Consider the following 57,671-nt stretch of genomic DNA (forward strand, 5'->3'; position numbering starts at 1 on the left):
ACGAGATTAAAGAACAAATACGGTTGACGGTCAATTAAAAAAGCCCCTTTAGGGGCAGTTAGTAAGGAGCCCTTATAGGGCGTTACTAAAACCGCCTGTTTTACAGGCGGATATTTATTTTCTGCAGAAATCAAGAGGGGAAAGTTTTATATATCAGTAACTCTTACCTGAATGATTGGTGACCAAATTAGTAGTTCAATAGATGTTTGGGTGCTAAAAGGACTATGGACAAAAAACGTTTTTCCTAAAATTAGGAAACTTATTACATAATTAGAAAAAGTATAGTATTATAGCTTTGGTTAAAATCTAATCTTTCATAAAAAAGATTGTTTTTTTAGATGTAATTATAGAGGTCGAACCGATATAAAATTAATATCTGTGAAAAGGAGGGTTTTGATGAAACTTGATGAGTATAAAAGGCTTGCGGCAGAACAGGAAGATTGGGCACCAGGATGGGAATCGATAGATTCGGTTTTTGATAACCTCTATCCTAACCAAAGTCCAGCCCATTACGGAACATTGTTACATTCTCGTGCCATTTTTGGTGGTGATGAATATTTAGATGGATATAGTATTTATGATTCACCAAAAGGATTTAAACATTTAGTTACCTACGGAATGACAGAACTTTATACAAATGAAGAAGCATTCGCTGGTGAGTGGAGTCGCTGGGGCTATGAAATGACGATAAAGCTTAAAGAACAAACAAATGATGAATGTATGTGGGCCATTGATATGTTATCTAACCTTGCAAGATATACTTTCACTCAAAATCGTTTTTTTAAGCCATTGCAATTTATAGCAGGAAATGGAAGTTCTCTTCATATAGGGACGGATTCCAATATTACAGCTTTATTAGTCGTGAATGATACTGAAGCTGAAGGGATTAATACGGTTCATGGTAAAGTGGAATTTATGCAATTAGTTGGTATTACACAAAGAGAATTAGAACTATTAATGGAAAATCGAAAGAAAGCAGATGTTCTTATTGAGGAGATGAAGAAGGATAACCCGTTTTTAATAACAGATATGAAAAGGACCGATTCTTATTTATAATAGTTTAAAAGACTTCAATTTGAAATTTTAACTTCAGGAATATTTACTTACTATAGACTGAATGTTAAAATAAATCGGTCTAAACAAATACCTTTTTAAGGAAAAATTAACAATTAGGAGGAATGAAATGTCGGTACCCCCAAATTTTGAAGATTCATCAACAAACAGCGTAGAGGAAGAAGGTATAGCTATAGAGGAACAAACAATAAATGAAGAAACGCCGAATGAGTACGGATTGAAGTATTGGTTAATTACACTTCTTCTTTTAGCGATTCCTTTTGTAAATATTGGATTTATTATTTACTGGGCATTCTTTGAAAAGAAGGAACCTCGTAAATCATTTACAAGAGCATATTTAATCATTTTTGGAAGCTTTTTTGTACTTTATATGTTATTAATAGCAGTATTTTTCTTCTTTTTTGCCATGGCTTATTTCCAAGATTCATATGAGTATTTTGGTGAGTCTACAAATAAGTATAGTGATGAATACGGTTATAGCGAAGACTATGAATACACTGAAGATTATTTATATGAAGATTCGTATTTGCCAACAAGTTATTATGATACAAGTGTAGTAAATGGTGTGGAAATAGCGGATAGTTGGACTGAACTTAATTATGATTATGAATGGGAACTATTTGTCGACCTATACGTTTCCGGTGAACAAGAAGTAAATGAAATTAAGTTAAAGGTAGAGCAAGTAGACATTGATGGTACAGTTTTAAATACTTCCTATGAGACATTCAATGAGCGTTATTTACCTGGTAATAACTATCACGTTCAACTAGATTTAACAGATAGCTATGATCCGAATGTAGCGGAACTTTGGATAAGTATTGTCGGTGAAAATGATTTAAATAATCTTTAATGAAAAGAACGATAAAAGTAGATGTATCGGTACATAAATGTAGCATTTTTTATTCCAATACATAAAGTTTATTTAAAGTAAAAATCCCACACCTTGCTTTGAGGTAGTGGGATTTAACCGTTATAAAGTTATAATTCTTCTTGGAAATAAATTTTGTAAAATTTTCGATTTGTCCCTTCATCATAACCAATTTCAATGAGCTCGTCGACTTGTTCGATGTTTTGGACATTCACTTGTATTTCGATATTGGAATCAAGTTTTATTTTCCGTTTATACGTTTTTTCTACCTTTTCAATAGCTGTTTCAGATATAACGGTTTCATATGGTTTGACAGTATTGACAATGATATCTTTTTGAGCGGGATCCACTTTTTCAAATACTGTATCAATATAATTATCTACTTGAAATTCCTCTTCATTTCTAAAATAATCGAGGGTTTTATTTAATAAACCTAACTTCTCTGTATTGGAATAACTTTCTTCTTTTAAAATATACTTTTTACATTCTGTTAATGCTAAATTCGTTTTATGGTAATGTTCATCAGCCACTTTAATTTTTAAAAAACGCTCTTGCCAATAGACGACATCTTCTTTTCGTTTTGTTTTAATAAAGACGATTGGAGCTTCATCCGCTCCCATATCGACGATAACGGCCATATTATTTATTTTCTTTGTGTTTATGCCATCAATACCATTTACAACAAGTTTGTTTTCTTCATTTTTCACATCTAAAAATAGTTCTTTTTCATCGATTTTGACAATTGCTAATACCTTTTTTGCACCAGTTGGCATCATACAATTTTCAAATAGACCGATAAATAATTCGCCACCTTTAATGTTTGGATGCTGGGAGGCACTTTGTAAATGGGTAGCAATATTTTTCGACTGTTCTAGAAAACCATCATCTTGGTCAAAAATTGATTTCACATAAGTATATATTTCGTTTAATCCGAGATCCGTTTCATGGAAAAATTCGTATGGTTGTTCAAAATCGATTTTATGAAAAGCTAATTGAGTAAAGGCTGCTTCCAGCATCATTTCTGGTTGAGGATACACTTCTTCGCCTGTTAAAAGGGTATCTGCTACATAATGGATAATATATTTCGATAATTGACTTTCACTAACATCTAGCATTATCTTCACCTTCTCATCTAAAGTTGTCGATAATCTACCATAACATAATTTCTAGACTATGAATATATCACAATAATATTTACTTGTGACCTTTTATAATAGAGGGCTTTTATAAAGTTAGAGAGAAATAAAATAGTATCGTTCCTTGAGGAGTGGTGATAATGATCAGAGCTATTTTGTTCGATTTAGATGGGACGTTACTCAATCGTGATGAGTCGGTGAAATATTTTGTTGAAAATCAATATGACCGGTTTTGTACAAACTTTGAATTCATTTTAAAGGAGATGTACACAAAGAGATTTCTGGAACTCGATAATCGAGGATATGTCTGGAAAGATAAAGTATACCAAAAGTTGACAAGGGAAATGGATATAAACAAAGTAGCGTGGCAAGAGTTGTATGAAGATTACATTACTGAATTTTACCATTATTGCATTCCTTTTCCTCATCTCAAAATGATGTTAGAGGAATTAAAAAGGAACAACCTTTTATTAGGTATCGTGACAAATGGAATGGGGCAATTTCAAATGGCAAAGATAAAGGCACTAGAAATTGAAAGAATATTTTCAAACAATTATTATCTCAGAATGGGAAGGGGAAAAAAAGCCTCATCCTAAAATATTCAAAAGAGCAATGGAGAAACTAGACGTTTCCCCTTGCGACTGTGTATTTGTTGGTGATCATCCTCTCAATGATATCGAAGCTAGCCAAAAGGTTGGGATGAAGACCATATGGAAAAAGGATTACACTACTTTTTATGTGAACGCAGATTATACAATAGATAATTTAGCAGAAATTCCTCTTATTATTTCCAATTTAAATAATGGGGAGGGGAAAAAAGGATGTTCTTTCATTTTGATTGAAAAATAGGCTATAATCATTCTGATTGGAATAAAAATGCGTGGATTATTATCGTTTTGATTAATTTTCTCGTATAATACGCATAAATAGAAAGTTGGATGGAGGAGATGAAGTGGATCAAATCGATAAAAATATTTTGTCGCTTTTAACTGAAAATGGGCGTTTATCTTATGTAGATATCGCGAAAGAATTAGGTCTATCCCGGGTTGCTGTCCGTGAACGGGTTGCTAAACTAATGGATGATGGCGTAATCGAGCAATTTACCGTTGTCATTAATAGCTCGAAAGTAGGGAAAGAGGTTTCTGCATTTTTTGAAATAGACTGTGAGCCAAGTTCCCTCGTTCGAGTAGCGGAAGCATTGGCGGAAAATCCAAGTGTGGCCAGCTGCTATCAAATGACGGGACCTTCTACATTACATACCCACGTATTAGTTGATAATTTTCCTGCTCTTGAACGATTCATCAATGAAGAATTATATGCATTAGACGGAATTACCCGAGTTGAAAGTCATATTTTGCTTCGACGATTTAAAAGTAGACGTGGTTTAAAATTATAATAATTTTTAAAACTCATCGTAGATTACGATGGGTTTTTTTATATCTTACATTTTGTTTTACAAACATAGGTAAATGGAAACATTTCGTAAGTCGAAAGGTATGGAGAATTATGAAAAGCCTATTTCTATCGCAATGTAAACCTTTTCAGTTTCCGAACAAAAATTAATGTTATGGGGAAAAATAGTAACTTTTCGGAAGTATTTTGCTGCTAAAACTATCAAAAAGTAGAATGATTAGATAGAATTTTTAAAAAAATCTATATTTTTTGTAGATTTTTAAATTTCTATGGCGTATAATCGTTTTTAAATTATTCAGAACATTAAGTAAGTGAAATTGAAAATTTGGTTTACAAATGTTCGAAAAGGAGGCTGTTAAATGATTGCAATGATTGTCCGTAGGTTTTTTCAATTGATTTTCTTATTATTTGGAATTACCTTCTTAGTTTTTTCTTCTATGTATCTTGCACCTGGAGACCCAGCTTCTATGATTGGAGGGCCAACTGCAACAGAAAGCGATCTAGAAGCCATTCGAGATGATTTAGGATTGAATGATCCTTTCCTCACTCAATACGGTCGCTACATAGCCAACTTAGCTCAAGGAGATTTAGGATTCTCCTATCAAACCCGCCAGCCAGTTGCTGAGGCTATTGCTATTCGATTTCCAAACACATTAAAGCTTGCCGTCGCCAGTATGATTATTGCGATTATAATTGGAATCTTCGCTGGTTTAATTTCAGCATTGAAGCACAATAGCTGGTTGGATGTCACTTCGACTACCTTTGCCCTCGGAGGAATTTCCATTCCCAACTTTTGGTTAGGTTCCATTCTTATTTTAATCTTTTCCGTTAATCTTCAATGGCTCCCGGTAGCGGGATTGTCAGATCCGTGGTGGACAGCAGAAGGAATCAAACAGCTCATCTTACCAGCCATAACGCTCGGAACCGGTTCGGCAGCGATGATTGCCCGAATGGTCAGGTCTTCGATGCTTGAGGTTGTTCGTGCTGATTATGTGCGAACGGCAAGAGCGAAAGGCGTGAAAGAGCGCAGTGTTATTTGGATTCATACTTTAAAAAATGCGATGATTCCTGTCATTACAGTAATTGGTTTGAATTTCGGTGCATTGTTAGGTGGCACGATTATTACTGAGAAAGTGTTCGCTATTAATGGGGTTGGGCGTTTAATGATTGATGCGATTGCAGCCCGCGACTTCCCGATGGTACAAGGATCTGTATTACTAATCGCAACTTTATTTGTTCTAGTAAATCTGATCGTCGATATTGTTTATACGTATATTGATCCAAGAATTAAATATCAGTAAGAAAGGGGGATGACAATGGCTGAAACGGTAGCTTTAACAAGTATTAAAAAAGAAAAGAAGAAAGAAAAAACCTTTATCGTCATTACGAAACGATTGTTAAAAAATAAACTGGCAGTTGCTGGTTTAATTATTATCGCGCTCCAAATCGCCATGGCAATATTTGCCCCGTTTATTACTTTTCATGATCCGGTAAAGCAAAACTTAAATTTAAGTGAGCTTCCGATGTTTAGTGAAAATCATTGGTTAGGAACAGACAATTACGGCCGTGATGTATGGAGCCGAATTGTATATGGAGCACGTATTAGTTTAATCGTTGGGATTGTTGCCGTAACTTTAGGACTTATCGGTGGCGTTATCCTCGGGATGCTCGGTGGTTATTATAAAAAACTAGATGGCTTGATTATGAGAATAGTAGATTTGTTGTTCTCATTCCCAGGTATTTTACTTGCCATGCTGATTATTGCCATTTTAGGAACAAGTTTAATCAATGTGGCCATTGCTATAAGTATTTGGTCAATCCCTACTTGTGCAAGAATTGTTAGAGGTTCCGTTCTTTCCATTAAAGAAAAGGAATATATCATGGCGATGAAATCGTTAGGAGCTTCGGACTTACGCATTATGTTCAAACATATATTGCCAAACGCCTTTGCTCCAATTATTGTATTTGCCACAATGCGGATGGCAACAGCCATTCTTTCTACGGCTTCACTAAGTTATTTAGGATTAGGGGCTCAGCCGCCAACGCCTGAATGGGGGGCGATGATTTCCCAAGGACAAGCATTTATGTGGACTTCCCCCCACTTAACGATAATACCAGGTATTGCCATTATGTTAACCGTGTTTGCCTTTAATGTAGTGGGTGATGGATTACGCGATGCCATTGATCCAAATATGGATATTCAATAAAACAAACGGAGGAATGAAAATGAAGAAAAATTGGTTCTTAATGTTTACCCTCATTACGGCTCTATTATTAGCAGCCTGTTCGAGCGATGATTCATCATCTCAATCAAGCAATGAATCTAGTGGAGGTTCGAAGGAAGTTGAAAGTTTAACGTATGCTTCTTTAACAGATGCAGTTGGTTTAAGCCCGATTATGACAAATGACTCAGCATCTTCTAACGTTATTGAACATGTTTATGAAACTCTTTTTGAAAGAGATGCTGAGACGATGGAAATTAAACCATTATTAGCTGAATCCTATGAAAACCCAGATGAACTTACTTGGGTAATCAAATTAAAACAAGGAATTAAATTCCATGATGGAACAGACTTCAATGCAGAAGCAGTGAAATATACGTTTGATAAACTACGAGATCCAGCAACAGCAGCACCTCGTGCAAGTTTACTAGAACCGGTAGATACAATTACAGTTATTGACGATTACACAGTTGAAATTAAAACGAAATATCCATACGGACCATTTTTAGCAGCTTTATCCCACTCGAATGCAGCGATTGTTAGTCCAACAGCTGACCAAAAGCAAGATTTAATGAAGGAACCAGTTGGGACAGGTCCATTTAAGTTTGTTAGTTGGACACCAGGTGACCAAGTTGTATTAGAAGCTAATCCTGAATATCGTGATGGCCCACCGGCAGTGAAAAAGTTCATTTTAAAAGTTGTTCCAGAAGTATCCACAGCAATTTCTATGTTACAGGCAGGGGAAGTACAATTTATTGACAAGCTTCCAACTGAACAGTTAAGCCGGATTGAGGGGATGAAAAATGTTAATGTCGAAAAAGTAAATGGTACAGGAGAATACTATTTAACATTCAATTTCTCCCGTCCTGAAAATCAAGATCCAGAGTTTAGAAAAGCGGTAGCAAGTGCTATCGATCGCGATGCATTTATTTCAAAATTAAATGGTTTAGGTGTAAGAAGCGACAGTGTCATCGGACCTCAAGTGTTTGGTTATCAAGATACTGCTGATAATGCTGGAACACCATATGACTTAGAAACAGCAAAAGAATTAGTAAAGAAAAATGGTTATGATAAACGTCCGATTACGTTACTTACTGCTAACCGTGGAAACTTCGTATTAATGGCTGAAGTTGTTCAAGCTCAATTAGCGGAGGCAGGATTCGATGTTCAAATTGAAACGATGGAATGGGCAGCATTTTTAGATACTGCAAGAGCGGGAAATTATGACCTTACATTCTTAAGTTGGTCAAACGTAACTGCAGATGGTTCTGAATTACTTTACCCTAACTTCCATAGCGATAATGTTGGTTCATCAAACCGTGCCCAATATAGTAATCCAGAATTCGATAAACTGGTAGAAGCGTCAAGAACGACGACAAATCAAGAAGAACGCTTAACGATTTTAGATCAAGCAAATCGATTAATGCTTCAAGATGATGCGGTAGTCGTAATGTATCACGACGTTGTAACAGCAGCATTAAGCAATGATTTACAAGGGCTAATTCTTGATCCGACTGGGAAATGGGATATTTCTGCTGTAACAGCAAAATAGTTGAAAAGTTAACGGGACAAAAAGGGAACAAACTTAACTTGTCCGGTCGGTTAATGAACAATGGGTTGGATACACCACTTACAGATTGTTCACACACCTTTACAAGTAATGCAGAAAGTAGGGTTACATTATGGGAGAGACATTACTGGAAGTCAAAAACATTGTGACGGAATTTCGCACAGCAGACGGACAACTTCCCGCTGTGCGAGATGTCTCCTTTTCATTACAAAAAGGAGAAACACTGTGCATTGTCGGTGAATCAGGTTGCGGTAAAAGTATTACTTCTCTCTCGGTAATTGGACTATTACCTAGCAATGGAAAGATTACGAGTGGAGAAATTCTTTATGAAGGCAACCCAATTCACAATTTACCACAAGAAAAAATGCGTAAAATACGCGGTAATAAAATTTCAATGATATTTCAAGAACCGATGACTGCTTTAAATCCGGTACTTACAATTGGTTATCAAATTCGGGAACCGTTAATGATTCATCATGGGTTATCGAAATCAGAAGCAACAAAACAAGGGATTGAATTGCTAAAACAAGTAGGGATTCCTTACCCGGAAAAACGGATGAATCAATACCCCCACGAACTGAGTGGAGGAATGCGTCAACGGGTTATGATTGCTATTGCTTTATCTTGTAATCCAGGATTGTTAATTGCGGATGAACCGACGACCGCATTAGATGTTACGATCCAAGCTCAAATTCTTGATCTCATTAAAGCTTTAAAAGAAAAGTACAACATGGGTGTCATGATGATTACCCATGATATGGGTGTTGTAGCCGAAGTTGCTGATCGGGTTATGGTGATGTATGCAGGGAAAAAGGTTGAAGAAGGAACGGTTGAAGAAATCTTTAATAACCCAAAGCACCCTTATACAATAGGTCTTTTAAATTCTGTACCTAATGTAGACGATCCAGATTTTGAATTGGAATCGATTCCTGGATCTCTACCTAGTCTAAATGAACAAATCACTGGATGTCGATTCCATACGAGATGTCAATTTGCAACGGATATTTGCCGGACAAAAGAGCCGACAGTATATGAAGTATCAGCAAGTCATAAAGTGAGCTGTTGGTTAACGGAAGAGGGGGTGAACAAATGAAAGTCGCTTTAGAAAAAACATCGCCAAAAGAAAATACTGATTCAAAGGTGCTCCTAGAACTCCAAGGCATTAAAAAATATTTTCCTATTAAAGGTGGCGTTCTGCAACGGAAACAAGGCGATGTCAAAGCGGTGGAGAATGTTTCCCTTAAGCTTTTTGAAGGGGAGAGTTTAGGAGTAGTAGGTGAATCGGGGTGCGGAAAATCAACATTAGGTAGAGCTATTTTAGGATTAGAAGAGTTAACCGATGGTAAAATCTTTTTTCAAGGTACTGAAATTCAAGATTTAAAGAGAAAAGAAAAGCTTCGGTTTGTAAAACAAATGCAAATGATTTTCCAAGATCCCTTTGCCTCATTGAACCCCCGTCAACGAATTGGTCATGCGTTGGAGGAAGTGTTCACGATGCATACAGACATGTCGGCAAAGGAAAAAAGGGAAGCGGTCATTAGTTTATTAGAAGAAGTTGGATTAAAAGAGGATCATTTTTATAAATATCCCCATGAATTTAGTGGGGGGCAACGTCAACGGATAGGTATTGCCCGTGCCATTGCCTTAAATCCTTCCTTTGTCATTTGTGACGAAGCGGTTTCGGCCCTTGATGTGTCCGTTCAAGCTCAAGTATTAAAGTTGTTAAAGACATTACAGGAGAAATATCAGCTTTCTTATTTGTTCATTTCCCATGACTTAGGTGTCGTACGTTATTTCTGTGATCGGGTGCTTGTTATGTATTTAGGTAATACGGTGGAACTTGGTACAGTAAAAGACTTGTTTGATAAGCCTCTTCATCCATACACGCAAGCATTATTATCGGCGATTCCAAGACCTACCGTTAATCGGAATCGTTCGAGAATTCGTCTTCAAGGGGATTTACCAAATCCGGCAAATCCGCCTAGTGGTTGTCCGTTTCATACGAGATGTCCAATTGCAACGGAAAAATGTTCAGCTGAAAAACCGGAGTGGAAAGAATACGGACCAAATCATTTTGCTGCCTGTCATTTTGCAGGTCAGTCTATATTGTAAAGAAAACTCCTCCTACGAAAATAGTAGGGGGAATATTAGTTTCGTAGTAAACTATATTTAAACAAATGAAACTTGGTACTATGTAGTTGAATGTTGTTTATAGGAGGAATGTTCATGGATTATTTATTTCACCCATTTGCATCAAAACGACATACCGTTTTTGCTAAAAAGGGGATGGTGGCTACTTCACAGCCATTAGCAGCACAAGCAGGATTAGAAATTTTACAAAAGGGTGGGAATGCGATTGATGCAGCCATTGCGACAGCGGCTGCTTTAACTGTTGTTGAACCGACTTCAAACGGAATCGGTGGTGATGCTTTTGCGTTAGTATGGATCAAAGATCAATTGCATGGATTGAATGCTTCGGGTCCTTCTCCACAATCTATATCAGCTCATGCAGTTAAGGAGTTAGGGTTTGACAAAATGCCAGTACATGGTGTTATTCCGGTTACCGTTCCGGGTGTCCCAGCTGCATGGGCGGCATTGGCAAAACGTTTTGGGCGTCTACCATTATTAGAATCATTAAAACCAGCAATCCGCTATGCGGAAGAAGGATATCCGTTAACGCCGATTTTAGGGAAATATTGGCGTATCGCCTATAACAAATTTAAAACGACTTTTGCAACAGAAGAATTTGATGCATGGTTTGAAACTTTTGCTCCAAATGGAAGAGCCCCTGAAATAGGGGAAGTTTGGAAATCACCGGGTCATGCTGCAACACTGAAGTCAATTGGGGAAACGGAAGGCCGCTCCTTCTATGAAGGAGAACTTGCTGATAAAATTGATTCATTTATGAAACAGCATAATGGATTTTTAACGAAAAGTGATTTAAGCCAATTTGAACCCCAATGGGTAACGCCGATTTCCACCAATTATAGAGGCTATGATGTTTGGGAAATTCCACCTAATGGGCAAGGAATGGTAGCTCTTATGGCATTAAATATATTCGAAAAATTACCAACGCCCCAATGGCAAAGCGCGGAAACGATCCATCATCAAATTGAGTCGATGAAACTGGCTTTTACAGATGGTCAAGCATATATAACAGAACCGGAGGAAATGCCGATTTCTGTTGAAGAATTATTGTCTGATCGTTATGCAGAAAGACGCAGCCAAATGATTGGTGATGAGGCCCTTGATCCGCAACCTGTTGAATTAGTAAAGGGTGGTACTGTCTATTTAGCTGCTGCAGATGAAGAAGGAAATATGATTTCCTATATTCAAAGTAATTATATGGGCTTTGGTTCGGGAATCGTTATCCCGGGAACGGGCATAGCGATGCAAAATCGTGGAGCAGACTTTAGTTTAGATGAATCCCATCCGAACGTGTTAAAGCCTGGTAAGAGAACATATCATACGATTATTCCAGGATTTTTAACGAAGGACGGGCAAGCAGTCGGACCATTTGGTGTAATGGGTGGTTATATGCAGCCTCAAGGCCATTTCCAAGTTGTAACGAACACGATTGATTATTTATTAAATCCTCAAGCAGCTTTAGATATGCCAAGATGGCAATGGATGAAGGGTAAAACGGTACACGTGGAGCCGGAGTTCCCGAACTACTTAGTTCAGGCGCTTGCACGTAAAGGTCATGATGTGCATGTAACTTCGGATGGTGGTAGTTTTGGGCGTGGTCAAATTATTTGGCGAAATCCAGAAACTGGAGTATTGCAAGGTGGAACAGAATCCCGTACAGATGGAGCAATAGCGGCTTGGTAAAAACTGTAGAGAAAGAACAGGCACCTGAGTCCCTAACTCCTGAACCACCACGCCCTTATTGGAAAAGAAATTGGGATATTATTGTCGCCTTCTTTCGAGTAGGAATGTTAGGCTTTGGAGGGGGGCCATCTGCTATTCCCCTTGTGCATCAAGAAGCCGTAAAAAAATATAAATGGATGACAGATGAGGAATTTTCGGATACATTAGCTATTGCTAACACGCTTCCAGGACCAATTGCTACGAAAATGGGCGGTTATATTGGCTATCGTGTTGCCGGTGTCGTTGGTTGTATCGGTGCCTTGCTTGCAACGGTTGCTCCAACTGCCATCATCATGATTTTTTTACTGCAAGTTTTACAAAAATTTAAAGATATACCATGGGTACAACATATGTCCATGTCAGTTGTACCTGTTGTCGCTGTAATGCTTGCGACGATGACGTGGGATTTTATAAAAAAATCAGGGGAAACCCTTGGCTGGTTAAAAGGATCAATTTTTATATTTTGTGCTTTACTTTTAACGGAATTACTTCAAATTCATCCAGCAATCGTGATTTTAGCTTTAATTATTTACGTGTTTCTTCCCTTTAGCCGAAGGGGGTTAAAGAAATGATATATTGGGAAATTTTCTGGGCCTTCTTTATATCGAGTATTTTAGGTTATGGTGGTGGACCGGCTTCCATTCCGTTAGTAGAAAAGGAAGTTGTAGACCATTACGGCTGGCTGACAAACCAGGAATTTAGTGAAGTGTTAGCGGTTGGTAACTCATTACCTGGACCGATTGCTACGAAACTTGCTGCCTACATTGGCTATACAGAAGGTGGTTTCCTTGGTAGTTTTATAGGTTTGTTTGCTACAGTAGCCCCATCCATTATTTTAATGTTGCTGTTAATGGCGGTCTTACTGAAACATAAAGATAAGCCTCAAGTTAAAAATATTAGCGTTGTAGTACGGCCGGTCATAGCTGTTCTACTAGGTGTAATGACGTTCGATTTTGCAAAAGATAGTGTTGTAAGTCTAGGACTCATTTATACAATCATTTTATTAGTAGGAAGTTATGTATTACTTGAAAAATTGAAATGGCATCCAGCGCTAGTTATTCTTATTGCGCTTGTAATAGGTGCAGTAACTGGTTTATACAATTCCGGGGAATTAACCTTCGGATTTTAAAGTGAATGCCTAAAGAAGTTCAACCGATATTCTGGTTGAACTTTTTTTGTTTTCCGAGTTTATAAGATTTATTTAATATAGTATCGCTCGAAAAAGAATTTTCTAATTTTTAGCTACCGAAAATGCATGAAAACTATTGGAAGTTCAAAATAGTAAATTTTTTACGTAATCTTTTTACACTTTGTCTAATGTATATGACAATTTCCTCGCTATATAATTATGTAAACAATCTTCACATATTGAGTGATAAAATCTGCCATTAAATAATTGGTTATTCCGACAATGGAATGGAGAAGGAGAGATGTTCATGACAATAACGAAAATAGACAGTCCGGAAATTATGATGAGTCAAGTAAGTATGTGTTACAAAACGAATTCAACTGAAGTACTGGCGTTAAAAGAAGTGACAGTAAATATTCAAAAGGGGGAGTTTGTATCTTTACTCGGACCGTCCGGTTGTGGGAAAACGACATTGCTTCGTATAATGGCAGATTTATTGCAACCTACAAGTGGTGAAATTACTATCTCAGGCGGAACAGCAAAAGAGGCTCGATTGGCACGGAAATATGGTATCGTTTTTCAAAGTCCTGTTTTGTATGATTGGCGAAAAGTTAAAAAGAATATTACATTGCCATTGGAAATGATAGGGCTACAAAAAGAAGAACGGGAAGAGAGGGCTGAACGATTACTAGAATTAATAGGACTCTCAAAATTTAAAGATCAATACCCTTGGCAATTAAGTGGTGGAATGCAGCAGCGTGTAGCCATTGCAAGGGCATTAGCCATTGAGCCGGAGATTCTACTAATGGACGAGCCTTTTTCTGCATTAGATGAATTTTCCCGGGAGCGATTAAATGAAGAACTGCTTTCCATCTGGTCTAAGGTAGGTAGTACCGTTGTTTTCGTTACCCATAGTATCCCCGAAGCGGTATTTTTATCAGACCGTGTTTTTGTTCTATCCCCACATCCAGGAAGATTATCGAAAGTAGTAAATATACCCCTACCTCGTCCAAGAAGAGAGGAAATGAGAAACAGTCCCGAATTTTATCAACTAATATCTGACATTCGTCAAAGTTTTGAAGGAGTGTAGCCGATGAAGTGGCAAGTGTATCGAAGTCGATGGGTTCCTACGATCATGTTAGTTATCGGTTTATTGTTTCTTTGGGAGTTTCTTTCTTGGCTTTTATTAACGTTAGATGTTCCATTAGCCCAATCGAAAGTTCCTTATATTCATGAATTAGTTATCACCTTTACCCAATATTCCGGAACCCTTTTTTCGGAAGGTTCGGTTACCTTGGCCAATGCTTCCCTAGGATTTCTTTTAGGGGCTGTTGGAGGAATTGTATTAGCTATTTTGATGAGTCTGACAAAATGGTTAGAACAACTCGCCTTTCCTTATGCTGTAGCTTCCCAAATGATTCCTATTCTAGGTTTAGCACCGATTGTGTATGGTATTTTTCGAGATGAACAATTAGCCAGAATTTTGATTGCAGCTTATACAACCTTTTTCCCTGTTACTCTAAATATGTTACGAGGTTTGCGCAGTGCTGAACCTTCCTCCCTTGAACTAATGTACTCCTATGCAGCAAAAAAGTGGACCATTTATACCCGGCTTCGCTTTCCACAGGCATTGCCAAGTCTTTTTACGGGGTTAAAAATTGCAGCACCTTTAGCTGTTACAGGTGCGATTTTAGTAGAGTTAATGGGTGCAACAAAAGGATTAGGGGTGCTTATGCTTCGTAATCTTTACTATGGCCCTTCCCATAATTATATGTTTTGGCTAACCGTTCTTTTTGCTGCTTTCTTAGGAATAGTAAGTTATTTCATTGTTACTGTTATAGAGCGAATAGTCACCCCATGGCAACCGGAATTTCGAAAGTCAGGAGGAGATAAATAGATGGGAGAAAAAATTGCTGATCATAAGACGTGGGTCGAATCATCTGTTGAACAAGAAACGTCCTCTCTTCCTTTTACATTTTCAATCTCTCAAAAAAGAACAAGTAGAAAGAAGAATGTACGTAAAGTTCTCTTACCTCTTATAGCGGGTATTTTGTTTTTATTATTATGGCAATATCAAGTTTTTCACCGTATTTTCCAGTTAGAAACTTATCAATTACCGATTCCCACAAGTATTGGAGAAGCCTTCGTTGAAAATTTTAGTACCCTTATTTCCTTCACAGGCTATACATTAACGGAAGCCTTCTTCGGAATGGTTATTGGATCAGCACTCGGGTTTCTTTGGGCAATACTTGCGGCAGCTTTTCCAAAATGGGGGAAAAGTGCATTAATGTTAATCGTCGCTTTCAATGCGGTTCCAATTGTTGCTTTAGCACCGATTATGAATCTCTGGTTTGGCAATGGAATTGGCTCAAGAATAGCAATTGTTACAATAACGACAATGGCCGCTATGGCAATAAATACGTATAAAGGGTTAATGAATGTAAATCCACTTGCATTAGATTTAATGTATTCCTACGCAGCTAAAAAAACTAAAGTATTTCGATATTTAAGAATCACCAATAGCCTACCATATATATTTACTGCTTTAAAAATTAATACGACGGCAAGCATGATTGGTGCCCTTGTTGGTGAGTTTTTCTACTCTTCAAAAGGATTAGGTTATTTACTTTCCAACTCAATTAAAATTGCTCAAATGCCCCTTGGATGGTGTTGTATTGTCATTGCTTCGATTGGAGGGGTCCTCTTTTATTTAATAATGGAAGGTTTAGAGAAAGTTTTCTTAAGTTGGCATACTTCTGAGAGAACGTAATGGATTCATTTAATTTAGATAAAATGACAATGAATTAGAGGGGGAATGGGAATGAAACGAAAATTTTATAGTGTTTATCGTTTATTTGCACTATTTGTACTTGTCATAGTTATGATATTGACTGCGTGTGGATCTGAAACGGAAAGTGGGACTAATTCTGAATCATCAAGTAATGGTTTAACGCCTGTTACATTGCAATTGAAGTGGGTTCCCCAAGCCCAATTTGCCGGTTATTATGTAGCGCTTGAAAAAGGATATTATGAGGAAGAAGGGCTTGATGTAACAATTGCTCCAGGTGGCCCTGACATTGTGCCGGAACAACAGGTTGCTAATGGAGCGGCACATATCGGGGTTGACTGGGTAGCAAGTTTATTACCCCATATTGAACAAGGGTTGCCTTTAGTGCAAATTGCACAAATTTATCAAGAAAGTGGATTGTTACTTATTTCGAAAAAGGATGCCGGAATTGAGTCGCCGGAAGATTTAGAAGACAAAAATGTTGGTAATTGGATGGGTGGAAATGAATTTGAACTATTAGCTTTATTTGATAAATATGGATTTGATCCAAATAGCGATCTTTCTTTTGTAAAACAAGCTTTTACGATGGATCAGTTTTTATCGGGAGAACTAGATGCAGCATCTGCTATGACCTATAATGAATATCATGTTGTTCTTGAATCGGGAGTTTCAGAAAGTGACTTAAATGTGATTGATATGAATGATGAAGGTGTTGCGATGCTCGAGGATAATCTATTTGCCAATAAAGAATGGTTAGAAGAAAATAAAGAGACGGCAGCAAAATTCCTTCGGGCTTCCATTAAAGGATGGCAAGAAGCGATAAAGGATCCAGAAGGTGCAGTAGATATTATAATGGCTGAATCTGAAGAAGGAAGTAGTACAAGGGAACACCAATTGACGATGATGAAAGAAGTGGCAAAACTTGTCGTTCCAGAAGGGTTTGATCCGGAAAAGATTGGACAAACCGATGCGGAAATGTTCCAACAAACAGCAGACATCGCCCACCAATTTGGGGTAATCGAAAAACCTGCTAATGTAGAAGAGGCTTTTACGAATGAAATATTTGAGATGGCCACTTCGCAATAATGTAAGAACAAGTATCACAAAATGAATATTATTTATAATAAGCAGGTAGAGGAAAACGGTATGTTTTTCTTTACTTTTTTTGTGTTTTAATGTTCAGAATTTTGACAATATACAGAATGGTTGGTAGGTGTTAATATTATCCATATAGATATACCAATCCGAATTTTAAATTTGAAGAAGCGGACCAACGATTTACAATTCCTTTCGTACCCTTTAACGTTGGAAAAAATGTTCGGAATTTCATTTCGTTTCTTCGCTATTCATTGTTATCTTGAATTGAAGAAACGAAAGATTATGAGCTAGTTCCATTGGGGGCGATAAAATGAAAATGATTCGGAAATATTATTTAATCTTTTTTGGGTTTGGATTTTCCTATTTAGGAAATTGGATTTACCTTGTGGCATTAAATTTATTCGTTTGGCATTTAACCGAATCACCAGCTGCAATGGCAGGAGTTTATATTGTTGGACCAATTGCTCGAATATTAACAAGTTTTATTGCAGGTTCTATCATTGATCGGACGAATAAGCGAAAACTAATGATAGTAAGTGATGTGAGTCGGGGGGCCATTGTCTTGTTGATGCCATTTATGGATTCCATCTGGTTCATCTATCTTCTTCTTTTTATGGCCAATATTGCGAGTAGCTTTTTTGCGCCGAGCAGTACGTACTATATTACAAAATCAGTACCAAATGAAGAAAAACAACAATTTAATGCTTTATTAGGCATGTTCAATTCAGGCTCCTTTTTAATCGGACCAGCACTTGCAGGGGGACTTATTTTATTGTTTGATACATCTGTCGCCATGTGGGTAAATAGCTTAACGTTCTTTACTTGTGCATGGGCCATTTATTTATTGCCCAATGTAGAAGAACCAGAAGCGGTCAGGGAAACGATGACTTGGAAAATGCTAAAGGAAGATTATGTGACGGTCATGGATTTTGTCAAAAAAGATAGCTTATTCATAAAGATATTTTTATTTTTCCAGTTAACACTAATGATTGCCCATGCCCTTGATTCCCAAGAAGCTACTTTTATCAAGCAGCAATTGGCGTTATCAGATAGTTTATATGGAATGATGGTCAGTGTGGCGGGTGTTGGTGCTATTGTCGGTGGTATGGTTGCTGCAAAATACGCCAATAAGTTTACAAGTCGGCAATATATCGCAAATGGTTTATTTTTAACGATGTTCTTTTATGCGTTATTTTATTGTTCGTCAACAATGTATTTGGCGTTAATAAGCTTTGTGACATTAGGGTTTTTTATGGCATTTAGTAATGCAGGGTACAATACGTTTTATCAAGTAAGTGTCCCAGCTGAAATAATGGGACGTTTCGGCAGTATTGCGAATATTTTTCAAAGTACAATTCAAATACTGTTTACATTGTTTATTGGTCTATTTGCAGAATGGTTTACGTTGCAATTTACGACGGTTTCCTTTGGAATATTAGGAGTTCTATTTGCATTATTATTGTATATTATCTTGTATTCTAAAAAAGCTTCATCACAATTTAAGGAGGGGTTAGCTTGATAAGCTACGAACTACAATGTATTTTTTGTAAGCAACCATTTCATGTGATCGAAGGAACTCGGAAATATAATTTATACAAACGAAATATGAATGGAAGATTTTCTTGCGAAGATTGTGACCGTAAAATTGAACATGAGGCAAGGAAAAGTTTATTAAGAAAACTTTAAGGAATGATAACCTCCTGCTAGTGGGGCAGGAGGTTGATTTTCTTCGATAAATTTTCATTATTTTTGGATCAGTGTTTTAATATCCTCCATTAACTCCTGGCAAACTTCTTTCGTAGTAAACCAAGATGTAACGAACCGAATAGCGATTTTATCTTCTACAGGTTCCCAAATTTCAAATTCATACATTTCCCTTAATGCATCAACTACTTCTTTATGGAAAATGGGGAAGATTTGATTTGTAGGAGATTCACTTAAAAGGGGAACACCTAATCGTTTTAACTCATGACTTAGAAAACTTGCAAGTTCATTTTCATGTTGCCCCATTTTAAAATATAAATCATCTTTAAAAGCAGCCTCGAATTGAATTCCGACAACAAATCCTTTCGCAAGCATAGCACCTTTATTTTTAATATGATAACGGAAATATGGTTTTAATTTATCATGAAAGATGACGATTCCTTCTCCACTTAACATACCTATTTTTGTTCCACCTATGTAAAAAACGTCACAAAGATCCTTTAACATATTAAACTTCACATCGCTAGCTGCCAGTCCACTTGAAAGTCGTGCTCCATCAATATACAAATAGAGGTTGTGTTGCTTACAGTATTCATATAATGTTGAAAGTTCATCTAGTGTGTAAACTGTCCCAATTTCCGTTGATTGGGAAATGTAAACTAATCCGATTTTCACCATATGTTCGTCTTGATGGTAAGTTAATGCAGCTTCAATATCTTTTGGGGAAAGTTTTCCGTCTTGTCCAGGAACGGTATAAACTTTATGGCCGGTTGCTTCAATCGCTCCCGTTTCGTGAACGTTAATATGACCGGAATGACAAGCTAGTACCGCTTCGTATGGGCGAAGTATGTGGGAAATGACAGAAGCATTTGCTTGTGTTCCGCCGGTTACAAAATGAATGTCACAATCATTGCTTTCCAACTTCTCTTTAATTAATCGTTTCGCATTTTCTGAATGCCGATCTAGTCCATATCCAACATTTTGCTCGTTTCTTGCTTTGTTTAATGCTTCTAAAATAGCTGGATGACATAGTTCACTATAATCATTTCGAAAACTATATTTCATATGGAAACCTTCTTTATCTTTTATTTTTATTCCATAGTATACCACCAAATCTATTTTTTGAAATAATCTTTCTTTTTATGATAATTTAAAAATAATGAATTTATATAAAAGAACTGAAGAATGGGAGAAGCGGTTTATGACGAATTATTATTATTTAGCATCCGATCAAAAAATGGGTTTAGGGAATGGTTCCCTTGATATGACGGAGGCTGAGGTTGAAACAATACCTGGATTTGATTTCCCTGTTCAAGTGGAGATTGTTAATGGAGTAGAAAAAGCGTGGGAGTTAAGAGAACTTTTACAATATATCCAAAATCATATGGCACCTTATAAAACGTGTACAGTTCAAGTGGCAAATCTTTTAAATTCCAATCGTGTTGAATTGAAAGTACAAAAGAAATCCAACATATTATTACACGAAATAACGGAATCGAGGCAATTATTCGTACAAGAGGGGCAATTATTGACGATTAATAAAGTGCCAACTTCCTCATAATGTCTTATTACAAAAGAAAAAGGAAAATCTAGCGGAGAGGATTTTCCTTCTATCTTTAAAAGAAAAAATTTTTTAAGTTGATAGCTCTAGAAAAAAATCTTGCATCTCTTCCCATCTTACTATTGGAATGGGTGTAGGAAGATAAACATTGTTGAAATAACCGATCACAATATCTTTTATTGCTATTTTGTAAATAGCATTCATCATGAAATTTACAGCAAGCATCAACTGGGTTTGTTGGTGCACCGGGCCCTGAACAGCCGGGTCCGCAGTAACGATAACCGGGATAACACAATCCTATTCTAGGACGACGCATGTTTTGTACCTCTTTTCTATTTTTTCTAGTCATAATAAATTATGTTTTACTAGAATTGTGAAATAGGCTTTAATCGAGTAATGACAGTAGGAAATAAGAAAAATGTATTATAAAACCTCTTAAATGTTTTGTTTTCTCTGTAATGATTGCTAATCACCAAAAAGTATGATGTAGAAAAAACCAAAATGTATTTTTCCGGAGCTTCTATATTTACACGGAAAATCCATTTGAGTGAAATCTAAATATTCAATAAAAAAAGGAAGTGCCTTAGACACTTCCTTTTTAACTAACGACGATGTTCAACTAGGTCAATTGCACCTAATACAATATGGGCTAAACCGAAACCGAAAATCGTGTTTGCTAACATTTTGTTAGAACTTTTTTGTTTCATGGCATAACCTGCAGCTGTTACTGCTGAACCTAGCACTGTTGGGATTAATCCTTCACGAATATTGTTCATAAAAGTCCCTCCATCGAAGTTAGTTGGTGATGACACCTTTCCTATTATTTCTTAAAATCCACGAGGATATTCTTTTCATGAGAAAATTCAATTATCCTAATGAGAAGGTGGTAAGAAAGAGGTTTTTATAATGCAATATCGAATATTACATGGAAATAAATACATAGTTGGAGGTAATCAGTTGGAATCCAATTTAATAAAGAGAATCGACTATTTAAAAAATGCCGATAGCATTCTACCTTTAACAAAAGGATTTTCAAACGACCAAAAATTTGTCATTGATCAGCGGTTTCTTTTAAGAATTTTTCCCATGGACCAACAAGTAAAAAGAAAAATAGAATTTGACACGATCCATCAACTATCTAGCATTTCCGAATGTGTCCCAAAAACAATCGAATTTAATCATCTTGAAGATCTAAATAAATGTTATATGATCGTCTCATTCTTACCTGGGAAAGATGCAGAAGAAGCATTGAAAGAATTAACTACTACTGAACAATATGATGCCGGATATATGGCAGGGAATGAACTAGGAAAATTACATCAATTAGTAGCCCCATCCCATTATCCTTCTTGGGACATAGTAAAAAAGAAAAAAAGCGATTATTATTTACTTGAATTGAAAAATATTAATATTGATGAAAATATAAAACAATTACTAGAGTCTTATATAAAAGAAAATGAAGATTTGATGATTGGTCGACCGAATACATTTCAACACGATGATTTTCATCCTTCAAATTTATTAATAAAGGATAAGACCTTTGCTGGCATTATTGACTTTGAAAGGATGGATTGGGGAGATCCGATTCATGATTTACAAAAGTTAGGTTTTTTCTCAAAACAAGTTAGTGTTGAATTTACTAGGGGAGTCATTGCTGGCTATCTTGCTGGTCAGACAATGGATTCTTCTTATTTTTGGAAGTTATACGCTTTATATAGTGCAATGCATATCGTTTCTTCACTTGTATGGGGATTAAAAAGCGTACCAGAAACCTTCGATATACTATTAAAACATTCATTGGAAGTGTTAGAGGACCATGACAATTTCAAAAATACCATTCCGAAATGGTATCTTCCATAATACATAAATGTGTAAGCAAAAAGGAGTGGCAAAATGGGCAAAAAAGTAAGGGAACTAGGAATTAAAATTGGCAAGTTACCTGTAGGTAAGAAAAATTGTATTACCGATGTGGTCGGTGTCAAAGTTGGCCATGTGACATTAGATTATCCATTAAATCAGGAGGGGGGATATGCATGTACTGGAGTAACAGCAATTTTACCCCATGGAAATAATTTGTTTCAGCAAAAGGTAACTGCAGCAAGTTACGTCCTAAACGGATTTGGCAAAACGACAGGTCTTGTTCAAGTTAACGAACTAGGGGTCATTGAATCTCCAATTATGTTAACGAATACGTTCGCTGTTCCTGCCGTTACACAAGGTACACTTGAATATATGTTAGAATCTAATCGTGAAATTGGTGTTACGACCGGTACGGTTAATGTTGTTGTCGGAGAGTGTAACGACAGTTATTTGAACTCCATTCGCTCCTTTCCTGTCACACCAGATCATGCGATGGAAGCGATTCTGAACGCATCAACTAAAGTTGCTGAAGAAGGAGCTGTTGGAGCAGGGAAAGGAATGGTTTGTTTCGGTTATAAAGGAGGGATTGGCTCTTCTTCCCGCCTCGTCCATGTTGAAGGAATGAACTGTTCTTATACGGTAGGATGTATCGTATTAAGCAATTTTGGAAGCAGTTCGGAATTTTTAAAAGAACGATACATAAAATCTAGTACCCAGTATTCTTCTACGATTTCACCGACAGATGGATCGATTATAATCGTCCTTGCAACAAATGCTCCTTTAAGTAGCAGGCAACTGACAAGAATTATTAAACGATGTGGTATAGGATTAGGACGAACGGGAAGCCATTTCTCCCATGGAAGTGGAGATATTGTGATTGGTTTTACTACGGCTCATTCCATTCCTCATACAACTGATGGCGTAGTTGAAGTTCGTACACAATTACGTGAGGATCATGCTGTAATGAACTTACTGTTTACAGCAGCTGCAGAGGCAACAGAGGAAGCAATACTTAATTCTCTCTCCCAAGCAGAAACGACAGTAGGACGAAATGGCCATATCGTTCATGGTTATTCATTTGAAGAAAAATAAAAACATTCAAAGTTATTTAAGTATAAATTGCTTAAGTAACTTTTTCTTTTTATCGCAATTATAGAATACTCATTCTGCCCCTTAATAGAAAACTTACATTTCCTACATTTCCTATGGAAAATATTTAATATAACATCCTAGTGAAAGCGCCATTAAAATGGCAAAAATATTATTTTTTACCTAGTAAAAAAATGTAAAGTATGATAGATTTGTTTTTAAATACTGAATAATCTAAATATTTAAATATCTGTGCTACTTATACATAGTGTGAGGTGATGTTTTATTCATCATATGTTTGATCCAATTGTTGAAAATAAGAGATTAATAGATAGTGTGAGCCCGATTATTGTGGACAATAAGGAACAGCTTGTCCAAATCAAAGATGATCATCCAAGGATTTTTACAAAGCCGATGTATTTTGAACAACAAATTTCAGGTAGTTTAGCATCCATTTATTTACGAGAAGGAGTGTATGAAAAGTTACAACATGTCCTTCAACTATTACCTAAAGAGTATAGTTTGATTTTATATGATGGTTTTCGACCGTTTCAGGTACAGCAAAATTTATTCCATCTTTTTTTAAATGAAATAAAAAGAAATAACCCGACATTTTCAGAAAAAGAGATAATAAATGAAACGTTAAAATATGTTGCTTATCCAAGTTTTGAGCCTGATCGAATTTCTCCCCATTTAACGGGCGGTGCCATAGATTTAACTTTAGGGAATGTAAAGGGGGATCCTCTTGATTTAGGCACGGCATTTGATGAATTGAGTGAAAAATCCGTAACCCGTTATTTTGAAGATCATCTAGATGAAAATGTGGATGCTTTACAGAATAGAAGGTTGTTGTATAACTGCATGACTGCAGTTGGATTTGCAAACTATTTAGGGGAATGGTGGCATTATGACTACGGAAACATTCAATGGGCAAGACGCATGGGAGAAAAGAAAGCCCAATATGGTGGTGTAGAAGTAACAATTGAAAATAACCTCGTAAAGGAGTTTCGATTTCGATGAAAGTATATATTAGTGCAGATATAGAGGGAATTACTGGAACGACAGCTTGGATTGAAACGGAATTAAATACACCAGATATTCAACCTTTTTTACAGCAAATGACAAAGGAAGTAGAAGCTGCCGTAGAAGGGGCGATTGCGGGTGGAGCGACGGAAATATTGTTAAAAGATGCCCATGATTCTGCGCGGAATTTGGATATTTCCAACTTGCCTGCGAATTGTAAAGTAATTCGAGGGTGGACTGGTGATCCAATGTGTATGGTAACAGGATTAGATGAAAGTTTTGATCGAGCGATATTTATCGGATATCACAGTAAGGGGGGAAGTCATCGAAATCCATTAGCCCATACCCTTGTTGTAAATGCAGATGTAAAAATTAATGGTGAGTACGCTAGCGAATTTCTAATTAATACGTATGCTGCTGCTATACATGGTGTACCAGTTGCCTTTGTTAGTGGAGATGTTGGCCTAACAGAGGAAATTCATTCAGTGAATGAAAACATTGTGACCTTTGCAACAAAAGAAGGAATTGGAAGTGCCACAATCAGTGTTAGTCCAATGGTTACGATTGCTGAAACAAAAAGACTTGTGGAAGAAGCGATGAAAGCCGATCGAGAGTTATTACAAGTAAAGTTGCCAGAGAAGTTTGTCGTTGAAATCATATATCGGGATCATACACGTGCCTATCGTAATTCATTTTATCCGGGCGCTACTTTTAAACCGCACAATACGGTGGAATTTGTAACGGAAGATTATTATGAAGTGTTACGGATTTTACATTTTTTAACGTAATCAATTCTCCATTCCATTTCCCAATAAAGGGATATGAATCCTTTAAAGGTAAATAGTTGAAAGGTGATTTAATGAAAATAAAAGACATAGTAATAGGGGTAGTAGAGGCACCTCTAATCACTCCATTTAAAACGGCTCTTCGAACCGTTTATTATATTCGGAATATTGCGATTTATGTTCATGCAGATGACGGGCAAATAGGAATAGGGGAAGCAGCGCCTACTGCTGTCATTACCGGTGAGACGAATGCGTCCATTACTGAAGCGATTAACGAATATATTAAGCCTGCCATTATCGGAATGGATGTGGAAGACATTTCACAAATTATGGAACGTCTCGACAAAAGCATATACAAAAATACGAGCGCAAAAGCGGCCATCGATATGGCTATTTATGATTTGCTTGCTAAACGTTATCAAGCCCCCCTTTATAAATTATTAGGGGGCTATCGAAAAGAGCTCGTAACAGATATTACGATTAGTGTTAATGAGACAGCAGAAATGGTGAAGGATAGTTTAGAAGCTATCAAACGGGGGTTTCAAATATTAAAAATTAAAGTTGGCAAAGATCCAGCTGGTGATATTGCACGAATCTTAGCCATACGGGATGCGGTAGGTCCGACGATTACATTACGAGTAGATGCCAATCAAGGTTGGACCCCTAAAGAAGCTGTACGAATTATTCGTGCCTTAGAAGATGCAAATGCAAATATTGAACTAGTGGAACAACCGGTTCATTACAGTGATATAGAAGGAATGCAATATGTAACTGCTAACACCATCACAAATATTTTAGCGGATGAAAGTGTTTTTTCTCCAAAGGATGCTATTACGGTGATTGAAAAACGTGCGGCTGACCTTATTAATATTAAATTGATGAAAACTGGAGGGATATACCAGGCGCAAAAAATATGCAACATTGCAGAGGCAAATGGCATTCAATGTATGATCGGTTGCATGTTGGAAACGAAAATTAGTGTCAGCGCGGCAGCTCATTTTGCTGCTTCACAAAAAAATATTACGATGGTCGATTTAGATGGACCTATTCTTTGTGTGAAAGATCCTGTTGCAGGTGGTCCAATATTCAATGGGCAATCCATTTCGATGTTAGATAAGCCTGGAATCGGGTTTTCATTATAAAAAAGAGAAGCAAGAATTGGGAGGGGTAAAATGAAAAAGTTTTGGTTATTATTGTTAGCTGCAATCGTTGCCACATTTTTAGCGGCTTGTAGCGAAGAAGGGGACGAATCTTCTGGTAAAGTATCGGAATACCGTACCGTTTATTCAGGAGAGATTAAAACGTTAAATTACTTAAAAACAGCTGAAGCAAATGAATTTGCAATGTCTGCAAATATCATTGATGGACTAATTGAGTACAATCAATACGGTATTGTCCAACCTAGTTTAGCGGAAAGCTGGTCTTCTAATGAAGACAACACAGTTTGGACATTTAAACTGCGTCAAGGAGTTAAATGGGTTACAAATGAAGGGGAAGAGTATGCAGATGTTGTGGCACAAGACTTTGTGGACGGCTTAAATTATGTCCTTGATGCCAAAAATGAATCGTCAACTGCGTGGATTGCCACTGTTGTAAAAAATGGAGATGCTTTCTACAATGGCGAGATTACGGATTTTTCACAGGTTGGTGTGAAGGCTATTGATGAGTACACTTTAGAGTATACACTTGAAAATCCAACACCTTATTTCCTTTCGATGTTGAACTACGTTTGTTTCTTCCCTGTTAACGGCGAATTTTTAGCTGAAAAAGGGGAAAGTTTCGGTACGACGAAAGAAAATGTCCTTTATAACGGGGCATATATTTTAGATAAATTTGAACCTCAAAATGAGCGCGTCCTAGTAAAAAATGATACGTACTGGGATAAAGAAAATGTGTTCATCGATCGCATTCGCTACAAATATAACAAAGAAGCTGGAACGGTAGCACCTGAATTATTCTTACGTGGTGAGGTTGATTCTGCAGCAATTCCAACTTCTGTTATCGATGAATGGTTTAATGATGAAGAGAAAAAGTCCCAAGTTCGTCAAAGTCAAAATAACTTCTACACTTACTTCTATGCACTGAACTTTGATCCTCAATTTGACGCCCAGTATGAACCAGAAAACTGGAAAGTTGCTGTGAATAATAAAAATTTCCGTAAATCGTTATATCACGCCCTTGACCGAGTTTCAGCAATGTTAACGACAGAGCCATACAACCCTGAAGATATGTTGAATAACACGATTACACCGAAGAACTTTGTCGATGTTGAAGGAGTCGATTATACACAATTAGAACCATTAAAAAATATTTCTAATACAGATTCATTCAATAAAGATTTAGCATTAGAGTTCAAAGAAAAGGCAATGGCAGAATTACAAGGAAAAGCAACGTTCCCTGTAAAAGTGTTAATGCCTTATAATTCCGGCAGTCCTGACTGGGCAAACCGTTCGCAAGTAGTGGAACAACAACTGGAAACATTACTAGGCGCTGATTATATCGATATCATTGTGGAAGCAGGTCCTTCTACTGGATTTTTACAAGAAGTACGTCGCCCAGGTAAATATGCATTATTAGAAGCAAACTGGGGACCAGACTATGCTGACCCAGCTTCGTATACAGATCCATTTACAGAAGGTGGAACGTACAATAAACCAGAACTGGCTGAAGGTTATACAGAATCAAATGGTAAGTCAAAATATCAAAATATGGTTGATGCAGCAAAGGCTGAAATGGATTTAGCAAAACGTTATGAACTATTCGCTCAAGCAGAAGCCTTCCTAATCGAAGAAGCCTTTGTCATTCCTTACGCAGTTGGGGGGACTGGTTATATTGCTTCCAAATTAAATCCATTTGAAGCCCAATACTCCCCATTTGGCGTAACATTAGAGAAATTCAAAGGTCAGAAAGTATTAGAAAAACCGATGAGTAATGAGGAGTATAAAGAAGCTTTAGCTAAATGGGAACAAGAACGGGCAGAAGCATTAGCGGGTGCTGGAGAACAGTAGAGAAACAAAAAGAGAAATTTAGTGGAGAGTGATGACTTAAGGAGATGTCCGGGACCGAATTTGGCATCTCCTTCCTTTCATTCTTCTGTTCATAGCAGGGAGGGGTAAAAGTATGTGGAGGTACTTAGGAAAGCGGTTGTTACAGTCTGTAGTAACCCTTTTTATTATCGTTACGATTGTTTTCTCATTGCTACGCTTAATGCCAGAAGAAGGGTACCTAGGGGCAGCGGCTGATAAAATGACACCGGAGCAACAGGAAGTTTATTTAACGAATTTAGGACTGCGTGATCCATTGATTGTTCAACTAGGTCATTTTTATGGAGATTTACTCCAAGGGGATTTAGGAACTTCGGTTACATATCGCACGGATGTACCAGTCAAAACGATTATTGCTGAAAAAATGATGTACTCCATTTTATTTGGATTAGGAGCGGTTGCCCTTTCACTTCTTGTTGGAGTGCCCCTGGGTATTTTAATGGCCCAAATGAAAGGACGTTGGCTTGATCGTTTAGGAACCGGCTACATTGTGTTTGTCGTAGCAGTACCTGCAGCGGTCTATTATATTTTCATTCAAATGTATGTAACGGATTTATTTAATTTACCAATGTTATTTGATGAATATAATCCAGTTAGCTGGCTATTACCGTTAACTTCAATGGCATTAGCTCCAACCGCATCTTATGCGATGTGGATGAGGCGTTATATGGTAGATGAATTAAACAAAGATTATATAAAACTAGCGCGGGCAAAAGGGGTAAAGGAGCGGACATTAATGTTTAAACATGTTATGCGAAACGCCTTTATTCCAATGGCTCAATATTTACCAGCTACGATTTTATTTACGATCACAGGCTCCATTTATATCGAGTCATTGTACTCTATTCCTGGCATGGGTGGGTTGCTTGTAGATGCGATTCAACGACAGGACAATGCCGTAGTACAAGGGTTAGTATTAATATTCTCGTCCTTAGGGATTATCGGATTGTTCTTAGGTGATTTAGCAATGGCACTTGTAGATCCTCGCATTAAGTTAGGAAAAGGGGAGAGTGTTCGATAATGGGACTATATTCTGAAGAAATTACTAACATATCACAAAAATCTAATGAAAACTTATTTGAATTCGCTGTCGTAGATGAGCAAAAGGCGGAAGAAACCGGTTATTCGAATTATTCATATTGGCGTTCGACGTGGAAATCCTTTTTGAAAAATCGATTAGCTGTTTTTCTGTTAGTCCTTGTTTGTATAATCGTTGCCTTTGTTATCATTCAACCTTATTTACCCTATCAAAAATCACCAACGGAAATTTATATTGATGAGCAAACAAGTTCCCAAGCTCGAAATATTGCCCCTAATAGTGAATTTTGGTTCGGAACAAATTCGATAGGGCAAGATTTATGGTCTCGTATTTGGGCAGGAACACGAACATCCCTTTTCATCGGTTTCGTTGTGGCATTAGTAGAAGTGATTGTAGGGATTACGATTGGTGCGCTTTGGGGCTTTTCCCGAAGACTTGAAGCCCCGATTACCCAAGCATATAACATCGTCGAAAATATTCCGACAACAATCGTTCTTATATTAATGTCATATATTTTAAGACCAAGCATTTCAACAATTATTATTGCCATGTGTATAACCGGATGGGTAGAAATGGCCCGTTTCATTCGAAATCAAATTGTAATTTTACGTGATCGTGAATACAATTTAGCATCAAAATGTTTAGGAACACCGAGTTACCGTATTATTCTTAAAAACCTATTACCTTATTTAATTTCAGTCATTATGCTCCGAATGAGTTTAGCTATTCCATTTGCCATTGGGGCAGAAGTATTTTTAACGTATATCGGATTAGGATTACCAATTAGCGAACCTTCTTTAGGCAATTTAATCAATGAAGGAAGAGTATTAATGATGTCCCCCGATTTACGTTATCAATTGATATTCCCAAGTATTGTTTTAAGTATTATCACGATTTCATTTTATATTATTGGGAACGCCTTTGCAGATGCAGCTGATCCGAAAAACCACGTGTAAAAGGAGGGATACCGATGGAAGAAATTCAAACGAAGTCACGGATTTTATCCATTCAAAATTTAGTTATTCAATTTAAACTGCGTGGTCAAGTATTAACAGCCATTCGTAATATTTCTCTAGATTTATATAAAGGAGAAAGCCTTGCAATTGTAGGTGAATCGGGCTCAGGGAAATCCGTTCTCGTCAAATCAATCATCGGTTTACTAGAGAAAAATGGTTCAGTTGCCCAAGGAAGTATTTTATACAAAGAAGATGATTTAACGAAGTTTTCAACTGAGAAGGATTGGTTAAAAATTCGGGGGAAAGAAATTGCCATGGTAACACAAGACCCAATGACTTCTTTAAATCCATTAAAAACGATAGGAAAGCAAATAGAAGAGTGTGTAATCCTCCATCAAAAATTACAAGGAAAAGAGGCTTATCAACGAACATTGCAATTACTTAAAGACGTAGGAATTCATGATGTGGAAAAAAGGTATAAGCAATATCCCCATGAATTTTCGGGAGGAATGCGTCAACGTATTGTCATTGCGATCGCCATTGCTTGTAATCCGAAAATATTAATTTGTGATGAGCCGACTACAGCCCTTGATGTAACAATTCAAGCGCAAATTTTACAACTGTTGAAAAACTTGCAACAAAAATATGGACTTACAACGATTTATATTACCCATGATTTAGGGGTCGTGGCAAAGGTAGCTGATCGGATTGCGGTAATGTATGCAGGAGATATTATCGAAGTAGGTCAAACCCACGAAGTATTTTTCAATGGCAAACATCCTTATACATGGGCACTTCTATCCTCCCTACCGCAGTTAGGCGCAAAGGGAGAGGAACTTTATTCGATTAAAGGTACACCACCAAACTTATTTAAAGAAATAAAAGGTGATGCCTTTGCACCACGTAATCCTTATGCTTTAAAAATTGATTTTGAAGAACGTCCGCCTTTCTTTAAAGTTAGCGAAACCCACTATGCGAAGACATGGTTACTTCACCCGAATGCACCGAAGGTGGAACTTCCGCAAAACTTGCAAGCATTTTTTGAGGAGGGGAGACGATTTGCCCATGAACACTAAAGAAGTATTACTGGATGTGAAAAATTTAGAAGTCGCCTTTGGGAAGGGAAAAAATAAATTCCAAGCGATTGATCAAGTTAGTTTTCAAATATATAAAGGTGAAACCTTTGGGCTTGTAGGGGAATCGGGTTCAGGGAAAACAACAATTGGTCGCTCGATAATGCGAATAAATGAAGTAACTGGCGGCGAAATTTTATTCCATGGAAAGCCGATTAACGGAAAAATATCGAAAGAATGGGATCGGGAAATTACACAAAAAATCCAAATGATTTTCCAAGATCCAATGGCATCGCTGAATGAGCGGGCAAAAGTAGATTACATCATCTCTGAAGGATTAATGAATACAAAACATTATAAGGATGAGGCAGAAAGACAAAAAAAGGTCCATGATGCATTACTGGAAGTAGGGTTGCTGCCTGAGTTTGCTAGCCGTTTTCCCCATGAATTCTCGGGAGGTCAACGTCAACGAATTGGAATTGCCCGCGCACTTATCATGGAACCGGAGTTCATCATTGCTGATGAGCCAATATCTGCTTTGGACGTGTCGATTCGTGCGCAAGTATTAAATTTATTATCGAATTTACAAAAACAAAAAGGGTTAACATATTTGTTTATTGCCCATGACTTATCGATTGTACGATTTATCACCGATCGAACAGCGGTCATTTATAAAGGGAAAATTGTCGAGTTGGCTGAAACGGAAAAGCTTTTTGCTAACCCTATTCATCCTTATACCCGCGCGTTGATATCAGCTGTTCCGGAGCCGAATCCGTATAAAGAGAGGGAAAAGGTGATGGAGGTGTATGACCCATCCCAGCATAACTATGAGTCAAATCCACCTTCCTTTATGGAAATCGAAGAAGGGCATTTTGTATTAGCAAATGATGAGGAAATGGAGCGTTATCGAACAACTTTGGAAATCGAGGTGTAATGGATGAAAATTCCGAAAGGATTAAAAAAAGGGGATACAATTGGACTTGTTGGTGCTTCCAGTGCGACGCCTCCGGAAGTTTTACCGAAGGCGGTTGAAGCTGTTGAAAAACTAGGGTTTAAAGTTGTTGTTGGAGATTCTTGCCGGGAAAGACACGGCTATTTAGCTGGCGTAGATGAACTGCGAGCAAAGGATGTAAACGAGATGTTTAAAAATCCAGATATTGATGGCATATTTTGTATACGAGGAGGTTATGGCGCGACAAAAATTTTACCTCTATTAGACTATGAAATGATTAAAGAGAATCCGAAAGTATTTGTAGGCTATAGTGATGTGACTGCCTTACATATCGCTTTCAATCAACGATGTGAACTCGTCACCTATCATACTCCAATGCCTTCGACGGAATTTGTAAAGCCGGAGATGGATGACTATACATGGAATTCTTTTTTAGAAAACATAACCGAAACTGAACGTGCATCGTTTTTTTTAGAGAATCCATCCAATCAAAGAATGACAACCCTTGTACCAGGTGAAGTCACCGGTCCGTTAATTGGTGGGAATTTAACTTTAGTAACAGCGACCCTAGGTACTCCTTATGAAATTGATACAAGGGGAAAACTTTTATTTTTAGAAGATATTGATGAGTACGAAAGAAGTATCGATCGAATGTTAACCCAGCTAAAGTTGGCAGGAAAATTAGATGACGCGGCAGGAATAATTTTAGGGGCATGGACAAATTGTGGGCCACAAAATCCGAATCATCCAGAACAAAGTCTTCGTTTACAAACGATTTTTGAAGAAATACTCGTACCTAGTAATAAACCAATTTTAATGGATGTCGCGTGTGGTCACTGTTTACCAACGATGTCTTTACCATTAGGTAGAACAGTTCGATTAAATAGCGAGAAAAAAGTAATGGAAGTCATTGGCTAATGGAATATTTACAAGATAGGATTTCCCGATTAATCGATGAAGAATCCTTCGATGTAAAAGTCGTTGTGAAAGATATGGATACGGATAACATTTTATTTGAAAAAGGAATTTATGATGTTTTTTCAAGTGCTAGTCTGATTAAAGTCCCTATTTTAATAGCTGTTCTTGATTACATTGAACAAAGGGATGGATTGTTATATCAAGAACTAACGATCACGAAGGGAAATTGTGTGGATTTTAGTGTGATTACAGAACAAGGTCAAACAAAAAGCACCTTATATGAACTACTCGTTTGGATGATTATAACGAGTGATAATACGGCAACAAACGTCCTCATCGATTTCGTTGGAATGGATAATTTGAATCGTTATTTTAAGAAAATCGGTTTAACAGAAACGTCGGTGAACCGAAAAATGATGGACTTTATCCGAATGGAAAAAGGAATTGATAATGTAACGACGGCAAAGGACATGGCAACCCTTTTTACTCATATTTATCGAAAAACACTTTTATCCGAAACTTATAGCGATTTGGCTATCAACATTTTAAGTCGACAACGAATTCAAGATTCTCTTAAACGATATTTCCTAAATGACGTGAAGATGGCCCATAAAACGGGTAGTTTGGATACAGTAGAACATGATGTTGGCATCGTCTTCCATCCATCAAAAAATTATCTAATCGGAGTGTTTGTGACCAATCATTCGAGTAATGAAAGGGCAAAGCAACTTATTGGTCGGATTTCCCAAACGGTTTATCAGCATTTAATTGGAAATAAGGAGGGGGTTTTATGAAAGGAATCGTAAAGAAAATGATTGCTAGTTTACACGCTGAACCAAATGAGTCCTCTGCGTTGATTGATGAAGTATTATACGGAATGACCGTAGCTATTCTTGAAGAAAAGGAACAAGGATGGGTATTTATACAGACAGAATATCGTTATGAAGGCTTTTGTAAAAAGGAAGATTTATTACTTGTAGATGAAACAAATGAATGGTTATTGGAAGCAAAGCATATCATTCGTCAAAATTTTGCTGACATTTTAAAGGAACCTCGAATTCAAAGTGGGAAATTGATAACTGTTGTTAGGGGTTCGGTTATACGAGTAGTAACAAGTGATGACGATACTGAGTGGGAAAAAGTAGAATTAGCGACCGGGGAAGTTGGTTACACGCGGAAACATTGGCTGCAACCGAAAGTAATACAAAATCTTCTATCAGAGCAACAGTTCCGAGATCAAGTTGTACAATCGGCTTTAAGCTATTTAACAACACCTTATCGATGGGGAGGGAAATCGCCACTAGGAATTGATTGTTCAGGCCTTTGTTCCATGGCATATATGTTAAATGGCGTTCAAATTTATCGAGATGCAAAAATAGTAGACGGTTTTCCAATTAAAGAAATCAACATGGAAAACATTCAAAAAGGGGATTTATTGTATTTCCCAGGGCATATTGGGATGTATATGGGCGATGATTTATATGTTCATTCTTCCCTTGGAGGAAATGAAGTTTCGATTAACAGTTTAAATGAAAATCACCCTTACTTTCGAAAAGATTTAGCAACAACGATTATAGCAGTAGGAAGTTTTTTTGCATGAAAACGAAATGGGAATTTTGGGAAGCATAATGGTCTTTAAAGAGACGGTTATGCTTTTTTATTTTAGAAAAATTTGATAAGACGAAAGATTAACAGATGGCTACATTGTATAAATAAACGGATATTTTATAATCCAGAATATTAATAATTGAATGACAAAATGAATTAGATCTTTTAATTTGAATGCTATTTCCATTCGAACCTACTCAATGCAATAGTTATGGTTATTATTAGATTTTTGGAATAATTTAACGCCTTTTAAAATATAATTTTCAAAAAATTAGTTATTGCATATTTATACATATGGGTGTAAAGTATATAAATATTAAATATAGTAATCTCATTCAAAAAATGACTAGTTCAATAGCAAGGAAAGAGGAATACAACATGAGTAATTGGTTGAATTTATATGACTCAATGGGGGATTTTCTAGCTCCGAGTATGGCAAAAGACCATCCAAATATTCCAATAGTAAAAGAAGAAGGTTGTTATTACTACGGAGTGGATGGGAAGAAATATTTAGACTTTACATCAGGGATTGCTGTAACAAATACGGGACATCGCCATCCGAAAATTGTTCAGAGCATTAAAGATGCAGCGGATAATTTAGTACATGGACCATCGGGTGTCATCATGTATGAATCAATCTTAAGACTTTCAGAAGAACTTGGTAAAGTGTTGCCAGGGGATTTAGATTGCTTCTTCTTTGCTAATAGCGGAACGGAAGCGATAGAAGGAGCATTAAAGCTTGCGAAATTTGTAACGGAACGCCCTTATGTTGTATCCTTTACCGGTTGTTTCCATGGCCGATCGATGGGTGCATTAAGTGTAACAACATCGAAATCGAAATATCGTAAGTTTTTACAACCATCCCATCTTTCTTATCAAATCCCATATGCGGATGTGAAAGGTTGTCCGGAAGGGGAAGATCCTGAAACATATTGTGTGAATCAGCTGGAAAAAGACTTTAATCGACTATTTAAACATCAAGTTACGCCTGAAGAAGTAGCTTGTGTCATTATGGAGCCGATTCTAGGTGAAGGGGGATACATTATTCCTCCAAAAGCATGGGTGAAAAAGGTACGAGAAATTTGTGATGAATATGGGATATTACTTATTTTCGATGAAGTACAAACAGGCTTTGGACGGACAGGTGAATGGTTTGCAGCCCAATATTTTGACGTAACACCGGATATTATGGCTATTGCAAAAGGAATTGCATCAGGACTTCCTTTAAGTGCTACTGTCGCTTCGAAGGAATTGATGAAAAAGTGGCCTTTAGGAATGCATGGAACAACCTTTGGCGGAAACCCCATTGCTTGTTCGGTTGCACTGACTACGTTAGAAATTTTACATGACGAAAGATTAATAGAAAATTCGAAAGTAATTGGCGCTTATGCAAAAGAACAATTACTTCAGTTGAAAGAAAAATATTCCGTCATTAGTGATGTTCGTTCTGCTGGGTTGATGATTGGGATTGAAATTTCAAATCCTCAAACAGGAGAACTTGATGGACAAGCGGTCATGAAAATTCTTGATTATGCATTAGAAGAAGGAGTCCTGTTCTATCTTTGCGGAAATGTTGGGGAAGTGATTCGGATGATTCCACCCCTTACTGTCACAAAAGAACAAATTGATACGGGATTATCAATGTTAGAAAAAGCTATTCAACGATATATGGAAGAACAATAATTTAACCAACAAAGGAGAGAACAACAATGAAAAATAAAGTATTTTTATTCATGCTTGTATTAGTAATGGGTATTTTAGCAGCTTGTGGTACATCTGATGAAGGGGCGTCATCAAGTTCAACAACAGAAGAAAAAACAGAAGAAGCAAAAGTTTTACGAGTAGGTACATCAGCGGACTATGCGCCATTTGAATATGTTGATACAGCAAAAAGTGATGAAATTATCGGTTTTGATATTGATTTAGCAAACTTAATCGCAGAACGTTTAGGGTATACATTACAATTTACGAATACGGATTTTAATAGTTTAATCCCTGGACTTCAAGCGGATAAATTTGATTTTGTCATTGCTGGAATGACACCGACAGAAGATCGTGATGAAGTGGTAGACTTTTCTGTCCCTTACTATGAAACAGAACAATATTTAGTTACTCCGAAAGATAGTAACATTTCATCTTTAGAAGATTTAAAAGGAAAAGTAGTAGGTGCGCAAGTTTCTTCTATTCAAGAAGATTTGGCTAAAATTTTTGCCGAGGAAAATGGATTTACAGTTGAAAGTCGTAATTTAATTCCTGAAATTATTCAAGAGTTGAAAAATGGTCGTTTCCAAGGTGCGGTGATTGAAAATATCGTTGCTGAAAATTATTTAGCGCAAAACGATGATTTAACTTCATTTCCACTTGAAGTAGAAGATCCGGATTTTAAAGCCGTTGTTTTCCAAGAAGGTAGCGATTTAAAAGCTGAATTCGATGAAGTGATTCAAGTATTAATCGACGAAGGGAAAATTGATGAGCTGAAGAAAAAATGGTTCGTAGTTGAAGAATAATTAGCTTATCCACATCTTTAGTGAAATAAAAAGTCTGATATTACAATCTGCGAGTCTCCTAAGGGAATCGTGAGCCACCAAAAGTATTGCCTCTATATTGTGCCTTTTAAATAATCATTGAAGGTCATTTTAGTGGTAAGGTGGCAACGATTATTCCTTTGGAAAGCGAGCAGATTTTTCGCTTCTAACTATCATAACAATCTAACATGAAGAAAGGGGGACATACGATGTTTGATTTTTCGAAAGTCGTACCCTCTATTCCTTACATATTAGAAGGAATAGGTATTACTTTACAAATAGTTATTTTTGCAACGGTTATCGGTTTGATTCTTGGGATATTACTAGCTCTTTGTAAAATTGGCAGCATTAAGCCGTTAAAATGGTTCGCTGAATTTTATACATCGATCTTCCGTGGTACACCCCTTGTACTACAATTAATGCTCATTTATTATGCGATGCCACAAATTCTTGGGTTTAATATAGAACCAATGCCCGCAGCGATCATCGCCTTTGGATTAAACTCGGGTGCATATATTTCTGAAATTATACGTGCGGGAATAAATGCGGTTGATAAAGGTCAACAAGAGGCAGCAAAGGCACTTGGTGTTCCTTATAGTAAAATGATGAAGGATATTATTTTGCCACAAGCAATGAAAAATATTTTACCTTCATTGATGAATGAATTTATTACGTTAAATAAAGAGTCCGCCATCGTAACGGTTATTGGTGCTTTAGATATTATGCGTCGTGCTTACGTTGTTGGAGGAGACACATTCCGTTATTTAGAACCATTATTAATCGCTGGTATCATCTATTACATTATGACACTAGTATTAACATTCCTTGGAAAAATGATAGAAAAGAGGATGAGACGTAGTGATTAAAATCGAAAACTTAAAAAAGTCATTTGGTAAAAATGACGTATTAAAAGGAATTTCAACTGAAATTAAAGAAAAAGAAGTCATTGCGGTCATCGGTCCTTCTGGATCAGGAAAATCGACGTTTTTACGATGTATTAATCGTTTAGAAGAGCCGACAAGTGGGGAAATTACCGTTGGTGGTACATTAATTACGGAAAAAAATATATTGAAAGTCCGTGAAAATTTAGGGATGGTATTTCAAAATTTCAATTTATTCCCTCATAAAACGGTACTCGAAAACTTAATTTACGCACCGATGAACGTGAAGGGAATGTCAAAAAATAAAGCGGTTGAAACGGCAGAGGATCTTCTTCGTCAAGTAGGCTTGTTTGAAAAACGAAATGAATACCCAAATCGTCTTTCTGGCGGGCAAAAACAACGTGTTGCCATTGCCCGTGCCCTTGCTATGAATCCAACGGTTATGCTTTTTGATGAACCGACTTCTGCATTGGATCCTGAAATGGTAAAAGAAGTGTTAAACGTGATGAAATCACTAGCGGAATCAGGAATGACGATGATTATTGTAACCCACGAAATGGGATTCGCCCGTGAAGTGGCAGATCGTGTTCTATTCCTTGAGGGTGGTTATCTTGTTGAAGATGCCGCACCAGAAGTGTTTTTCAATTCTCCTAAGTCTAATCGAGCTAAAGCCTTTTTAGATAAAGTGCTTTAATAGAATGAGAGTTAAATGAACGAATCGTCAGTTCATCATGGATAACTGACGGTTTTTGATTGGGAAAATACTATAACAAAAAGTAGAGGAGCATATATCAGTTTTTTAAGATGAATTTTATAGCGTTTTTTGCACATCCTAACATTATTCGGTTATGTTTTGAACTAGTCTTTAATGAAGCTTTTTTAAGTATGGAGGACTTCGTATGAGTGGGCAATATCAAAAAATCGCAGTTGCAATAGACTTTTCTGAACTGTCGTTAAAAGCGTTTGAACGAGCAATTAATGTAGCGAATCATTATGGAGCAACATTATTATTAGTTCATGTCGTTGACACGAAATCCTTTGGTTCTATAACAGCATATGATTTAGACTTTGCTGGAAAATTGGTGAAGGAAAGTAATATGAAATTGGAAGAGCTCAAAAGTAAAGCGGAGCAAGCTGGTGTAAGTAAGGTAGACGTAGTGGTTAAAGAAGGCTCTTCAAAAGAAGTTTTAATTGAGCTACTTGATGTTGATTTAATTGTTTGCGGGGCGATGGGAACGAATCAAATTGAAAAAATGCTCATCGGATCTGTCGCAGAACGTATTGCTCAGTTTGCTCCGTGTGAAGTACTAATTGTTCGGTAATATTTACATGATTCCTCTTTTTAGGCAGAAGGAATTTCTGCTTAGAAGGAGGTTTTTCTGATTGAACGACAAAAATATTAATAAAAAAATATTCTCGCTAATTTTCATCCATCATTTATTTTTATGGGAATTCAATCGGAAAAATGTTATATAAATATAATAAAGTTAATTCGATAACCAGTGTTTTTATTTTGTTTTTTGTTATGTTGTAGGGAAAAAGGTTATCAAAATTATGTTGATTGATTGAAAACAATTTCTCTTATTTGATAGTTAATTTCTAATTTTTGAATATAAATTCTAAAAGGTGTAATATCTTTGTGAAGGGTAAGAGTGCTTGTGTTATAGGGTTTTGTGATGAGGAAACTTTATACATATCGATAGAAACATTATTATAGAAAAATGAAGGCGTGGATGGTTTTTATCATTTATTCTATGTGGATTTTGCGCTTATTTTATTATTTTCTACTTTTTGCAGAAAAAAACTGTTTTATTCAAATAATTTTTTTACAAAAACTATTGATTTTCATATTTTGTAAATGTTATCTTGATAAAGTAGTTGTCACAACTTGTTCAAAGTTAGAAAGAAAGGGGTTCAAAGAGAAATATGAAGAAAAATCGATGGTTAATTGCGCTTTCTGCGATTGCAATACATCTTTCGATAGGTGGCGCATACGCCTACAGCGTTTATAAAATTCCGATTACAACGGAAATGGGTTGGAGTGCAACAAATGTCACTGTTGCCTTTACAATTATGATGGGGTTAGCTGGATTTGCAGCTGCACTATTTGGTAAATTAGTAGAAAAAATGGGACCAAGAAAATCAGCTATGATTGCTGCGCTACTATTTGGTGCTGGACAAGCAGGTTCTGGTTTAGCAATCGTAATGGATTCAGTTGTTCTTTATTGGTTAACTTACGGATTGTTAAGTGGTTTAGGTATGGGGATTGGATATATTGCACCTGTATCAACATTAGTAAAATGGTTCCCTGATCGTCGTGGGTTAGCAACAGGGATGGCTGTATTAGGCTTTGGTTCTGGGGCATTAATTACTGCACCGGTTGCAGCAAACTTAATGGAAGGTGTAGGGATTTCTAATACATACTTCATCTTAGGGATTAGCTATTTTGTATTAATGATTTTAGGAGCTTTATATATTGCCCCTCCTGCACAAGGTTATATGCCAGAAGGAATGAAGAAAGCTACTGAAGAAGGAACAAAAGTAGTAAAACAAGATTTATCCCAAATGTCAGCAAAAGAAGCTGTAAAAACAAGACAGTTTTGGATGCTTTGGGCAATGCATTTAGTAAACGTTACTGCCGGAATTATGATGATTTCTGTTGCCTCTCCGATGGCGCAAGAAATTGTCGGACTATCGGTCGCAGGTGCTGCGGCAATGGTTGGTGTAATGGGATTATTTAACGGTGGTGGTCGATTAATTTGGGCAGCAATTTCCGATTATATTGGTCGTCCAAATATATTCGTTATCTTCTTCACAATTCAAGTCATTACATTCGCTGTATTACCATTTACAACAAATGTCTTTTTATTCCAAGCATTTATCTTCCTAGTAGTTAGTTGTTACGGTGGTGGATTCTCTAATTTACCGGCATATGCTAGTGATTTATTTGGAACAAAACAACTAGGTGTTATCCACGGGTACTTATTAACAACTTGGTCACTAGGTGGAATTTTTGGTCCGATTATCGTTAATTCTATAAAGAGTGCATCTGGAAGTTACATTACTGTGTTCTACCTCTTTACTGGATTAATTGCGATATCTTTATTAATTTCTTTATTGCTACGTGCAGACGTAAACAAAAAGAAAAAACTAATGGAACAAAAGAAAAAAGAAACAGTTGGAGATCTCTCAACTACAACATTATAAGAGTGAAAATAAACTACCGAATATTCGTCATATCGCCTTATGACGTTATTCGGTTTTTTTATCGAAAAGGTTGTTATATAACAATGATTCATTTCTTATTTACTGTAATACAGTTTCTCAAAATGTTCAATTTCATTGTCAAAATTGTTTAGAATTCCTGAATGAAAGAGAGATTTTACGTTTGAAATCTAACAAGTGTCATGAACATCTTTTATTAATAAGTTCATAGATTATGACAAATATCATGGAATGAATATTACATCTTATTCTATACAAACTATGTGTATATGGAATAATCAATATAAGAGGTGAAGAAAAGTGGCACAAGCGGTTGCTGTTCAAAGTAGTTATAGTAAGAAAGAAGAGTTGTGGAATGCGATAACCCACGGATTAGGTGCGATATTAGCTATCCCTGCCACGACTTTATTAGTGATGAAAGCACAAAATTCTAGCTCGACTATTGAGCTAATGAGTTACATTATTTTTGGTATTTCGATGTTTTGTTTATATGCAGCATCAACTTTGTATCATTCGTGGCCAACTCATAAAAGTTTGTTGAAAAAATTAGATCATAGTTCCATTTTTCTTTTAATAGCGGGTTCTTATACACCCTTTGCCCTCGTAGCGATTGGTGGTAAATTAGGATGGACGTTGTTTTTCCTTGAATGGATTTTAGCTATTTTAGGCATCATTTTTAAAATGTATTTCGTACATCGTTTCGAACGACTATCCCTTATCATTTATTTAGGGATGGGCTGGCTCGCCATTTTTGTATATGAACCATTATTAAATCATATAACAGGGAATGGTTTTTTAACGTTACTAGCAGGCGGTTTAAGTTATACAGTAGGTACGTATTTTTATAAAAACAAAAGAATTCCATATAATCATGCGATATGGCATGTTTTTGTAATAGGCGGAAGCTTATGTATGTTTTTAACGATTTATTTATTTGTTTAATTTAAAAAAGAGGAGAAGGCTTGCTGCCTAATCCTCTTTTTATTTTAGAAATTTTACTCCTCGTAAATCATTTTTTTCGTCATACCACCGTCTACAGTTAAATTGATTCCTGTTACAAAATCGTTTTGATCATCTGTTAAATAAAAACATGCTCGAGCAATATCTGAGGGTTTTCCTACCCTTCCTGAAAAATGTTGGCGATGATCAATCTCCCTCAACTGTGCATAATCACCGGTTTCAATCCAGCCTGGAGAAATACAATTTACCCGGATGTGATCTGGTGCAAAGGAGCTAGCTAATGCATGGGTTAATGCAACGATACCACCCTTTGTTGCAGCGTAGGATTCAGTATGTGGTTCAGACATAAACGCCCTTGTAGATGCCATCGAAACGATAGCACCGCCATTTTTATTTAAACGCATAAATTTCGCTGCTTCTCTTGAACAGATAAAGACGCTTCGTAAATTTGTGTTAATCACATCGTCCCAAACGTCCATCGAAATATCGTAGGGCGAAATAGGTCTAAAAATACCTGCATTATTAATTAAAATATCAATAGTTCCAAACCTTTCAACTGAAGTGGTCATTAACTGAATGACATCTTGTTCTTTCCGTACATCCGTTGGAATGAAATGGACGGAATAGCCTTTATTCTTTAGATTAGTACTAACTTCTACACCTAATTGTTCATTTATATCCGCTAAAATTACATGAGCGCCAGCTTCAGCGTATCGGGATGCTACTTCTCGTCCAATTCCTTGTGCAGCACCTGTTACGATAACTACCTTATTAAGAAACATATATATTCTCCTTTCTTTTTTACGGTTATTTATTCCATATTCATTGAAAAATGGCAAGTGTTATTACTTGAAAAAAACATACAAAAAAGGATAGAAGACTAGAGAGTAGTTTCTATCCTTACCGTTTTTTCGTTATTCCTATCTTTCATCTTGAGGAGCGATATGAAGGGGAGGAGGTACTAACCACCCTTTACTTTTGTTTAAACGTAATAATTTTGTGGCTAATTGTGCTTTAGCCATGTGAAATTGACCGTACATCGCTGCAATATCTTCCCTAGTGCTTTTTCCCATAGCTGTACTGCAAGCGACTAACCCCGCAGCGACGTTGCCAGATATAATCGCACTAATTTCCGGATCATTATATTTTGCTCCTACAGGGATGTCTTCAAGGCGAGCGTTAGGGCGTTCTGGGGGAACGGGTGGTAATCCAACACCGTTTACTTTTAAAATTTCTGTTAATTGCTTATTTTCTTCTTCCATACCAACAACCGCTTCTTCTACTAACTTCGCTAAATCGCGATCTCCAGTATGGTTATATAAGGTTTGATACATAGCAATCATTCCGTTATTTGTTAAAACATTCGACCAAATTGTAAAAACTTCTCCGTAATGTAGCGGCTCTTCTTTTGGATTTCGACTCATGATTCCCATGGATAACACTCCTTGTTAATACATATTATTTCCTAACTAAAACTAGAGTGGTCAAGAATGAAATTATTATTCATTTTCATAATATTTCCATGGACTATTTTCAGTATAATGAACGGGCTCTTTATATGATTTTCAAATTCGTAAAAAATAAAGGAACTTCTAGAAGAATAGGAGAAATGAATAGAGGGGAAATGAACAATATTAAAGGAGGATTGAGAATGACAGAAGAGGTTTTTTTAAAAAAATTGGAAGCTGAATTAGGTTTGTTAAAGGAGGAAGAACGGAAAAATATTATACGGGATTTTAAGGAATACTTTGCCAACGGAAAGGCAGAAGGGAAAAAAGAAGAAGATATTATTGAATCTTTAGGACCGATTCATGAGTTAGTTGATGAACTGTTATCGGCTTATTCGGAAGAGGAATTTGAAACAAATGTGGAATTTTCACCAACTGCTATTACGGAATATGAAAATGTTCATATTAAAGCAGATAGAGCCAATATTACAATTATTCCATCTAGTGATGATAAACCATCTATTCATGTAAAAGATCAAGATGGAAAAACAAAAGTAACGACGCATATTGTAAATAATACGTTGGAAATCCATGTAAACCGTGAGGATGGGTTTAGATTTTTCTTCATTTATATTAACTTCAACGTTCGCACTGTTGTTCATGTAACGATTCAGCTACCACAAAAATTGTATAATCAGCTCCTTGTCCAAAATGATATAGGAAAAATTGAAATGAACGTTCAACAAGCTAAATCGATAAAAGTTAAAACGGATGTTGGAACCATTCATTTGAAATCATTGTTAGCGAATTCATTAAATATAAAGTCGGACAATGGGCGAATTTTGATAGAACATTCTAATTGCACGGACGTTAGTGCTTCAACGAACAATGGTCGTATTGTTGTAAATCACTCGAGTGCGGAAAAAATTGATCTATCAACAGATAATGGTCGAATTGAATTACATAATGTAAAAGGAGAGATAAAGGCTTCAACGGATAATGGAAGGATAGATGGTTATATTCCAGCTGTTACTAAACCAATTCGTTGGAAAACAGATAATGGTAGCATTACCCTTAAAACAGATGAGCCATTAGATGATGCAACTTTAACGTTAAAATCGGGTTTTGGCCGTGTTGAAGTCTACGGAGAAAAGGGGGAAAAATTTCAATTTGGCGATGGTTCTGTACCAATTAAGTTGAAATCAGATACTGGACGTATTATGGTAACAACAGCAAGTTTACAAGAAACGTGAAAGTGGAAGAGGGATAAAGGAATGGGCAAAATATTAGTTTTAGGTGGAACCCGATTTTTTGGAAAAAAACTTGTGGAATTATTAGTAGAAGAGGGGCATGAAGTTTCGATTGCAACCCGCGGTAATTCTCCACATCCCTTCGGTAGCCGTGTAAAGCGAATTGTAGTCGATCGAACGGATAAAGAGGCTCTTCAAAAGGCGATGCAAAATACACAATGGGACATCGTGTATGATAATATTTGTTTTTCTCCAAATGAAGCGATGGCAGCATGCGACATTTTTGAAGGGAAAACAAAAAAATATATTTTTACTTCCACGATGTCAACTTATATAGACTTAGGTGCAGAGTTGAAGGAAGAGGAATTTGATCCATACCATTATTCAATTGTAGCTGGTGAAAGTAATGACTTTTCATATGGAGAAGGGAAGCGTCAAGCGGAACCTGTGTTTTGCCAAAAGGCTCAATTTCCAGTAGTAGCTGTTCGTTTTCCGATAGTATTAGGGGAAGATGACTATACAAAACGCTTGCATTTTCATGTTGAACGGGTGGCGCAAGGGAAGGTAATTAGCTTTTTAAATATGGATGCTAAAATGTCTTATATTTTATCTGATGATGCGGCTACCTTTTTACGCTTTGCGGGTTTTTCAAACATTGATGGTCCATACAATGCTACTTCGCCTGGAACCTATTCAATGAAAGAACTAATCAACTTGATTGAACAATCGGTCGAAAAAGGTGCGAAAATTGCCCTTGTTGGCGATGAAAAAAGCCGATCCCCCTTTGCAGTTCCAAATGATTGGTATATGTCGTCTGAAAAAGCTGAAAAAGCGGGTTTCCAATGTCAACCTTTACAAGGGTGGTTGCCTATGTTAATTCAAAAACTAGCAAATAAGTTACAATAAAGTAATACAGCTACTTATGAATGGGATGTATTTCATATTCTTAAGTAGCTTTTTTATTCTCTATTGAACAATTAAGTCGTTATTCTCTTCGATTAAAATGATAAAAAGTCGGTTAATACTTGAATAACTTCGGAACATTTTTTGAAGGATATTGTTCCCTTGAAAAATAAAAGGTACAATAACTACAATTGTTTGGCAATATTTTCATAGCAGACATCAGGGAGTGAGACGTTTGAAGAAAAAGCAAAAAAAATATACAACATTTGATAATGTCGTTATATTTCCTGGTACAGTCGAAAAATTAATAGCACAAGCCCACGAATTTGTAGAAAACTATCAATATGATTTAGCAAATAAAAATTTTGAAGAAGCATTAAAATATACTGAAGGTGATGAATTAACCCTTAGTGTTTATGCCTATTCATTATATGAAACGAAATCATTTGAAAAAGCAAAAGATGTTTGTGAACGGTTATTAAGCATTGGTCCTACGATGTACCTGGAAGTAATGGAATTATACTTAACCATTTGTATGCAACTCAAACAATTTAAACAGGTTGAAAGAATAATTACTTCCTTATTAGAAGAAGGTGCGATTCCCGAGGAACAAATTGAAAAATTTGAACGGCTTAAGGATATAAACGCTAACATAGCGGGGAATGTCGTAAAACAAGAAGAACCTGTAAGAAATAACAATGATGTAGATCCTGAAATGTTTAATTTACAACAATTTATGTCTCTTCCACCTAGTAAGCAACTAAACACTGTTCATGAATTGACGATGTTAAATATACGACCGATTGTCCACCACCTTAAAGCAATTATTGAAAACGAAGAAACACATCCCTTTATTAAAAGTATTGTTTTAATATTACTTGTAGAGCAACAGGTGGATACAAATTTGACAATTAGAAAATTCGATAAAGTGATGAATGTTAATCCGGCTAAACTGGAATTACCTACGAAAATGCCACAATTTACACAAGTTTCTAAACTTGTTGTGGAGAAATTAGAAAAGGAACCTTCCACTTTAGAAATGGTCGAATACTTAATTGCTAAACATTCGATTGTCACATATCCTTTTGAATGGTTGTCTTATGATTCGGAAGATGTTGCGATTAGTTATATTGATTTTGTCAAAACGATGTTTGGTAGTGTTCATGAAATGGATTACGAACTAGTAGAATTTTTGCAAAATCTTGAAAAGCTAACAGAACTACAAGAAGTATGAAAAAAGTTGAAACTCCGTTTATCTATGTTATACTAAAATGGTTGTCAAAATCGTATAAACGAGTGGTTTGTCTAACAATTGTAAACTAATTTTGGAGGTATTATAAATGTCAGCAAAATGGGAAAAACAAGAAGGTAATATTGGTACATTAACAATCGAAGTACCAGCTGAAGAAGTTAATAAAGCTTTAGATAAAGCTTTCGCGAAAGTAGTGAAAGAAATTAACGTACCTGGTTTCCGTAAAGGGAAAATGCCACGTCCGATTTTCGAAAAACGCTTTGGTGTAGAAGCTCTTTATCAAGATGCTTTAGAAATTTTAGTTCCAGATGCATATTCAAATGCAATCGATGAAACAGGTATTGTTCCTGTAGATTATCCAGAAATCGATGGAACTGAAAACTTCGCTAAAGGACAAGATTTCACTTTTACAGCAAAAGTTACAGTTAAACCAGAACCAAAACTTGGTGAATACAAAGGTTTAGAAGTGAAAAAATTAGCAACAGAAGTAACGGATGAAGAAGTTGAAGCTCAAATCCAAGAACAATTAAACCGTAAAGCAGAATTAGAAATTAAAGAAGACGAAGCAATCGTAGAAGGTGATACTGCTGTTATCGATTTCGAAGGTTTCGTTGGTGAAGAAGCGTTCGAAGGTGGAAAAGGTGAAGACTATCCATTAGAAATCGGTTCTGGTTCATTCATTCCAGGATTCGAAGAACAATTAGTAGGTTTAAAAGCTGGAGAATCAAAAGATGTTGTTGTTACATTCCCAGAAGAATATCACGCTGAAGAATTAGCTGGTAAAGAAGCTACATTCAAAGTAACTGTGAAAGAAGTAAAAACAAAAGTTCTTCCAGAATTAAACGACGAATTCGCTAAAGAAATCGATCCTGAAGTTGAATCTTTAGAAGCATTACGTGCGAAATTAAAAGAACAAACTTTAGAGCAAAAGAAAGCTGAAGCAGAAAGTGCTTTACGTGATGAATTAGTAGAAAAAGCAGCTGAAAATGCTGAAATCGATATTCCAGAATCTATGACTCACAATGAAATTCACCGCATGATCGACGAATTCGGTCAACGTTTACAAATGCAAGGTATGACTCTAGACCTTTACTACCAATTCTCAGGTCAAGATGAGCATGCTTTACATGAACAAATGCGTCCAGAAGCTGAAAATCGCGTACGTGTTTCATTAACTTTAGAAGCAATTGCTAAAGCAGAAAACATCGAAGTAACAGAAGAAGATGTTAATGCTGAACTAGAAAAAATGGCAGCACAATTTGGTATGACAAATGACCAAATTATTTCAGCTTTAGGTGGAAATACTGAAATTCTAGAAAACGATATTCGTACACAAAAAACAGTTGAGTTCTTAGTTGAGAACGCAAAAATTACTGAATAATTTCTTGTTTTCTAGTACAATGTAGTTGAATGAATATTGTGACAAGGTACGGCAACTCACCGTACCTTGTTTTAAAACTAGAAATATTCTGAATTGTCGGTAAAATTAGGGAATTTTCTCAATGTTTAACAACTTTCATTGGATTTAGTCAAATTTTGTTTGACATATTGAATCAATACATAGACAAAATAAGCTTATAATAAATGCTATTATGGGTGAATCGAAACAACTTATTTGATAAACATAACAGAATCTTGTAAGATTGTTGCTTGAATAGGGGTGAAGCAAATTGTTCAAATTTAATGATGAAAAAGGCAATTTAAAGTGTTCATTCTGTGGAAAACCACAGGAACAAGTACGTAAATTAGTAGCTGGACCTGGCGTTTACATTTGTGATGAATGTATCGAGCTTTGTTCTGAAATCGTTGTAGAAGAGTTAGGGGTAGAAGAGGAAATTGAATTTCAAGAGATCCCTAAACCAAAAGAGATATTATCGATTTTAGACGAATATGTAATTGGACAAGAGCGCGCCAAGAAAGCATTATCAGTTGCTGTGTACAATCATTACAAACGAATTAATTCGAACAGCAAAATTGATGATGTCGAATTGTCAAAATCGAATATCGTTTTAATTGGACCTACTGGTAGTGGGAAAACACTCCTTGCTCAAACATTAGCACGTATTTTAAACGTACCATTTGCAATCGCAGATGCGACTTCTCTTACTGAAGCGGGGTATGTTGGTGAGGATGTTGAAAATATCCTTTTAAAATTAATACAAGCTGCTGATTATGATATCGAACGTGCAGAAAAAGGGATTATTTATATAGATGAAATCGATAAAGTAGCTCGTAAATCTGAAAACCCTTCAATTACACGTGATGTATCAGGCGAAGGTGTTCAACAAGCATTACTTAAAATTCTTGAAGGTACGGTTGCAAGTGTTCCTCCACAAGGTGGAAGAAAACATCCGCATCAAGAGTTTTTACAAATAGATACAACGAACATTCTATTTATTGTTGGTGGAGCGTTCGACGGTATTGAACAAATTATTAAACGTCGTCAAGGACGTAAAGTAATTGGTTTTGGTGCTGATCCGAAGAAAGTGGAAGAGGATAGTGCGTCATTACTTTCTCAATTAATTCCTGAAGATTTATTAAAATTTGGTTTAATTCCTGAATTCATTGGACGTTTACCAGTTTTAGCATCTTTAGAACAGTTAGACGAGAGCGCATTAGTGCGTATTTTAACTGAACCGAAAAATGCTTTGGTGAAACAGTACCAAAAAATGTTTGAACTAGATAAAGTGGAATTAGATTTCGAAGAAGAAGCATTGTTAGCGATTGCAAAAGAAGCCATTGAACGAAAAACTGGGGCTCGCGGATTGCGTTCGATTATTGAATCAACAATGTTAGATATGATGTTTGAACTTCCTTCCCGTGAAGATATTGTGAAATGTATTATTACGAAGGAAACAATAACGGAAAAAGCTACACCGAAATTGATTCTTGCTGATGGAACAGAACTAAATATTTCAGACAAAAAAACTTCAGCTTAATTTAGCTAAAGTTCAGCAATTAGTTTTGAGAGCTGACTTCGAACTTGCGTTTAATTAGCGCTATTTCGTAAGTCAGCTCTTTGTTCCAAAAATAAACTACATATAAGTGTCTAATTTAAGTTTTTATTTACATAATAAGTAGTAGGTATAAGACTAACATTTTCGCTCAATACAGAATTTACTATGAATATGTAAGTGAAATGTCGTTTTTTTATCACATACTAAACAAGCGGGTTGTAACGGAAAATGTGGATGGAGGTGAATACCCGCATGACTAAAACAAAAGAAAATATTCCACTATTACCATTACGTGGCTTATTAGTTTACCCTTCAATGGTTTTACATATTGATGTAGGGAGAGCTCGGTCGGTAGCGGCTTTAGAACACGCAATGTTAAACGAAAATCAAATCTTTTTAGCAACACAAAAGGATTTACGTGTGGAACAGCCGACAAAAGATGAGCTTTATTCCATTGGTACACTAGTAAATGTAAAACAAATGCTAAAACTTCCAAATGGAACTTTGCGCATATTAGTTGAAGGCATAAGCCGTGCGAAAATGACTCATTATGAAGAACAAAAGAATTTCACGATAGTGAATCTTGAAATTCATGAAGATGATACGGAAAAGGACGCAGAAATCGAGGCGTTAATGCGTACTTTAATTTCTTATTTTGAAAAATACGCCAAATCATCAAACAAAATAACTTCAGAGACGATTGATTCCGTTATAGACATTGAAGAACCTGGTCGACTTTGTGACATCGTAGCATCCCATTTGCCTTTTAAAGTGTCGGAAAAGCAAGAAGTCTTAAGCCTTTTCGATGTAAAGAAACGGTTAAATCACTTAATCGTTCGTCTTCATGATGAACAGGAAGTATTAAACCTTGAAAAGAAAATCAATTCTAAAGTAAAACAAGCGATGGAACGGACGCAAAAGGAATATTATTTGCGCGAACAGATGAAGGCGATACAAGCCGAACTTGGCGACCGTGAAGGAAAAACGGGAGAAGTAGCCGATTTGCGGAAACGGGTAGAAGAAGCTGGTATGCCTGAATCCACTAAAAGGGTAGCAATTAAAGAATTAGATCGATATGAAAAGCTTCCAGCTGCAAGTGCTGAGAGTGGGGTTATTCGAAATTATATAGAATGGCTTATTACCGTTCCTTGGAAGGAAAGCACGGAAGATCGTTTAGATATAAAACATGCAGAAGAAATTTTAAATCGTGATCATGATGGATTAGAAAAAGTAAAAGAACGTATTTTAGAATATTTATCTGTCCGTCAATTGAAAAATTCTGTCCGTGGTCCAATACTCTGTTTAGCAGGGCCTCCGGGGGTTGGTAAAACTTCATTGGCAAAATCTGTTGCTGAAAGTTTAAATCGTCATTTTGTCCGCGTATCCTTAGGTGGAGTAAGGGATGAATCGGAAATTCGTGGTCACCGACGTACGTACGTTGGGGCAATGCCTGGCCGTATTATTCAAGGGATGAAAAAAGCTGGTACAGTAAATCCGGTATTTCTACTAGATGAAATCGATAAAATGTCCAACGATTTCCGTGGCGATCCATCTGCTGCTATGTTGGAAGTATTAGATCCAGAGCAAAATAATTCCTTTAGTGACCATTACTTGGAAGAACCTTATGATCTTTCACAAGTGTTATTTATTGCTACGGCTAATGATTTAAGCACAATCCCAGGACCTTTACTAGATCGTATGGAAATCATTTCGATTGCTGGTTATACAGAAATTGAAAAAACGCTCATTACAAAAAATCATTTAATACCAAAACAAATTAGTGAAAACGGTTTGAAAAAATCTCAGCTTATTATTAAAGACGAAGCAATCATTGATTTAATTCGTTATTACACTAGAGAAGCCGGTGTTCGTAATTTGCAAAGACAAATTGCTTCCCTTTGTCGTAAGGCTGCTAAAATAATTGTCTCCGGTGAGAAAAAACGGGTGACGGTGAACTCAAAAGTATTAGAGGATATGCTTGGTAAACACCGATTCCACTATGGTCAAGCAGAAACAGAAAACCAAGTAGGGGTTGCTACTGGTTTAGCTTATACGACTGTTGGTGGCGATACACTCCAAATCGAAGTATCATTAACACCTGGGAAGGGTAAATTAATCTTAACAGGTAAGCTTGGAGATGTAATGAAGGAATCTGCCCAAACGGCGTTATCCTATGTTCGTTCTTTAACGGATAAATTAGCAATTGATGAAGATTACTTCGATCAACATGATATTCATATTCACGTTCCAGAAGGGGCAGTACCAAAGGATGGTCCATCAGCAGGGATTACGATGGCGACAGCCCTTGTTTCAGCCATTTCCAATAAACCGATTAATCGTGAAGTAGGGATGACTGGAGAAATTACATTGCGCGGACGTGTATTACCGATTGGTGGTTTAAAAGAGAAATCATTAGGAGCCCATCGTGCAGGTTTAACTACAATTATTATTCCAAAGGATAATGAAAAAGATATAGATGATATTCCAGACACAATTCGTGAACAATTGACGTTTAAGCCGGTATCATCTGCAGAAGAAGTGCTTAATATTGCACTTGTTGGAGGTTTTAAATGAAATGAAAGTCCATAACGTAGAAATGGTTATAAGTGCCGTTAAACCAGAGCAATATCCAGAAGATGGACTTCCTGAATTTGCTTTAGCGGGCCGTTCGAATGTAGGGAAATCTTCCTTCATCAATAAGATGATTGGCAGAAAAGCATTAGCTCGTATTTCATCTAAGCCAGGGAAAACGCAAACGTTAAACTTTTATAAAATCGAGGAACAATTATTTTTCGTTGACGTACCTGGTTATGGCTATGCCAAAGTTTCCAAAAAGGAACGGGAAGCGTGGGGGAAAATGATTGAACGATATATAACAGCGCGTAGAGTATTACGTGCTGTTGTATTAATCGTTGATTTAAGACATGCCCCTACACAAGATGATGTCATGATGTACGATTTTTTAAAGTATTACAACATTCCTGCCATCGTTATTGCAACAAAAGCCGATAAGATAAAAAAAGGTAATTGGGAAAAGCATAAAAAAGTAGTAAGAGAAACGTTGGAGATGGATAAAAATGATCCACTAATCGTTTTTTCATCAGAAACAGGTTTAGGCTTCGAACAAGCTTGGACTGAAATTGAAAAACGAATGTAATCCTACATAAATCTACATGCGCTAGTAAAATTTTTGCTAGCGTATTTTTCTTAAACGATATTTCGACATTACATAACGAAATAATAGAATTATTCTAACTATTTCTTTTTAAGCATTCTAATTTGAAACATCACGTAATATTTGTTACACTTACTTTAGAATAATTCTAATTTAAAAATACTTTCATAGCATGTTCACATTTTATCGTGTGGATAACGCTTTCTTTATGTTAAAATAAAATTTATGAAATAGATCGTGTGAGGTGTAAAGTTCATGCATACACTAGTCGTAGGCTTGAATTATAGAACTGCGCCAGTCGAAATTCGTGAAAAATTGTCGTTTATTGAGAGTGAATTACCGAAGGCGATGGCAGCATTAAAAAAAGAAAAAAGCATATTAGAAGACGTAATTGTTTCAACATGTAACCGAACTGAAATATATGCGGTAGTTGATCAATTGCATACAGGCCGATATTATATTAAACAATTTTTAGCGAAATGGTTCGACATTCCTGTTGAACAATTTGAAACTCATTTATATATTCGAGAAGATGACGATTCGTTACATCATTTATTCCGAGTTACATCAGGAATTGACTCAATGGTGTTAGGTGAAACTCAAATTCTTGGACAAGTGAAGAAAAGCTTTTTAGAAGCCCAAGAAATTGGTTCTACTGGTACGATTTACAACCAATTGTTCAAACAAGCTGTCACTTTCGCTAAGCGTGCTCATAATGAAACGACAATTAATGAAAATGCAGTATCTGTTTCATATGCAGCAGTAGAACTTGCTAAAAAGATTTTCGGTTCATTAAAAAATAAACACGTTGCAATATTAGGTGCTGGTAAAATGGGTGAATTGGCGATTCAAAACTTATACGGTAACGGTGTAGGGAAAGTAACTGTTGTTAACCGTACTTTTGAAAAGGCCGAAAAACTAGCATCGAAATTTAACGGTGATGCGAAATCAATGCAAGAACTACAATGTATTTTATTAGAAGCAGATATATTAATTAGTTCTACAGGTTCGACAGATTATGTGATTGACTTGGAACTAATGGAGTACGTAGAACGTTTACGTAAAGGGAAACCTTTATTTATGGTCGATATCGCAGTACCACGTGACTTAGATCCACGTATTGGCGATTTATCAAATGTTTTCTTATATGATATAGATGATTTGCAAGGTATTGTGGAAGCAAATTTAGCGGAACGTGAACAAGCGGCTCAAGAAATTACAGAAATGATTGGACAAGAAGTCGTTCAATTTAAAGATTGGTTTGCAACTTTAGGCGTTGTTCCTGTTATTTCTGCCCTTCGCAAAAAGGCGGATCGCATTCAAAAAGAAACGATGTCTAGTATTGAAAATAAAATGCCTAACTTAACGGAACGTGAACGCAAAATATTAAATAAACATACAAAATCCATCATTAATCAATTATTGAAGGATCCTATTTTACAAGCGAAGGAATTGGCGAATTCACCTAAGGCAAATCAACAATTGATGCTTTTCCAACAAATATTTGGTATTGAAGAAGCAGTCAATGAAGAAGTGAATACTCAACAGCGAAGTGAACAAGCTTTTATGGAAAGTTCACAAAATAAGGCAGTTTTAGATGGGAAATTGTCATATTAATTTTATTTAGTTAGAAGGATATTGGCTAAATAAAGCCTCTTAATATGGAAGCAACTATTTGATTTTCGTTATATATTGTATTTGTTGCCTTGTATTAAAAGTAGGCATTTTTATTTGTAATTGAGGCGTTTTCGTATCTGTATGGTAAACTGAGATACGAGAACGCTTATTTTTTGAAGTTTTACATATTTTTACTGAAAACCTTGAATAAGGTATTAGATTGATAAAAGTTGTAAAAGATGAAGAAGGGTAGCGAAATGACACAATTAGCAATGGCTAGGCTTTATGAGATCATGGTTGTTCTTTATGCCGTCGGAATCGTATTTTATTTCATCGATTTTTTCTACAAACGTGTTAAAATTCGACGAATTGGCTTTTGGCTCATTTCCGTCGTATGGGTCTTACAAACTGCATTCTTTTTACTTTATATAATCGAAATTAGGCGTTTCCCTATTCTCTCATTGACAGAGGGGATTTACTTTTACGCATGGTTACTTGTGACGATTTCGATTATTTTACATTGTATTGCACGAGTTGATTTACCTGTATTTTTTATTAATGTTTTAGGATTTATCTTTGTGACGATTCATTTATTTACACCAAATCAGGTCGAACATCCACTAGTTGAATCGCTAGAATCTGAGATGGTATTTATCCATATATCCTTTGCTATTATTTCCTATGCTGCTTTTTCCCTTTCTTTTGTTTTTTCTGTTTTATATTTAATTTTATACAGATTGCTAAAGGAGAAAAAGTATACGAAATTATGGTCCCGCTTACCTAGTTTGCATCAAATGAGTAGGTGGATGTTTTATTCCGTTTTAATTGGTGTTCCGATTATTTTTATTAGTTTATTATTAGGCTTGGAATGGGCGTTTTTAAAATTGGAGGTCCTCTCCATTTTCGATATAAAAATTGTCGGTTCCTTTGTCATTACGGTTATTTATTTAACGGTTTTAGTATTACATCATAGTGGGAAACTTACAGGTTTAAATTTTGCTTGGGCACAAATTTACACTTTCTTACTTGTTGTAATTAATTTCTTCTTAGGTAGTAAATTATCCAATTTTCATTTTTGGTATTAGTAGAAAGGTAGGCTTATCATGAGAAAAATCATCGTAGGTTCACGGAAAAGTAAATTAGCACTAACTCAAACGAACTGGTTTATAAATGAATTAAAAAACGCGGGAGTTCCTTTTGAGTTTGAAGTAAAGGAAATTGTAACAAAGGGAGACCGTATTTTAGATGTTCAATTGTCTAAAGTTGGAGGGAAAGGGTTATTTGTAAAAGAAATCGAACAAGCCTTGTATGATAAAGATATCGATTTTGCTGTTCATTCCATGAAAGACATGCCAGCAGTATTACCAGAAGGGTTAGTTATTGGATGTATTCCTCCCCGTGAAGATGCAAGAGATGCCTTTATCTCAAAAGGTCATGTGAAATTTGCGGACTTACCTAAAGGAGCAGTTGTTGGGACAAGCTCTTTACGTCGTAGTGCTCAACTTTTACAGGCAAGACCTGATCTTGAAATTAAATGGATTCGAGGAAATGTAGATACTCGTTTAGCAAAACTTGAAAATGAAGATTACGATGCAATCATTTTAGCTGCAGCTGGTCTGAAACGTCTTGGTTGGAATGATGACGTCGTTACAGAATATTTAGATATCGATTTATGTTTACCTGCAGTAGCCCAAGGAACATTAGGAATTGAATGTCGCGGAGATGACAAAGAGCTATTAGATGCATTAGCAAAATTAACAGATCAAACTACTTGGAACGAAGCCCATGCTGAGCGTGCCTTTTTAGCTGCTATGGATGGTGGCTGCCAAGTGCCAATCGCAGGCTATGCAAAAACTGAAGGGGATACATTAACTTTAACTGGACTAGTTGCAGCCCCAGATTCATCTGTTATTTATAAAGAAACTTTAACTGGAACTAACCCTGAGCAATTAGGGAAAGAAGTAGCGAACATTTTAACAGAGCAAGGAGCCTTTGATTTAATTCAGAAAGTAAAGGCTGAACAAAATGCTTAAACCTTTAGAAGGAAATACGGTCGTTTTAACGGGTACGACAAAATCGACTACAATCCTTACTAAAATTCAGTCATTAGGTGGAGAAGCTATTTCCTGTCCTCTTATTGAAACGAAAGAAACGATTCATCGAAATGATGATGAGCTACTTCAAAAAGCTCGAATAGTTGACTGGCTTATTTTCACAAGTCAAAATGGAGTCAGAGCCTTTTGTGATAAGATGAAACGCCATCATTTAACCCCTGCCCACTTTAATGGGCGGGTGGCGGCGGTTGGTACAAAAACAGCGAAATCTTTGGAACAAAATGGCTTCCAAGTAAGCTTCATGCCGACGGTTTTTAGTGCCGATGTATTTGTGAAGGAGTTCCCAGCGATAACGGGGGACGAACTAAACTGTTTGTTTATTAAAGGAAATAAAGCGAAAGATACGCTGAAAAGGGGATTACCTTTTGACGTGAAAGAATGGACTGTGTATGATACACATGAAAATCTGACCAATATTCAGTCTTTAATAGAACTTGTACAAACAAAGGCAAAACCAATCCTTATTTTCGCAAGCCCTTCAGCTGTAGATGTTTTTGCAAATCATGTTGCCCCTATTACCGGGTGGGATAAAGCTAAATTAGCTGCCATTGGCCATATAACAGCAGCAAGAATAGCGTTTTATG

54 protein-coding genes and 1 pseudogene (1 of these 55 running past the window's edge) are annotated in these 57,671 nt (G+C 36.3%); 49 read left to right on the forward strand and 6 right to left on the reverse strand.

All coding sequences use genetic code 11. The features are described 5' to 3' along the window. Positions 1-396 precede the first annotated feature (396 nt). The gene (locus EC501_RS06840; protein ID WP_122971555.1) at positions 397-1,056 is read left to right on the forward strand and encodes a suppressor of fused domain protein; all 660 of its coding nucleotides are present in this window, start codon (positions 397-399) and stop codon (positions 1,054-1,056) included. Between the two features lie 127 nt (positions 1,057-1,183). Continuing rightward, positions 1,184-1,924, forward strand: a complete 741-nt coding sequence (locus EC501_RS18535) for a hypothetical protein (RefSeq protein WP_194071710.1) — start codon at positions 1,184-1,186, stop codon at positions 1,922-1,924. Positions 1,925-2,052: 128 nt separating this feature from the next. On the opposite strand, the gene EC501_RS06850 is transcribed toward EC501_RS18535, so the two are convergent. Beyond that, positions 2,053-3,057 (reverse strand): nucleoid-associated protein, encoded by a 1,005-nt coding sequence (locus EC501_RS06850; RefSeq protein WP_122971556.1) that lies wholly within the window; start codon positions 3,055-3,057, stop codon positions 2,053-2,055. 161 nt (positions 3,058-3,218) lie between these two features. On the opposite strand from EC501_RS06850, the pseudogene EC501_RS06855 reads away from it, so the two are divergent. The 15 genes and pseudogenes from EC501_RS06855 to EC501_RS06925 all read left to right on the forward strand — a co-directional run bounded on the left by EC501_RS06855 (position 3,219) and on the right by EC501_RS06925 (position 18,687). Beyond that, positions 3,219-3,927: pseudogene (locus EC501_RS06855) on the forward strand (HAD family hydrolase). Between the two features lie 103 nt (positions 3,928-4,030). Beyond that, positions 4,031-4,474: an Lrp/AsnC family transcriptional regulator gene (locus tag EC501_RS06860; protein ID WP_241559290.1), complete on the forward strand. Its 444-nt coding sequence runs from the start codon at positions 4,031-4,033 to the stop codon at positions 4,472-4,474. Between the two features lie 376 nt (positions 4,475-4,850). After that, entirely contained in the window at positions 4,851-5,792 is a 942-nt protein-coding gene (gene nikB, locus EC501_RS06865) for a nickel ABC transporter permease (protein ID WP_122971558.1), read from the forward strand. A gap of 9 nt (positions 5,793-5,801) precedes the next feature. Beyond that, positions 5,802-6,698 carry an ABC transporter permease gene (locus tag EC501_RS06870; protein WP_122971559.1) on the forward strand — a complete coding sequence of 299 codons (897 nt, stop codon included), beginning with the start codon at positions 5,802-5,804 and terminating at the stop codon, positions 6,696-6,698. Positions 6,699-6,717: 19 nt separating this feature from the next. Beyond that, the gene (locus tag EC501_RS06875) at positions 6,718-8,265 is read left to right on the forward strand and encodes a glutathione ABC transporter substrate-binding protein (protein WP_174232665.1); all 1,548 of its coding nucleotides are present in this window, start codon (positions 6,718-6,720) and stop codon (positions 8,263-8,265) included. A 130-nt stretch (positions 8,266-8,395) separates the two neighbouring features. After that, complete coding sequence (locus EC501_RS06880; protein ID WP_122971560.1) at positions 8,396-9,376, forward strand: ABC transporter ATP-binding protein; 981 nt, start codon at positions 8,396-8,398, stop codon at positions 9,374-9,376. Further along, positions 9,373-10,395: an ABC transporter ATP-binding protein gene (locus EC501_RS06885; protein ID WP_122971561.1), complete on the forward strand. Its 1,023-nt coding sequence runs from the start codon at positions 9,373-9,375 to the stop codon at positions 10,393-10,395. Before EC501_RS06880 ends, EC501_RS06885 begins: the two co-directional genes overlap by 4 nt. Positions 10,396-10,509: 114 nt before the next feature. After that, on the forward strand, positions 10,510-12,114 hold the full coding sequence (locus tag EC501_RS06890) for a gamma-glutamyltransferase family protein (RefSeq protein WP_122971562.1): 1,605 nt from the start codon (positions 10,510-10,512) through the stop codon (positions 12,112-12,114). Positions 12,115-12,191: 77 nt separating this feature from the next. Next, positions 12,192-12,725 carry a chromate transporter gene (locus EC501_RS06895; RefSeq protein WP_277749710.1) on the forward strand — a complete coding sequence of 178 codons (534 nt, stop codon included), beginning with the start codon at positions 12,192-12,194 and terminating at the stop codon, positions 12,723-12,725. After that, complete coding sequence (locus EC501_RS06900; RefSeq protein ID WP_122971564.1) at positions 12,722-13,282, forward strand: chromate transporter; 561 nt, start codon at positions 12,722-12,724, stop codon at positions 13,280-13,282. The genes EC501_RS06895 and EC501_RS06900 overlap by 4 nt, the downstream gene beginning before the upstream one ends. Positions 13,283-13,583: 301 nt before the next feature. After that, a complete protein-coding gene (locus EC501_RS06905) occupies positions 13,584-14,372 on the forward strand; it encodes an ABC transporter ATP-binding protein (RefSeq protein ID WP_406927403.1) in 789 nt (262 codons plus the stop codon). Between the two features lie 3 nt (positions 14,373-14,375). After that, the gene (locus EC501_RS06910) at positions 14,376-15,179 is read left to right on the forward strand and encodes an ABC transporter permease (protein ID WP_122971566.1); all 804 of its coding nucleotides are present in this window, start codon (positions 14,376-14,378) and stop codon (positions 15,177-15,179) included. Beyond that, entirely contained in the window at positions 15,180-16,052 is an 873-nt protein-coding gene (locus EC501_RS06915; RefSeq protein WP_122971567.1) for an ABC transporter permease, read from the forward strand. It abuts the gene before it with no gap. A gap of 51 nt (positions 16,053-16,103) precedes the next feature. Next, positions 16,104-17,156, forward strand: coding sequence for an ABC transporter substrate-binding protein (locus tag EC501_RS06920; protein ID WP_122971568.1), 1,053 nt, complete (start codon positions 16,104-16,106; stop codon positions 17,154-17,156). A 322-nt stretch (positions 17,157-17,478) separates the two neighbouring features. Then, the gene (locus EC501_RS06925) at positions 17,479-18,687 is read left to right on the forward strand and encodes an MFS transporter (protein ID WP_122971569.1); all 1,209 of its coding nucleotides are present in this window, start codon (positions 17,479-17,481) and stop codon (positions 18,685-18,687) included. 224 nt (positions 18,688-18,911) lie between these two features. Here EC501_RS06925 and EC501_RS06930 read toward each other — a convergent pair whose 3' ends face one another. Next, entirely contained in the window at positions 18,912-19,937 is a 1,026-nt protein-coding gene (locus EC501_RS06930; RefSeq protein ID WP_122971570.1) for a threonine aldolase family protein, read from the reverse strand. Between the two features lie 136 nt (positions 19,938-20,073). Between EC501_RS06930 and EC501_RS06935 the strand changes: the two genes are divergently transcribed. Further along, a complete protein-coding gene (locus EC501_RS06935; protein ID WP_122971571.1) occupies positions 20,074-20,433 on the forward strand; it encodes a hypothetical protein in 360 nt (119 codons plus the stop codon). A 55-nt stretch (positions 20,434-20,488) separates the two neighbouring features. Here EC501_RS06935 and EC501_RS06940 read toward each other — a convergent pair whose 3' ends face one another. Together EC501_RS06940 and EC501_RS06945 are read right to left on the reverse strand one after the other, a co-directional pair. Further along, positions 20,489-20,782: a Parvovirus coat protein VP1-like protein gene (locus EC501_RS06940; protein ID WP_338322892.1), complete on the reverse strand. Its 294-nt coding sequence runs from the start codon at positions 20,780-20,782 to the stop codon at positions 20,489-20,491. Positions 20,783-21,035: 253 nt separating this feature from the next. Further along, positions 21,036-21,209: an asparagine synthase gene (locus tag EC501_RS06945; RefSeq protein WP_122971573.1), complete on the reverse strand. Its 174-nt coding sequence runs from the start codon at positions 21,207-21,209 to the stop codon at positions 21,036-21,038. A 130-nt stretch (positions 21,210-21,339) separates the two neighbouring features. On the opposite strand from EC501_RS06945, the gene EC501_RS06950 reads away from it, so the two are divergent. The 20 genes from EC501_RS06950 to trhA all read left to right on the forward strand — a co-directional run bounded on the left by EC501_RS06950 (position 21,340) and on the right by trhA (position 42,353). After that, on the forward strand, positions 21,340-22,293 hold the full coding sequence (locus EC501_RS06950; protein WP_122971574.1) for an aminoglycoside phosphotransferase family protein: 954 nt from the start codon (positions 21,340-21,342) through the stop codon (positions 22,291-22,293). A gap of 33 nt (positions 22,294-22,326) precedes the next feature. Further along, the gene (locus EC501_RS06955; protein ID WP_122971575.1) at positions 22,327-23,385 is read left to right on the forward strand and encodes a P1 family peptidase; all 1,059 of its coding nucleotides are present in this window, start codon (positions 22,327-22,329) and stop codon (positions 23,383-23,385) included. A gap of 333 nt (positions 23,386-23,718) precedes the next feature. Next, entirely contained in the window at positions 23,719-24,402 is a 684-nt protein-coding gene (locus tag EC501_RS06960; RefSeq protein WP_241559291.1) for a M15 family metallopeptidase, read from the forward strand. Beyond that, the gene (locus tag EC501_RS06965; RefSeq protein WP_122971576.1) at positions 24,399-25,193 is read left to right on the forward strand and encodes a M55 family metallopeptidase; all 795 of its coding nucleotides are present in this window, start codon (positions 24,399-24,401) and stop codon (positions 25,191-25,193) included. The genes EC501_RS06960 and EC501_RS06965 overlap by 4 nt, the downstream gene beginning before the upstream one ends. Positions 25,194-25,264: 71 nt before the next feature. Then, positions 25,265-26,332, forward strand: coding sequence for a dipeptide epimerase (locus EC501_RS06970; protein WP_122971622.1), 1,068 nt, complete (start codon positions 25,265-25,267; stop codon positions 26,330-26,332). 30 nt (positions 26,333-26,362) lie between these two features. Further along, positions 26,363-28,198 (forward strand): peptide ABC transporter substrate-binding protein, encoded by a 1,836-nt coding sequence (locus EC501_RS06975; RefSeq protein WP_122971577.1) that lies wholly within the window; start codon positions 26,363-26,365, stop codon positions 28,196-28,198. 112 nt (positions 28,199-28,310) lie between these two features. Then, positions 28,311-29,255, forward strand: coding sequence for an ABC transporter permease (locus EC501_RS06980; protein WP_122971578.1), 945 nt, complete (start codon positions 28,311-28,313; stop codon positions 29,253-29,255). Further along, positions 29,255-30,229 carry an ABC transporter permease gene (locus EC501_RS06985; protein WP_122971579.1) on the forward strand — a complete coding sequence of 325 codons (975 nt, stop codon included), beginning with the start codon at positions 29,255-29,257 and terminating at the stop codon, positions 30,227-30,229. Before EC501_RS06980 ends, EC501_RS06985 begins: the two co-directional genes overlap by 1 nt. A gap of 14 nt (positions 30,230-30,243) precedes the next feature. After that, positions 30,244-31,305, forward strand: coding sequence for an ABC transporter ATP-binding protein (locus EC501_RS06990; RefSeq protein WP_122971580.1), 1,062 nt, complete (start codon positions 30,244-30,246; stop codon positions 31,303-31,305). Then, complete coding sequence (locus EC501_RS06995; protein ID WP_122971581.1) at positions 31,295-32,236, forward strand: ATP-binding cassette domain-containing protein; 942 nt, start codon at positions 31,295-31,297, stop codon at positions 32,234-32,236. Before EC501_RS06990 ends, EC501_RS06995 begins: the two co-directional genes overlap by 11 nt. A 3-nt stretch (positions 32,237-32,239) precedes the next feature. After that, a complete protein-coding gene (locus EC501_RS07000; RefSeq protein ID WP_122971582.1) occupies positions 32,240-33,172 on the forward strand; it encodes a S66 peptidase family protein in 933 nt (310 codons plus the stop codon). Continuing rightward, positions 33,172-33,966, forward strand: coding sequence for a serine hydrolase (locus EC501_RS07005; RefSeq protein ID WP_122971583.1), 795 nt, complete (start codon positions 33,172-33,174; stop codon positions 33,964-33,966). The genes EC501_RS07000 and EC501_RS07005 overlap by 1 nt, the downstream gene beginning before the upstream one ends. Then, positions 33,963-34,772: a C40 family peptidase gene (locus EC501_RS07010; protein ID WP_122971584.1), complete on the forward strand. Its 810-nt coding sequence runs from the start codon at positions 33,963-33,965 to the stop codon at positions 34,770-34,772. The genes EC501_RS07005 and EC501_RS07010 overlap by 4 nt, the downstream gene beginning before the upstream one ends. A gap of 386 nt (positions 34,773-35,158) precedes the next feature. Continuing rightward, positions 35,159-36,463 carry an aspartate aminotransferase family protein gene (locus EC501_RS07015; protein WP_122971585.1) on the forward strand — a complete coding sequence of 435 codons (1,305 nt, stop codon included), beginning with the start codon at positions 35,159-35,161 and terminating at the stop codon, positions 36,461-36,463. Positions 36,464-36,489: 26 nt separating this feature from the next. Next, a complete protein-coding gene (locus EC501_RS07020) occupies positions 36,490-37,287 on the forward strand; it encodes a transporter substrate-binding domain-containing protein (protein ID WP_122971586.1) in 798 nt (265 codons plus the stop codon). 227 nt (positions 37,288-37,514) lie between these two features. Then, the gene (locus EC501_RS07025) at positions 37,515-38,171 is read left to right on the forward strand and encodes an amino acid ABC transporter permease (RefSeq protein ID WP_241559292.1); all 657 of its coding nucleotides are present in this window, start codon (positions 37,515-37,517) and stop codon (positions 38,169-38,171) included. Further along, the gene (locus EC501_RS07030; RefSeq protein WP_122971588.1) at positions 38,164-38,880 is read left to right on the forward strand and encodes an amino acid ABC transporter ATP-binding protein; all 717 of its coding nucleotides are present in this window, start codon (positions 38,164-38,166) and stop codon (positions 38,878-38,880) included. Before EC501_RS07025 ends, EC501_RS07030 begins: the two co-directional genes overlap by 8 nt. A gap of 205 nt (positions 38,881-39,085) precedes the next feature. Next, on the forward strand, positions 39,086-39,508 hold the full coding sequence (locus EC501_RS07035; protein WP_122971589.1) for a universal stress protein: 423 nt from the start codon (positions 39,086-39,088) through the stop codon (positions 39,506-39,508). A gap of 604 nt (positions 39,509-40,112) precedes the next feature. Continuing rightward, positions 40,113-41,393, forward strand: a complete 1,281-nt coding sequence (locus tag EC501_RS07040; protein ID WP_122971590.1) for an L-lactate MFS transporter — start codon at positions 40,113-40,115, stop codon at positions 41,391-41,393. 318 nt (positions 41,394-41,711) lie between these two features. Further along, a complete protein-coding gene (trhA, locus tag EC501_RS07045) occupies positions 41,712-42,353 on the forward strand; it encodes a PAQR family membrane homeostasis protein TrhA (protein WP_122971591.1) in 642 nt (213 codons plus the stop codon). A gap of 53 nt (positions 42,354-42,406) precedes the next feature. Here trhA and EC501_RS07050 read toward each other — a convergent pair whose 3' ends face one another. Together EC501_RS07050 and EC501_RS07055 are read right to left on the reverse strand one after the other, a co-directional pair. After that, entirely contained in the window at positions 42,407-43,153 is a 747-nt protein-coding gene (locus EC501_RS07050) for a glucose 1-dehydrogenase (RefSeq protein WP_122971592.1), read from the reverse strand. 138 nt (positions 43,154-43,291) lie between these two features. After that, complete coding sequence (locus EC501_RS07055) at positions 43,292-43,804, reverse strand: DUF3231 family protein (protein ID WP_122971593.1); 513 nt, start codon at positions 43,802-43,804, stop codon at positions 43,292-43,294. 218 nt (positions 43,805-44,022) lie between these two features. On the opposite strand from EC501_RS07055, the gene EC501_RS07060 reads away from it, so the two are divergent. The 11 genes from EC501_RS07060 to EC501_RS07110 form a co-directional block, all read left to right on the forward strand. Then, positions 44,023-45,072 carry a DUF4097 family beta strand repeat-containing protein gene (locus tag EC501_RS07060; protein ID WP_158599676.1) on the forward strand — a complete coding sequence of 350 codons (1,050 nt, stop codon included), beginning with the start codon at positions 44,023-44,025 and terminating at the stop codon, positions 45,070-45,072. 21 nt (positions 45,073-45,093) lie between these two features. Then, positions 45,094-45,975 (forward strand): NAD-dependent epimerase/dehydratase family protein, encoded by an 882-nt coding sequence (locus tag EC501_RS07065; protein ID WP_122971595.1) that lies wholly within the window; start codon positions 45,094-45,096, stop codon positions 45,973-45,975. A 223-nt stretch (positions 45,976-46,198) separates the two neighbouring features. Beyond that, positions 46,199-47,206, forward strand: coding sequence for a tetratricopeptide repeat protein (locus EC501_RS07070; RefSeq protein ID WP_241559293.1), 1,008 nt, complete (start codon positions 46,199-46,201; stop codon positions 47,204-47,206). Positions 47,207-47,312: 106 nt separating this feature from the next. Then, a complete protein-coding gene (tig, locus tag EC501_RS07075; protein ID WP_122971597.1) occupies positions 47,313-48,605 on the forward strand; it encodes a trigger factor in 1,293 nt (430 codons plus the stop codon). 289 nt (positions 48,606-48,894) lie between these two features. Beyond that, entirely contained in the window at positions 48,895-50,163 is a 1,269-nt protein-coding gene (gene clpX, locus EC501_RS07080) for an ATP-dependent protease ATP-binding subunit ClpX (protein ID WP_122971598.1), read from the forward strand. Between the two features lie 270 nt (positions 50,164-50,433). Further along, on the forward strand, positions 50,434-52,755 hold the full coding sequence (gene lon, locus EC501_RS07085) for an endopeptidase La (RefSeq protein WP_122971599.1): 2,322 nt from the start codon (positions 50,434-50,436) through the stop codon (positions 52,753-52,755). Position 52,756: 1 nt separating this feature from the next. Continuing rightward, positions 52,757-53,338 (forward strand): ribosome biogenesis GTP-binding protein YihA/YsxC, encoded by a 582-nt coding sequence (gene yihA, locus EC501_RS07090; protein ID WP_122971600.1) that lies wholly within the window; start codon positions 52,757-52,759, stop codon positions 53,336-53,338. Positions 53,339-53,611: 273 nt separating this feature from the next. Continuing rightward, entirely contained in the window at positions 53,612-54,973 is a 1,362-nt protein-coding gene (hemA, locus tag EC501_RS07095) for a glutamyl-tRNA reductase (RefSeq protein WP_122971601.1), read from the forward strand. 257 nt (positions 54,974-55,230) lie between these two features. Then, complete coding sequence (locus EC501_RS07100) at positions 55,231-56,058, forward strand: cytochrome c biogenesis protein (protein WP_122971602.1); 828 nt, start codon at positions 55,231-55,233, stop codon at positions 56,056-56,058. 18 nt (positions 56,059-56,076) lie between these two features. After that, positions 56,077-57,006, forward strand: a complete 930-nt coding sequence (hemC, locus tag EC501_RS07105) for a hydroxymethylbilane synthase (protein WP_122971603.1) — start codon at positions 56,077-56,079, stop codon at positions 57,004-57,006. Beyond that, positions 56,999-57,671 carry the 5' portion of a uroporphyrinogen-III synthase gene (locus tag EC501_RS07110; RefSeq protein ID WP_122971604.1) on the forward strand. It continues 95 nt past the right edge of the window, so the window shows 673 of its 768 coding nt (coding positions 1-673); it begins with the start codon at positions 56,999-57,001; the stop codon falls past the right edge of the window. Before hemC ends, EC501_RS07110 begins: the two co-directional genes overlap by 8 nt.

This window comes from Lysinibacillus halotolerans, from assembly GCF_003711845.1.
Lineage (GTDB): Bacteria > Bacillota > Bacilli > Bacillales_A > Planococcaceae > Ureibacillus > Ureibacillus halotolerans.

What these genes read in the sequence shown, in the direction of transcription:
- EC501_RS06840 (WP_122971555.1), top strand. Translation starts at nt 397, where the DNA reads ATGAAACTTGATGAGTATAAAAGGCTTGCGGCAGAACAGGAAGATTGG.
- EC501_RS18535 (WP_194071710.1), top strand. Translation starts at nt 1,184, where the DNA reads ATGTCGGTACCCCCAAATTTTGAAGATTCATCAACAAACAGCGTAGAG.
- EC501_RS06850 (WP_122971556.1), bottom strand. Translation starts at nt 3,057, where the DNA reads ATGCTAGATGTTAGTGAAAGTCAATTATCGAAATATATTATCCATTAT.
- nikB (WP_122971558.1), top strand. Translation starts at nt 4,851, where the DNA reads ATGATTGCAATGATTGTCCGTAGGTTTTTTCAATTGATTTTCTTATTA.
- EC501_RS06870 (WP_122971559.1), top strand. Translation starts at nt 5,802, where the DNA reads ATGACAATGGCTGAAACGGTAGCTTTAACAAGTATTAAAAAAGAAAAG.
- EC501_RS06875 (WP_174232665.1), top strand. Translation starts at nt 6,718, where the DNA reads ATGAAGAAAAATTGGTTCTTAATGTTTACCCTCATTACGGCTCTATTA.
- EC501_RS06880 (WP_122971560.1), top strand. Translation starts at nt 8,396, where the DNA reads ATGGGAGAGACATTACTGGAAGTCAAAAACATTGTGACGGAATTTCGC.
- EC501_RS06885 (WP_122971561.1), top strand. Translation starts at nt 9,373, where the DNA reads ATGAAAGTCGCTTTAGAAAAAACATCGCCAAAAGAAAATACTGATTCA.
- EC501_RS06890 (WP_122971562.1), top strand. Translation starts at nt 10,510, where the DNA reads ATGGATTATTTATTTCACCCATTTGCATCAAAACGACATACCGTTTTT.
- EC501_RS06900 (WP_122971564.1), top strand. Translation starts at nt 12,722, where the DNA reads ATGATATATTGGGAAATTTTCTGGGCCTTCTTTATATCGAGTATTTTA.
- EC501_RS06905 (WP_406927403.1), top strand. Translation starts at nt 13,584, where the DNA reads ATGTTCATGACAATAACGAAAATAGACAGTCCGGAAATTATGATGAGT.
- EC501_RS06910 (WP_122971566.1), top strand. Translation starts at nt 14,376, where the DNA reads ATGAAGTGGCAAGTGTATCGAAGTCGATGGGTTCCTACGATCATGTTA.
- EC501_RS06915 (WP_122971567.1), top strand. Translation starts at nt 15,180, where the DNA reads ATGGGAGAAAAAATTGCTGATCATAAGACGTGGGTCGAATCATCTGTT.
- EC501_RS06920 (WP_122971568.1), top strand. Translation starts at nt 16,104, where the DNA reads ATGAAACGAAAATTTTATAGTGTTTATCGTTTATTTGCACTATTTGTA.
- EC501_RS06925 (WP_122971569.1), top strand. Translation starts at nt 17,479, where the DNA reads ATGAAAATGATTCGGAAATATTATTTAATCTTTTTTGGGTTTGGATTT.
- EC501_RS06930 (WP_122971570.1), bottom strand. Translation starts at nt 19,937, where the DNA reads ATGAAATATAGTTTTCGAAATGATTATAGTGAACTATGTCATCCAGCT.
- EC501_RS06935 (WP_122971571.1), top strand. Translation starts at nt 20,074, where the DNA reads ATGACGAATTATTATTATTTAGCATCCGATCAAAAAATGGGTTTAGGG.
- EC501_RS06940 (WP_338322892.1), bottom strand. Translation starts at nt 20,782, where the DNA reads ATGACTAGAAAAAATAGAAAAGAGGTACAAAACATGCGTCGTCCTAGA.
- EC501_RS06945 (WP_122971573.1), bottom strand. Translation starts at nt 21,209, where the DNA reads ATGAACAATATTCGTGAAGGATTAATCCCAACAGTGCTAGGTTCAGCA.
- EC501_RS06950 (WP_122971574.1), top strand. Translation starts at nt 21,340, where the DNA reads ATGCAATATCGAATATTACATGGAAATAAATACATAGTTGGAGGTAAT.
- EC501_RS06955 (WP_122971575.1), top strand. Translation starts at nt 22,327, where the DNA reads ATGGGCAAAAAAGTAAGGGAACTAGGAATTAAAATTGGCAAGTTACCT.
- EC501_RS06965 (WP_122971576.1), top strand. Translation starts at nt 24,399, where the DNA reads ATGAAAGTATATATTAGTGCAGATATAGAGGGAATTACTGGAACGACA.
- EC501_RS06970 (WP_122971622.1), top strand. Translation starts at nt 25,265, where the DNA reads ATGAAAATAAAAGACATAGTAATAGGGGTAGTAGAGGCACCTCTAATC.
- EC501_RS06975 (WP_122971577.1), top strand. Translation starts at nt 26,363, where the DNA reads ATGAAAAAGTTTTGGTTATTATTGTTAGCTGCAATCGTTGCCACATTT.
- EC501_RS06980 (WP_122971578.1), top strand. Translation starts at nt 28,311, where the DNA reads ATGTGGAGGTACTTAGGAAAGCGGTTGTTACAGTCTGTAGTAACCCTT.
- EC501_RS06985 (WP_122971579.1), top strand. Translation starts at nt 29,255, where the DNA reads ATGGGACTATATTCTGAAGAAATTACTAACATATCACAAAAATCTAAT.
- EC501_RS06990 (WP_122971580.1), top strand. Translation starts at nt 30,244, where the DNA reads ATGGAAGAAATTCAAACGAAGTCACGGATTTTATCCATTCAAAATTTA.
- EC501_RS06995 (WP_122971581.1), top strand. Translation starts at nt 31,295, where the DNA reads ATGAACACTAAAGAAGTATTACTGGATGTGAAAAATTTAGAAGTCGCC.
- EC501_RS07000 (WP_122971582.1), top strand. Translation starts at nt 32,240, where the DNA reads ATGAAAATTCCGAAAGGATTAAAAAAAGGGGATACAATTGGACTTGTT.
- EC501_RS07005 (WP_122971583.1), top strand. Translation starts at nt 33,172, where the DNA reads ATGGAATATTTACAAGATAGGATTTCCCGATTAATCGATGAAGAATCC.
- EC501_RS07010 (WP_122971584.1), top strand. Translation starts at nt 33,963, where the DNA reads ATGAAAGGAATCGTAAAGAAAATGATTGCTAGTTTACACGCTGAACCA.
- EC501_RS07015 (WP_122971585.1), top strand. Translation starts at nt 35,159, where the DNA reads ATGAGTAATTGGTTGAATTTATATGACTCAATGGGGGATTTTCTAGCT.
- EC501_RS07020 (WP_122971586.1), top strand. Translation starts at nt 36,490, where the DNA reads ATGAAAAATAAAGTATTTTTATTCATGCTTGTATTAGTAATGGGTATT.
- EC501_RS07025 (WP_241559292.1), top strand. Translation starts at nt 37,515, where the DNA reads ATGTTTGATTTTTCGAAAGTCGTACCCTCTATTCCTTACATATTAGAA.
- EC501_RS07035 (WP_122971589.1), top strand. Translation starts at nt 39,086, where the DNA reads ATGAGTGGGCAATATCAAAAAATCGCAGTTGCAATAGACTTTTCTGAA.
- EC501_RS07040 (WP_122971590.1), top strand. Translation starts at nt 40,113, where the DNA reads ATGAAGAAAAATCGATGGTTAATTGCGCTTTCTGCGATTGCAATACAT.
- EC501_RS07050 (WP_122971592.1), bottom strand. Translation starts at nt 43,153, where the DNA reads ATGTTTCTTAATAAGGTAGTTATCGTAACAGGTGCTGCACAAGGAATT.
- EC501_RS07055 (WP_122971593.1), bottom strand. Translation starts at nt 43,804, where the DNA reads ATGGGAATCATGAGTCGAAATCCAAAAGAAGAGCCGCTACATTACGGA.
- EC501_RS07060 (WP_158599676.1), top strand. Translation starts at nt 44,023, where the DNA reads ATGACAGAAGAGGTTTTTTTAAAAAAATTGGAAGCTGAATTAGGTTTG.
- EC501_RS07065 (WP_122971595.1), top strand. Translation starts at nt 45,094, where the DNA reads ATGGGCAAAATATTAGTTTTAGGTGGAACCCGATTTTTTGGAAAAAAA.
- tig (WP_122971597.1), top strand. Translation starts at nt 47,313, where the DNA reads ATGTCAGCAAAATGGGAAAAACAAGAAGGTAATATTGGTACATTAACA.
- lon (WP_122971599.1), top strand. Translation starts at nt 50,434, where the DNA reads ATGACTAAAACAAAAGAAAATATTCCACTATTACCATTACGTGGCTTA.
- yihA (WP_122971600.1), top strand. Translation starts at nt 52,757, where the DNA reads ATGAAAGTCCATAACGTAGAAATGGTTATAAGTGCCGTTAAACCAGAG.
- hemA (WP_122971601.1), top strand. Translation starts at nt 53,612, where the DNA reads ATGCATACACTAGTCGTAGGCTTGAATTATAGAACTGCGCCAGTCGAA.
- EC501_RS07100 (WP_122971602.1), top strand. Translation starts at nt 55,231, where the DNA reads ATGACACAATTAGCAATGGCTAGGCTTTATGAGATCATGGTTGTTCTT.
- hemC (WP_122971603.1), top strand. Translation starts at nt 56,077, where the DNA reads ATGAGAAAAATCATCGTAGGTTCACGGAAAAGTAAATTAGCACTAACT.